Origin of the sequence: Pseudomonas soli (assembly GCF_900110655.1) — a bacterium.
GTDB lineage: Bacteria > Pseudomonadota > Gammaproteobacteria > Pseudomonadales > Pseudomonadaceae > Aquipseudomonas > Aquipseudomonas soli.
Map to the genome: position 1 here is coordinate 1 of NZ_FOEQ01000017.1, position 56,391 is coordinate 56,391.

General features: G+C 64.1%; 49 protein-coding genes, 1 rRNA gene, 1 other RNA gene and 1 pseudogene (1 of these 52 only partly in view). 26 read left to right on the plus strand and 26 right to left on the minus strand.

Annotated features, from left to right (window positions below; all coding sequences use genetic code 11):
- The first annotated feature begins 199 nt into the window (after window positions 1–199).
- Together rrf and BMY03_RS24360 are read left to right on the plus strand one after the other, a co-directional pair.
- A 5S ribosomal RNA gene (gene rrf / locus BMY03_RS24355) occupies window positions 200–315 on the plus strand.
- Between the two features lie 245 nt (window positions 316–560).
- Window positions 561–1,310: a class I SAM-dependent methyltransferase gene (locus BMY03_RS24360; RefSeq protein WP_094012472.1), complete on the plus strand. Its 750-nt coding sequence runs from the start codon at window positions 561–563 to the stop codon at window positions 1,308–1,310.
- A 50-nt stretch (window positions 1,311–1,360) separates the two neighbouring features.
- On the opposite strand, the gene BMY03_RS24365 is transcribed toward BMY03_RS24360, so the two are convergent.
- Both BMY03_RS24365 and BMY03_RS24370 read right to left on the minus strand, forming a co-directional pair.
- Entirely contained in the window at window positions 1,361–1,957 is a 597-nt protein-coding gene (locus BMY03_RS24365; RefSeq protein ID WP_094012473.1) for an NADPH-dependent FMN reductase, read from the minus strand.
- The gene (locus BMY03_RS24370; RefSeq protein WP_062363809.1) at window positions 1,954–2,805 is read right to left on the minus strand and encodes a sterol desaturase family protein; all 852 of its coding nucleotides are present in this window, start codon (window positions 2,803–2,805) and stop codon (window positions 1,954–1,956) included. Before BMY03_RS24370 ends, BMY03_RS24365 begins: the two co-directional genes overlap by 4 nt.
- Before the next feature lie 68 nt (window positions 2,806–2,873).
- Here BMY03_RS24370 and BMY03_RS24375 point away from each other — a divergent pair, with 68 nt between their 5' ends.
- Window positions 2,874–3,833, plus strand: a complete 960-nt coding sequence (locus tag BMY03_RS24375) for an AraC family transcriptional regulator ligand-binding domain-containing protein (protein WP_094012474.1) — start codon at window positions 2,874–2,876, stop codon at window positions 3,831–3,833.
- 384 nt (window positions 3,834–4,217) lie between these two features.
- Here BMY03_RS24375 and BMY03_RS24380 read toward each other — a convergent pair whose 3' ends face one another.
- The 6 genes from BMY03_RS24380 to BMY03_RS24410 all read right to left on the minus strand — a co-directional run bounded on the left by BMY03_RS24380 (window position 4,218) and on the right by BMY03_RS24410 (window position 13,706).
- The gene (locus BMY03_RS24380; RefSeq protein ID WP_094012475.1) at window positions 4,218–7,334 is read right to left on the minus strand and encodes a type I restriction endonuclease subunit R; all 3,117 of its coding nucleotides are present in this window, start codon (window positions 7,332–7,334) and stop codon (window positions 4,218–4,220) included.
- 12 nt (window positions 7,335–7,346) lie between these two features.
- Window positions 7,347–8,267, minus strand: a complete 921-nt coding sequence (locus tag BMY03_RS24385; RefSeq protein ID WP_177182953.1) for an FRG domain-containing protein — start codon at window positions 8,265–8,267, stop codon at window positions 7,347–7,349.
- Window positions 8,264–9,643 (minus strand): restriction endonuclease subunit S, encoded by a 1,380-nt coding sequence (locus tag BMY03_RS24390; RefSeq protein ID WP_094012477.1) that lies wholly within the window; start codon window positions 9,641–9,643, stop codon window positions 8,264–8,266. The genes BMY03_RS24385 and BMY03_RS24390 overlap by 4 nt, the downstream gene beginning before the upstream one ends.
- Window positions 9,644–9,764: 121 nt before the next feature.
- Window positions 9,765–11,960, minus strand: coding sequence for a type I restriction-modification system subunit M (locus tag BMY03_RS24395; protein WP_094012478.1), 2,196 nt, complete (start codon window positions 11,958–11,960; stop codon window positions 9,765–9,767).
- Between the two features lie 330 nt (window positions 11,961–12,290).
- Window positions 12,291–12,542, minus strand: coding sequence for a hypothetical protein (locus BMY03_RS24400; protein ID WP_425311900.1), 252 nt, complete (start codon window positions 12,540–12,542; stop codon window positions 12,291–12,293).
- 825 nt (window positions 12,543–13,367) lie between these two features.
- On the minus strand, window positions 13,368–13,706 hold the full coding sequence (locus BMY03_RS24410) for a YkvA family protein (protein WP_062364724.1): 339 nt from the start codon (window positions 13,704–13,706) through the stop codon (window positions 13,368–13,370).
- An 827-nt stretch (window positions 13,707–14,533) separates the two neighbouring features.
- On the opposite strand from BMY03_RS24410, the gene BMY03_RS24420 reads away from it, so the two are divergent.
- On the plus strand, window positions 14,534–14,782 hold the full coding sequence (locus BMY03_RS24420; protein ID WP_094012480.1) for a hypothetical protein: 249 nt from the start codon (window positions 14,534–14,536) through the stop codon (window positions 14,780–14,782).
- Window positions 14,783–14,830: 48 nt separating this feature from the next.
- Here the strand turns inward: BMY03_RS24420 and ssrA are convergent.
- The 8 genes from ssrA to BMY03_RS24460 all read right to left on the minus strand — a co-directional run bounded on the left by ssrA (window position 14,831) and on the right by BMY03_RS24460 (window position 23,957).
- Window positions 14,831–15,220: a transfer-messenger RNA gene (gene ssrA, locus BMY03_RS24425) on the minus strand.
- Window positions 15,221–15,325: 105 nt separating this feature from the next.
- Window positions 15,326–15,619 carry a hypothetical protein gene (locus tag BMY03_RS24430; RefSeq protein WP_023631557.1) on the minus strand — a complete coding sequence of 98 codons (294 nt, stop codon included), beginning with the start codon at window positions 15,617–15,619 and terminating at the stop codon, window positions 15,326–15,328.
- Between the two features lie 213 nt (window positions 15,620–15,832).
- On the minus strand, window positions 15,833–17,188 hold the full coding sequence (gene accC, locus BMY03_RS24435; RefSeq protein WP_023631558.1) for an acetyl-CoA carboxylase biotin carboxylase subunit: 1,356 nt from the start codon (window positions 17,186–17,188) through the stop codon (window positions 15,833–15,835).
- A gap of 17 nt (window positions 17,189–17,205) precedes the next feature.
- Complete coding sequence (gene accB / locus BMY03_RS24440) at window positions 17,206–17,670, minus strand: acetyl-CoA carboxylase biotin carboxyl carrier protein (RefSeq protein ID WP_023631559.1); 465 nt, start codon at window positions 17,668–17,670, stop codon at window positions 17,206–17,208.
- A gap of 100 nt (window positions 17,671–17,770) precedes the next feature.
- The gene (gene aroQ / locus BMY03_RS24445; protein ID WP_011535870.1) at window positions 17,771–18,223 is read right to left on the minus strand and encodes a type II 3-dehydroquinate dehydratase; all 453 of its coding nucleotides are present in this window, start codon (window positions 18,221–18,223) and stop codon (window positions 17,771–17,773) included.
- A 177-nt stretch (window positions 18,224–18,400) separates the two neighbouring features.
- The gene (locus BMY03_RS24450) at window positions 18,401–20,158 is read right to left on the minus strand and encodes a protein-disulfide reductase DsbD (protein ID WP_094012481.1); all 1,758 of its coding nucleotides are present in this window, start codon (window positions 20,156–20,158) and stop codon (window positions 18,401–18,403) included.
- 85 nt (window positions 20,159–20,243) lie between these two features.
- Entirely contained in the window at window positions 20,244–22,205 is a 1,962-nt protein-coding gene (locus tag BMY03_RS24455; protein WP_094012482.1) for a methyl-accepting chemotaxis protein, read from the minus strand.
- Window positions 22,206–22,340: 135 nt separating this feature from the next.
- On the minus strand, window positions 22,341–23,957 hold the full coding sequence (locus tag BMY03_RS24460) for a diguanylate cyclase (protein WP_094012483.1): 1,617 nt from the start codon (window positions 23,955–23,957) through the stop codon (window positions 22,341–22,343).
- A 249-nt stretch (window positions 23,958–24,206) separates the two neighbouring features.
- Between BMY03_RS24460 and BMY03_RS24465 the strand changes: the two genes are divergently transcribed.
- The 4 genes from BMY03_RS24465 to speA all read left to right on the plus strand — a co-directional run bounded on the left by BMY03_RS24465 (window position 24,207) and on the right by speA (window position 28,435).
- Window positions 24,207–25,274, plus strand: coding sequence for a DUF2333 family protein (locus BMY03_RS24465; RefSeq protein ID WP_094012484.1), 1,068 nt, complete (start codon window positions 24,207–24,209; stop codon window positions 25,272–25,274).
- 1 nt (window position 25,275) lies between these two features.
- Window positions 25,276–25,812 (plus strand): NUDIX hydrolase, encoded by a 537-nt coding sequence (locus BMY03_RS24470; protein ID WP_094012485.1) that lies wholly within the window; start codon window positions 25,276–25,278, stop codon window positions 25,810–25,812.
- Between the two features lie 185 nt (window positions 25,813–25,997).
- Window positions 25,998–26,369 carry a translation initiation factor Sui1 gene (locus tag BMY03_RS24475; RefSeq protein WP_023631654.1) on the plus strand — a complete coding sequence of 124 codons (372 nt, stop codon included), beginning with the start codon at window positions 25,998–26,000 and terminating at the stop codon, window positions 26,367–26,369.
- Between the two features lie 152 nt (window positions 26,370–26,521).
- Window positions 26,522–28,435: an arginine decarboxylase gene (gene speA, locus BMY03_RS24480; RefSeq protein WP_023631655.1), complete on the plus strand. Its 1,914-nt coding sequence runs from the start codon at window positions 26,522–26,524 to the stop codon at window positions 28,433–28,435.
- 70 nt (window positions 28,436–28,505) lie between these two features.
- On the opposite strand, the gene BMY03_RS24485 is transcribed toward speA, so the two are convergent.
- Entirely contained in the window at window positions 28,506–29,393 is an 888-nt protein-coding gene (locus tag BMY03_RS24485) for a LysR substrate-binding domain-containing protein (RefSeq protein ID WP_094012486.1), read from the minus strand.
- 78 nt (window positions 29,394–29,471) lie between these two features.
- Here BMY03_RS24485 and BMY03_RS24490 point away from each other — a divergent pair, with 78 nt between their 5' ends.
- Window positions 29,472–30,236, plus strand: a complete 765-nt coding sequence (locus BMY03_RS24490; RefSeq protein ID WP_038706844.1) for a sulfite exporter TauE/SafE family protein — start codon at window positions 29,472–29,474, stop codon at window positions 30,234–30,236.
- Here BMY03_RS24490 and BMY03_RS24495 read toward each other — a convergent pair.
- Window positions 30,226–30,540, minus strand: a complete 315-nt coding sequence (locus BMY03_RS24495; protein WP_023631587.1) for a putative quinol monooxygenase — start codon at window positions 30,538–30,540, stop codon at window positions 30,226–30,228. The two genes, BMY03_RS24490 and BMY03_RS24495, sit on opposite strands and share 11 nt — an antisense overlap.
- Before the next feature lie 158 nt (window positions 30,541–30,698).
- Between BMY03_RS24495 and mdaB the strand changes: the two genes are divergently transcribed.
- From mdaB to ggt, 3 genes are all read left to right on the plus strand, one after another.
- Window positions 30,699–31,289: an NADPH:quinone oxidoreductase MdaB gene (gene mdaB / locus BMY03_RS24500; protein ID WP_023631586.1), complete on the plus strand. Its 591-nt coding sequence runs from the start codon at window positions 30,699–30,701 to the stop codon at window positions 31,287–31,289.
- Window positions 31,290–31,427: 138 nt separating this feature from the next.
- Complete coding sequence (locus BMY03_RS24505; RefSeq protein WP_094012512.1) at window positions 31,428–32,324, plus strand: LysR family transcriptional regulator; 897 nt, start codon at window positions 31,428–31,430, stop codon at window positions 32,322–32,324.
- 118 nt (window positions 32,325–32,442) lie between these two features.
- On the plus strand, window positions 32,443–34,110 hold the full coding sequence (gene ggt, locus BMY03_RS24510; protein WP_094012487.1) for a gamma-glutamyltransferase: 1,668 nt from the start codon (window positions 32,443–32,445) through the stop codon (window positions 34,108–34,110).
- 80 nt (window positions 34,111–34,190) lie between these two features.
- Here ggt and BMY03_RS27085 read toward each other — a convergent pair whose 3' ends face one another.
- From BMY03_RS27085 to ypfJ, 3 genes and pseudogenes are all read right to left on the minus strand, one after another.
- Window positions 34,191–35,054 (minus strand): methyl-accepting chemotaxis protein, encoded by an 864-nt coding sequence (locus BMY03_RS27085; protein WP_371041621.1) that lies wholly within the window; start codon window positions 35,052–35,054, stop codon window positions 34,191–34,193.
- A gap of 39 nt (window positions 35,055–35,093) precedes the next feature.
- A pseudogene (locus BMY03_RS27090) lies at window positions 35,094–35,975 on the minus strand (methyl-accepting chemotaxis protein); the annotation flags it as partial.
- 359 nt (window positions 35,976–36,334) lie between these two features.
- Entirely contained in the window at window positions 36,335–37,219 is an 885-nt protein-coding gene (ypfJ, locus tag BMY03_RS24520) for a KPN_02809 family neutral zinc metallopeptidase (RefSeq protein WP_038706842.1), read from the minus strand.
- A gap of 199 nt (window positions 37,220–37,418) precedes the next feature.
- On the opposite strand from ypfJ, the gene pcaH reads away from it, so the two are divergent.
- From pcaH to BMY03_RS24540, 4 genes are all read left to right on the plus strand, one after another.
- Window positions 37,419–38,138, plus strand: coding sequence for a protocatechuate 3,4-dioxygenase subunit beta (pcaH, locus tag BMY03_RS24525; RefSeq protein WP_094012489.1), 720 nt, complete (start codon window positions 37,419–37,421; stop codon window positions 38,136–38,138).
- A gap of 11 nt (window positions 38,139–38,149) precedes the next feature.
- The gene (gene pcaG, locus BMY03_RS24530) at window positions 38,150–38,755 is read left to right on the plus strand and encodes a protocatechuate 3,4-dioxygenase subunit alpha (RefSeq protein WP_094012490.1); all 606 of its coding nucleotides are present in this window, start codon (window positions 38,150–38,152) and stop codon (window positions 38,753–38,755) included.
- Between the two features lie 239 nt (window positions 38,756–38,994).
- Window positions 38,995–40,548: a collagen-like triple helix repeat-containing protein gene (locus BMY03_RS24535; protein WP_094012491.1), complete on the plus strand. Its 1,554-nt coding sequence runs from the start codon at window positions 38,995–38,997 to the stop codon at window positions 40,546–40,548.
- Between the two features lie 91 nt (window positions 40,549–40,639).
- The gene (locus BMY03_RS24540; RefSeq protein WP_094012492.1) at window positions 40,640–42,310 is read left to right on the plus strand and encodes a ShlB/FhaC/HecB family hemolysin secretion/activation protein; all 1,671 of its coding nucleotides are present in this window, start codon (window positions 40,640–40,642) and stop codon (window positions 42,308–42,310) included.
- 90 nt (window positions 42,311–42,400) lie between these two features.
- Here the strand turns inward: BMY03_RS24540 and BMY03_RS24545 are convergent, their stop codons facing one another.
- Both BMY03_RS24545 and BMY03_RS24550 read right to left on the minus strand, forming a co-directional pair.
- The gene (locus BMY03_RS24545) at window positions 42,401–42,808 is read right to left on the minus strand and encodes a response regulator (protein ID WP_023632522.1); all 408 of its coding nucleotides are present in this window, start codon (window positions 42,806–42,808) and stop codon (window positions 42,401–42,403) included.
- A 47-nt stretch (window positions 42,809–42,855) separates the two neighbouring features.
- Window positions 42,856–43,038 (minus strand): Flp family type IVb pilin, encoded by a 183-nt coding sequence (locus tag BMY03_RS24550; protein WP_023632521.1) that lies wholly within the window; start codon window positions 43,036–43,038, stop codon window positions 42,856–42,858.
- 289 nt (window positions 43,039–43,327) lie between these two features.
- Here BMY03_RS24550 and cpaB point away from each other — a divergent pair, with 289 nt between their 5' ends.
- From cpaB to BMY03_RS24590, 8 genes are read left to right on the plus strand one after another with little or no spacing between them, the layout of a single operon-like run.
- On the plus strand, window positions 43,328–44,275 hold the full coding sequence (gene cpaB / locus BMY03_RS24555) for a Flp pilus assembly protein CpaB (protein ID WP_094012493.1): 948 nt from the start codon (window positions 43,328–43,330) through the stop codon (window positions 44,273–44,275).
- Between the two features lie 19 nt (window positions 44,276–44,294).
- A complete protein-coding gene (locus BMY03_RS24560; protein WP_094012494.1) occupies window positions 44,295–45,587 on the plus strand; it encodes a type II and III secretion system protein family protein in 1,293 nt (430 codons plus the stop codon).
- Window positions 45,584–46,774, plus strand: a complete 1,191-nt coding sequence (locus BMY03_RS24565) for a CpaE/TadZ family protein (protein ID WP_038706839.1) — start codon at window positions 45,584–45,586, stop codon at window positions 46,772–46,774. The genes BMY03_RS24560 and BMY03_RS24565 overlap by 4 nt, the downstream gene beginning before the upstream one ends.
- Window positions 46,771–48,027 carry a TadA family conjugal transfer-associated ATPase gene (locus tag BMY03_RS24570; RefSeq protein ID WP_038706838.1) on the plus strand — a complete coding sequence of 419 codons (1,257 nt, stop codon included), beginning with the start codon at window positions 46,771–46,773 and terminating at the stop codon, window positions 48,025–48,027. Before BMY03_RS24565 ends, BMY03_RS24570 begins: the two co-directional genes overlap by 4 nt.
- Window positions 48,024–48,905: a type II secretion system F family protein gene (locus BMY03_RS24575; protein ID WP_094012495.1), complete on the plus strand. Its 882-nt coding sequence runs from the start codon at window positions 48,024–48,026 to the stop codon at window positions 48,903–48,905. The genes BMY03_RS24570 and BMY03_RS24575 overlap by 4 nt, the downstream gene beginning before the upstream one ends.
- A gap of 2 nt (window positions 48,906–48,907) precedes the next feature.
- Window positions 48,908–49,795, plus strand: coding sequence for a type II secretion system F family protein (locus BMY03_RS24580; protein WP_094012496.1), 888 nt, complete (start codon window positions 48,908–48,910; stop codon window positions 49,793–49,795).
- Between the two features lie 38 nt (window positions 49,796–49,833).
- Window positions 49,834–50,535: a tetratricopeptide repeat protein gene (locus BMY03_RS24585; protein ID WP_094012497.1), complete on the plus strand. Its 702-nt coding sequence runs from the start codon at window positions 49,834–49,836 to the stop codon at window positions 50,533–50,535.
- 12 nt (window positions 50,536–50,547) lie between these two features.
- Window positions 50,548–50,808 carry a DUF3613 domain-containing protein gene (locus BMY03_RS24590; protein WP_038706834.1) on the plus strand — a complete coding sequence of 87 codons (261 nt, stop codon included), beginning with the start codon at window positions 50,548–50,550 and terminating at the stop codon, window positions 50,806–50,808.
- A gap of 42 nt (window positions 50,809–50,850) precedes the next feature.
- Here the strand turns inward: BMY03_RS24590 and BMY03_RS24595 are convergent, their stop codons facing one another.
- A complete protein-coding gene (locus BMY03_RS24595; RefSeq protein ID WP_376780528.1) occupies window positions 50,851–51,633 on the minus strand; it encodes a response regulator in 783 nt (260 codons plus the stop codon).
- A 113-nt stretch (window positions 51,634–51,746) separates the two neighbouring features.
- Complete coding sequence (locus BMY03_RS24600) at window positions 51,747–52,217, minus strand: A24 family peptidase (protein WP_038706832.1); 471 nt, start codon at window positions 52,215–52,217, stop codon at window positions 51,747–51,749.
- A 75-nt stretch (window positions 52,218–52,292) separates the two neighbouring features.
- Between BMY03_RS24600 and BMY03_RS24605 the strand changes: the two genes are divergently transcribed.
- Window positions 52,293–52,736, plus strand: coding sequence for a TadE/TadG family type IV pilus assembly protein (locus tag BMY03_RS24605; RefSeq protein ID WP_094012499.1), 444 nt, complete (start codon window positions 52,293–52,295; stop codon window positions 52,734–52,736).
- A complete protein-coding gene (locus tag BMY03_RS24610; RefSeq protein WP_094012500.1) occupies window positions 52,733–55,369 on the plus strand; it encodes a PAS domain-containing sensor histidine kinase in 2,637 nt (878 codons plus the stop codon). Before BMY03_RS24605 ends, BMY03_RS24610 begins: the two co-directional genes overlap by 4 nt.
- On the opposite strand, the gene BMY03_RS24615 is transcribed toward BMY03_RS24610, so the two are convergent.
- Window positions 55,354–56,391 carry the 3' portion of a pilus assembly protein TadG-related protein gene (locus BMY03_RS24615; protein WP_232888279.1) on the minus strand. 918 nt of this gene lie beyond the right edge of the window, so the window shows 1,038 of its 1,956 coding nt (coding positions 919–1,956); the start codon falls outside the window, past its right edge; the stop codon is at window positions 55,354–55,356. The genes BMY03_RS24610 and BMY03_RS24615 overlap by 16 nt on opposite strands.

The window sequence follows — 56,391 nt, forward strand, 5'->3', positions numbered from 1 at the left end:
GTTGGGTGTGTAAGCGCTGTGAGGCGTTGAGCTAACCAATACTAATTGCCCGTGAGGCTTGACCATATAACACCCAAGCAATTTGCTCACGCAGATTGCGGTGGTGAAGACGAAACGAACCGAAAGTTCGCGACGAATCACAAGATCACATATCCGAATTGGCTGGCATGTCTGCAAAGACGTACTGGCAACCGAATTTCTTGACGACCATAGAGCATTGGAACCACCTGATCCCATCCCGAACTCAGCAGTGAAACGATGCATCGCCGATGGTAGTGTGGGGTTTCCCCATGTGAGAGTAGGTCATCGTCAAGATTCATTTCGCAAAACCCCTATCTGCGCGAGCAGGTAGGGGTTTTGTCTTTTCCGCGTTCCAACATCAACGCCATACCGACGCCCCTGTGGGAGCGGCCTTGCGTCGCGAAAGGGCTGCGCAGCAGCCCCGACAGTCCTGAGACATACTCAAGACCCTGGGGCCGCTGCGCGCCCCTTTCGCGACACAAGGCCGCTCCTACACGACTTATACTGGCCCGACCACAAGCATTAACCTGGACCATCGAATGAAACCCTTTGACGACCTAGTAGCCGAAGCCAACGCAGCGGATGTGACTGGCTGGGGCTTCGACTGGCTGGCAGGACGCGCCTCTGAGCAGCGTCCGCCTTGGGGCTATGCCCAGCTCCTTGCGCAGCGTCTGGGTAGGGTCTGCACGGCGCTGGATCTCGACACTGGCGGCGGTGAGGTACTGGATGAGACGCCGCGCTTCCCGCCTCTCATGTGCGCGACAGAAGCCTGGCCACCCAACGCCCGCAAGGCACACGAGCGCCTGGGGCCGCGCGGCGTTGAAGTCGTACAGGTGGCCCCCGGAACCACGCTCCCATTTGCCGACGCCTCGTTCGAGCTAGTCACCTCACGCCACCCTGTGCAACCGGACTGGTCCGAGATTCATCGCGTCCTCCGACCTGATGGACACTACTTCGCCCAGCACGTAGGGCCAGCCTCGGCCTTCGAGCTGATCGAGCATTTCCTGGGGCCATTGCCCCAGGAACGGAAAATGCGCGATCCGCAGGACGAAGTGGCAGCAGCACAGGCAGCCGGGCTGACGGTGACCGACCTGCGCACAGCCCGCTGCCGCATGCTGTTCCATGATGTGGGCGCAGTCGTGTGGATTCTTCGCAAATGCGTATGGTGGGTGCCGGACTTCTCTGTACACAAGTACCGCGCTGAGCTGCTGGCCCTGGATAGCCAGATGCGCCAGGGCGAGCCTTTTGTCGCGCACTCGACCCGTCATCTTATTGAGGCGAGGCGTTAAGCGGGCGCAGGCCAAGGCAGCCGCTATCGATCGATAGCGGCCATCAACCCTCACATCCCGTTGGCGAATTCCGGATCCTCCATTTCGACCCGCGCATTCATCCCCCTGAGCGCCCTGGCATATTCGCCCAGCACCTGAAGCGCCCAGTCGGCCCGGCGACGAATGCGCAGGTCTTGCGTGCTTGCGCTTTGCGGGCCATTCATCACGTCCTCCACCTGGCGCACGATCAACTGCTCGGGCAGATAGCAGATGCGGCAGTTCTTGTAGCTGGATGCACGCAGTTCAGACAGCGGGTAGCTCCCGCCCTGGCCAGAGGACACCCCGACCAGCAGCGCCGGCTTGTGCCCCAACTCGCGGTAGCCGGCGTAGACGAACAGGTTCTTCAGCGCCGGGCAGGCCATGCCGTGCCATTCCGGGGTCAGCACCACCAGGGCATCGGCTTCACGCAGCAGGGCTGCATACTCGGCCCAGAGTCCGTGTTCATCCTTGGCTGGCCACAACGGCAGCGGCGCAAGCCCCAGATCGATCACCCTTGGCAGCTCGCTGAGTTGCAATGCCTGCAGGCGTTGGCCGAGAAAAGCGGCCACCTTCGCCGACTGGCTGTCCGGCTGGCTGGAGCCGGCCACGAGTACGATATTCAGGCTCATTTGGCCAGCTCCTGGTCCGATTCCGTCGGCAGGCTGGTCGACTTGCCACGCATCAGCGGCCAGAACAGCTCCTCCTGCCAGCTGACCGGGCGCATGCCTTCGATACCGTAATGCTGCGGGCGGCGGCGGGTGATCTTTGCCGTGCCGAACAGCACATCCCAGAAGAACAGCAGGTTGCCAAAGTTGCCTTTGTAATGCGTCACCCCGTCATCGGCGCTCAGGCCGTGATGCGCCGAGTGGGTCGCGGGGGTGGAAATGGTCCGTTCTAGCAGCCACATCACCGGCCGCAGTGCGCGTATGCGGTAAAGCTTGTCATCCCAGGGCACGCTGCTGTGGGCGCCGAAGATGACCAGCATCTTGACGATAAGGTAGCCGAAATAAACAGGCGCCAAGCCCAGGTAGATCAGGGCCCCGCTGAACCACAGGCCGGGCATCAGCAGGTAATAGAAGCTGTTGTTGCGATAGACGATGCGGATGCTCATGTAGGGCGCTGAATGGTGTGCGCGGTGCAGCGAGTAGAGCAGGGGCACCTTGTGGCTGAGGCGATGCCACCAGTACTGGGTCATGTCGTCCAGCACCAGGAACAGGACGAGCCCAAGCACCCAGTGCAGGCCGGCGAGGCTGCCCTTCAGTTGCGGCGCGAAGTGTTCCAGCAGGCTGTTGCTGAGGAACGTGACCAACGGCAGGGTGACCGCCATCAGCAGGGCGCTGCCGACGATCTCGATGATCGCGTCCCGACGTTTGCCGCGAGGCTGAAGGAAGCAGGCGCAGGTGATTTCGAGGAGGATGAAGCCGATCAGGATGGCGAGAATAATTGGTATCGGGCTGTTTGTTATTGTTGTGCTCATGGCATTCTCCGGTGGGTGCCGATCAAGGCGGTGCCCACCCATAAGAATTCACGAAGCCGTCAGACGATATGCGCGAAACGGACAGAATCACGCGAGAAGCGGCCAACCCATCGCCCGAGCGATTCCACCGCGGCCCGCTCGGGCGGGTGCTGGAGCGCTACCTTCAGACGCATTCGCTGAAGGCGCGCAGCAACTACAGCATGCTTGCGCTGGAGCAGCTTTGGGCCAAGGCGGCCAGCCATGATCCGGCCATCGGCTTGCACCTGTTCTCGCACTTCAGCCGCCAGGACTGGCACGTGCTGGCCCAGGGCTGCCTGTACAGCGCCACGCTGGCCGAGGCCATCCGCTTCTGGGCGCGCTATGCACGGCTGGCATCGGACATGGATACCCTGGCCCTGATCGAAGAGGGTGATTGCCTCGGGGTGGAGTTGCGTATCGATGCGCCAGCCAGCCTGGTGCGCTATATGGTTGAGCACTACAGCGTGATGTCCCTCAGCGTGATGGGCGTGGGGATAGGTGCGGTGGTCGTGCCGCAGCGGGCGTGCTTCGCTCACCGTCGGCCGGCGTACTACCCGGAGTACCACGAGTGGTTTGGTGAAAATATCCAGTTCGACTGCGGGTACAACCGCTTGTACTTCAATCGTACCCAGCTGGACATGCCATTGGTGACCCAGCATGCCGGGATGATGGAGGTGGTGAGCCAGGAGCTGGAGCGCCGGCTGGCGCAGCAGTCCCAGGTCAGTGGCTGGTCGGCCCGGGTAGCCCAGGGTATTCGCCAGGGCCTTATCACGGGCCAATCACTTACCCTGGAGGCGCAGGCACAGGACCTTCACCAGAGTGCACGTACCTTGCGTCGGCGGCTAGAGGATGAGGGGACCAGTTTTCGTGTGCTGCTCGACCGGGTCCGTGCGGAGCTTGAGCAGTACCTGGAGATGCAGGGGGATAGCCGAACGCAGATTGCTGCGCAGCTTGGATACAGTGACTTGGCGGCTTATGTCCATGCGCGCAAGCGCTGGCGATCGCTGTAGGAACTGGCCATTGAGGCGCCGAATTGCAGGTACAAAAAGCGCCCATTGGGCGTCTTCTTTTTAGGATTTGGTGGGCCGGGGGAAGCTGAATTGATGTTCTAAATAGTTAAATTTACTGAGTAATATAGATTTCTATTTATTTTTGGAACGCCGTTTGGAATGCCAGTCTCCCAAAAATTAACGATCCGGTCGCTCATAAGTCCTGTTGATGCATGGGCCGATTCGCCAATCTGGACTGCTTGCTTTGGCGCATGATCGTCCACAAGGCCACCATTTTATTTAGGTCGCGTTTTCAAAGTTTTTCGAAAATCAAAGAAAAGCCCTCGAAATTTAATCAATTCCAAGGGCTTTTCTAGTCTAGTTGATCTTTATTAAGAGTCGCTGTTAAGCAATACCGTCGTTACCTGTCGGCTTTTGTTGCTCGTGGATTGTCTCGAATATCTCCTTGGCGAGGATGGGGAATGCTGCACGCTGGAACTCTCCATCATCCATATACCGGGTCACGATCTTGTCGTTCTCGGTCATGCGCTGGATCATCAGCTCTTCGATTAGCCTGCGCACACCCAACTGAAACTTGTCTAAGGGATTTGCCATTGCCGTCTGGATCACCTGGCTGTTGCTGGTGGCTTTAGCCTTGATCTGGTCGAAAAACAGGCGGTCTTCTTCAGTGAAGGCAGTGCCGAAACGATCGTTGAGTACTTGGATGATCTCCGACAGGGGTGCTTTTTCTTCCTTGGCTTTGCCTGTGCCGACATCTGTGGGGCTATAGACGCCTTCGGGCTCGCCCAACTTCAGCTCAATTGGCCCGCTGGACACCCGCTGTAACCGGTAGTACTGCAACTCCACTTCGTTGCCGACCTTGACCACGGTGTTATCACGGTCCAGCGGCAGGTGTGGCAGCAGGAAACGTCCGTAGCTGTAGAGCATCTCCAAGTCGGGATCAGCGTACGGCAGGATCTGGCTCAAGAAGGAATACATCCGCTCGTACCCACCCAACTTCTCGCGGAAAGTGGAGCGCACCTCGTCGTCCTCAATGGCTTTGAACCTATCCACCGCAGGTTGCAGGTGTCTCTGCATGTGCGCGTGGTCGGCCGGATTCTGCCGATCTGGCTGGCGATAGAAGATGCGGGCGAAGGCCTCCACCTCGCTCCAATGGTAGATCTGTAGTTGATCTAGCTCGTGCTTGATTGCAGGCAGCATCTCTGGTTTGGCGGACTCCTGCAGGCTGGTCGAATCGAAATACGGCTTAAACGCGGCGTAGATGTCCTCGGGCTTGTTCACGAAGTCCAGCACGAAGGGTTCGTCCTTCCCTGCGATCTTGCGGTTCAGGCGTGAGAGCGTTTGTACCGCCTGCACGCCGTCGAGCCGCTTGTCCACGTACATCGCACACAGCAGCGGCTGGTCGAAGCCGGTCTGGTATTTGTTGGCCACTAGCAGCACTTGGTAGTCGCTGGAGGCAAAACGCTCGGCCAATTGGCTTTCGGGGATGGGCTTGCCGGTCACTGCATCCAGGTTCATGCCCGGTTCTGTGTAATCGATGCCTGTGTCCTGGTCTTTCACGGTACCGCTGAATGCCACCAGTGAACGGATGTCGTTATAACCCTGCTCCTGGATGAAGCGCTCGAATGCCAGCTTGTAGCGCACTGCCTGGATGCGGCTGGCCGTGACCACCATCGCCTTACCCCGCCCGCCCAACTGATGGCGCACGTGTTCGCGGAAGTGCTCGACCATCACCTCGGTCTTCTGCTCGATGTTGTGAGGGTGCAGTTCCTTGAACTTGGCCAGAGCCTTAGCCCCCTTTTTCTTCGGGATGGAGGGATCGTCCTCCACCGTCTTCACGAACTTGAACCAAGTGCTATACGTCGTGTAGTTGCGCAGCACATCAAGGATGAAGCCTTCCTCGATGGCCTGGCGCATCGAATATGTGTGGAAAGCCTCGGGTTTGCCGCTGCTGCCTTCACGGCCGAACAACTCTAGCGTCTTACCCTTGGGCGTAGCAGTAAAGGCGAAGAAGCTTAGGTTCTTCTGCTGCCCGCGAGAGGCCATGATTTGGTTCAGGCGATCTTCCCAATCCGCTTCCTCCTCGCCATTGCCAGTCTGGGAACCGACGCCAAGAATGCCCTTGAGCTCGCGTGCCGTTTCGCCGGTCTGGCTGGAGTGCGCCTCGTCCACAATCACTGCATAGCGACGCGCGGCAATTGCTGCCTGCCAAGCCTTGGCTTGGGCCTTTTCCTCGTCGCTGGCCTTGTCTTGGTTTTCGGCACCCGCCGCGCGCAATAGACCGCGCAATACGAAGGGAAACTTCTGCAACGTGGTGATGACAATCTTGGTGCCGTCGATCAGCGCTTCAGCAAGTTGCCTGGAATCCTGATCGATGGCCTTGACCACACCCTGCGCGTGCTCAATCTGGTAGATCGCGTCTTGCAATTGCTTGTCGAGCACCTTGCGGTCGGTGATAACAATTACGCAGTCAAACACTTTCTGGTCCTGCGCGTTGTGCAGGCTGGCCAGACGGTGCGACAGCCACGAGATGCTGTTGGTCTTGCCGCTGCCCGCAGAGTGCTGAACCAGGTAGTTGTGGCCCGAGCCCTCGTCTCGGGATGTAGTGATCAAGGCGCGTACTGCATCCAACTGGTGGTAGCGCGGGAAGACCATCTTCTCGGTGGTGGCCAGCTTCTTGCCGCCTCGGCCGTCGTCTATCTTCTGCTCGTCTTTTTCGATGAACAGAAAGTGGCCGAGGATGTCGAGAAAACTGTCGCGTTGCAGCGTTTCCTGCCAGAAGTAGCCAGTGCGATAGCCGCTGACGTGTTGTGGGTTACCCGCGCCGCACTGGGTCTGTCCCGGATGACTGCCTCGGTTGAAGGGCAGGAAGAAGGTTTTCTCCTTCGCCAACCGAGTGGTCATCCACACCTCATCCTGATCGGCGGCGAAGTGCACCAAGGCCCGCTTTTTGAATTCGAACAGGGGCGCTCGCGGGTCGCGGTCGTTCTGGTATTGCTTTACCGCATGCCGCCAGCTTTGATGCGTGCCGGGGTTCTTTAGCTCGATCGTCGCCACCGGCAGGCCATTGACAGCGAGCACCATATCCACCGTGCTGTGATCACCGAGGTGGCAAGGTACCTGCCGCGCTACCGTGAGCTGGTTGTGCACATATAACGCCAGCACATCGGGCGACAAATCGTGTGCAGGTTTGAAATAGGCCAGCCGGAACAGCTTTCCGTAGAACTTGAAGCCGTGGCGCAGGACATGCAGGCTGCCCTTGATCTCCAGCTCCTTTACCAATGCATCAAGCAACATGGGCTTCAGATTGCCGCCATGCAGGGTAGCCATGTCGGTCCACAATTTCGGCTGGGTGGTTTCGATGAAGTCCAGCACCCGTGCCGGGAATAGAGCGCGCGCCTTGTCCCACTCGGAATTGGTGCCGCTCTGCCAGCCGCCTTGTTGCAGCAGGATGTCTTCAACGTGGAATTCGAAGGCGCGTTCGGTTGTCTGGGCGGACATGGCTGTGCTTCCTCACGGTTGGCCGCCGCACTCGAACACGCGATATTTCAGCCATTTGGCGATGCCGTCGAGGTCGGGGAAAAGTTGCTTGTCAAACAGGCCGTACTGTTCTAGCCGGCGGCGGATTTCGTCTTGCGCGTCGTGGCGGATCACGATTTCCATGTAGTCTTTGTCGTCCAGCGGCTGCATCGGCTGCCAGCAGGCTAGCAACACGCCGTCTTGCGCGCGGATACGGGGAGAAACGTGCGGCGGGTCGTAGATGATGTTTTCGGAGATCTTGAACGGCGTGGGTAGCTCGGCAGGCCCCAGTTCGGCTTGAGGCTCGTCGTCTAGGCTGTCGCCGATTTGAATGTTGCTCGTGCGTGCGCTGGCTTCGTCATCCGTGTCGACGCCGAACTCGGCGTAGGCGTCATCGTCGTCAGTAGTGGGTTGGGCCGATTCGGTGGCGGCATCACCCAGCGGCCTGATTGGCAAGGTCTGCCCGCGCCGCAAGTCGTTGTAGCGCTTGGGATTGGATATCAGCACATAAACAGCGCTGTTGGCTGGCGTTCCTTGCTCGGTCTTCTCGCTCGCGCGCGTGGCGAAGTACAGCGCCACCAGCGGGTTAGTGGTCCAATCCATGAAGCGCGTCGGCAGACCATGGTGCTGGGCAATGGCTAGTTCTTCCCAAGGTGTGGTAGGACGGTGCTGCACATAGGTAAGCAAGTGGTTGCTGAAAGTTTCCAGCACTTCGCATTCGAGTTGCTCGCGTTCTGACAGCGGCATCGCCTTCAGCAATGTGTAACGGGCTACAGACGGCACTAGCGCGAAGCCCTCCGAGGCACGCTTACACTGGCCGCGATAGTACAGACGGTTCCCGTTGCTGCGGGGTAGCTCCTGATGGATAGTGCGAAGGTATTCGTCGAAGCTACCGATTTCAAACGGGGTGCTCATACCAGGCCCCGCACGTTGATCTTTCCGGTGACGGCAGAGGTGATCATGGCTTGGCGGTACTCGGTAAGACGTTGAATAGCTTCTTCCGCAGTAGAAACCAGAGCATCGAGACCCGCGCATTGCGTGTTCAGAAAGTGCTCAATCTTCTTTTGCTCCAGCGGCGGTGGACAAACTAGCCGAAGCACTGACAGCTTGCTTGCCTTCAGGCCTTCTGCGGTCGACCCTGTGGACAGACTTTTCAGCTGGCTTTGAAAGTAGTCAGCCATCATAGCGTAGAGGGCAAATTGGCTTGAGAAGTGGCTCGGACGCAGCCTGAAGCGAATGATTCGCTGGGCCAGTGCAATATCCTCTCTATCGACCAATGCTACGTTTCCGAGCGGTGCTTCAGTGGTAAAGAGAATGTCTCCAACCTTCGGAAGGCCGCGGCGCATGATTTCGTGGTATTCATCAGGCGACACGAATTCTTGAGAGCATTCGTAATCGATGTAACCCATCCGCACGTTCCTAGCGGTGACAAGAAACACACCTTCATTCGTCTTCTCTGGCGTTTTCCCTCGATAGTCTGACATCTCGCTGAGGTACTTGGTCATGGGAAGAATCTGCCAGTGCGTCGGCAGTCGATCTAACCAGTCAACCCCCGAATCCTTCATTTTCGGGGTCGGCTCCAACCCCGCCACTTTGGCGACTTCAGGTGGGAGACCACGGGTAACTGTGCGGGAGATGAGCGTTTGCCTCTTTTCCTTGAGTATGTAGATGAGCTGCCGCTTATTGGCGATCAGTTCGTCGATCTGCGCGGTCTTGGCATCGAGGAAACGGACAATAGCTTGTTGCTCGTTCTTGGGTGGCAGCGGAAAGCTAATCCCCATGAATGCGTCCTGCGCGATGTTCTGCATGCTTCCACTGGTGCCTGCTGCTAGTGATGAGATAGCAGACTTTGCTGGTCGTGACGTTATGTAGTACCAAGCAAACCTAGGAGAGCAGTCGCGACCGGTATTGAATATTGTCTGCCAGAGCCGATCCGGGAGATAGAGATTGGGGTGGTCTTGAGTAACATGGCCACAGCTCCCAACAAGCTCTGGTGTGTTCATTCTGCTGATGATCAGTCGGTCTGCGCGCACCCGGCAGGCAACGCGATGAAGCTCATCGTCCAGCACGCGCTTGTTTTCGACGGCATTAAACTGATCGCCATACACACAACTGGTCTTCAAAACGCCAATCTCGTCGAGCGACGCGGGGGACGCTTCTGAATTGACACTGACGCCTGACTCCATGCGATCAATTACATGCTTCACTCGCAATTGAGCCCAATGTGACGGAAGCTGGTCGAGCCATACAGACTGGCTACGGGAGTAGTTTTCAAACGCGGTGTACTTCAAGCCATTTCCTCCCTGAACTGCCAGCCGCGCGTTTTCGCCAGCCCTCGCAGTAGCTTGTCTAACTGCAGTGGGGGGGTGTCGAAGCACTGGCCCACTAGAATTGGGGGCAGGAATACTTTGCTCATGCTGTGACCTCCCCAAGCAATCGTACAATGTCAGCTTCCAGCGCCTTAATCTCGCTCTCAATCACTGCCAACTCGCGCGGAGGTTCATAACGGTAGAAGTGGCGGTTGAGCGGGATCTCGTAGCCGATCTTGGTCTTGCTGTGTTCGATCCAGGCATCTGGCACGTGGGGCAGCACTTCGCGCTCGAAGTAAGCCTGGATGCTCTCCTTGAGCGGTACGTTTTCGGTGTCGCGCAGTTCGGTGTCTGGCTCGGCCTCGCCCTCGCGGTTGCAACAGATATCGGCCTTTTCGTCACGCTCCCCCAGGGCATTGACCACTGCTTTAAGTTCTGGCGCCGTCAGGCGCACACCCAACTCTCGGTCGATGGGCTTGAGCCGCTCCAGGAAGGCCTTGCGGTCGTTGATCTGCTCAGAATGCCGCTTGGAAAATTCGGCCAGCAGGTCGCGAATTTGCTGCTGACGCGCTTCGCCAGATGCGATATCAACCAGACGCGCCGATTCGTCTTTCTTTGCGCTGGAGGCTAGGTTTTTGAAGGCGATTTCGTCTTCCAGGCGGGCGACACGCTTCTGCGTGGCGTGGAAGTTTAGGCGCAAGGGACGCTCGACGGTGATCTTGTGATAACCGAAGTCCTCGTTGTCGAACACCTTGCTGACGATCAGCTGCTTCCAGGTCTGCCCCTCCGGTGCAAGTGTGGTCGGTACCGTGGCACGCAGATCGGCTACCTTGCCATCCTTGTCAAACAGTGCCCAGCGTGTGGCGCCGTCCTCCATCTGGCCGTGTAAGGAAGTGATGTCGCCAATGTGGTCCGAGTCCTTCGCCTTGTCGGACGGGTCGCCAAGGCGTCGGCGCTTGTTGCCCAGGCTTTTTTCCATCGGCACCCAGTGATTGCGGGCATCGATTAGTTGCACCTTGCCTTTTCGGTGAGGTTCTTTGTGGTTGGTCAGGACCCAAATGTATGTGCTAATACCGGTGTTGTAGAACAGTTGCTCCGGTAGGGCGACAATAGTTTCGAGCCAGTCGTTCTCAATGATCCAACGACGGATTTCCGATTCACCACCGCCCGCATCTCCAGTGAACAGGGGCGAGCCGTTAAATACAATGCCGATGCGACTGCCACCTTCGGATACAGGGCGCATCTTGTCGATCATATGCTGGAGAAACAACAAGGCGCCGTCGTTGATGCGAGGCGTGCCGGCACCGAATCGGCCGTTGTAGCCCAAGCTGTCGCGTTCATGCTCGATGTAGCGCTGCTGCTGCTTCCACTCCACACCGAACGGTGGGTTGGCAAGCATATAGTCGAAGCGTCGCTTCTGGCCCTGTTCGTCACGGGCGTGAGCATCCTTGGTGAAGGTGTCGCCCAGTGCGATGTTGTCGGCGTCTTCGCCCTTGATGAGCATATCCGAGCGGCAAACTGCCCAAGCTTCGTCGTTCCAGTCTTGGCCATAGAGCAGCGGGTTAGCTTCGTTGTTGAGGTCGCGGATGTACTTCTCCGCCACCGATAGCATGCCACCCGTGCCGCAAGCCGGGTCGTAGATGGTTTTGACGACGTGGCTGCGGCGCAAATCCTGCTCGGGTGAAAGAAGGAGATTGACCATAAGCTTGATGACTTCACGCGGAGTGAAATGCTCTCCGGCCTCCTCGTTCGACTGTTCGGCGCCGATCCGTATCAGCTCTTCGAACACATAGCCCATTTGCATCGCAGCCTGATCGGGCGTGAGATGCGAGAAGCCTAGGTCCAATGAGGCGAACTTTTGGATGACTTTGAAAAGCAGATTTTTCTCTGCCATTTTTGCGATCTGCTGATCGAAGGCAAAGCGCTCCATGATCGCCCGTACATTGGGTGAGAAGCCGTTGATGTAGCTATTGAGGTTCGGCGCGAGGTTGCTGGGGTCGTCCAGTAGCGAATTGATACCTATCCCGGAAGGGCGCAACTCCAACTTCGACAGGTTGTAGAACGGGTACCCAGTGGCCGACTGCATCACACTGCGGATGATACTTTCAGGCTTGCCCTTAAACAGGTTGAAGGTCTCTAGCGCCTTTGTCTTGGTCGAGGTTAGCAGGCAATCGAACCGGCGCAGAACAGTGAGTGGCAGGATGACCTTGCGATACTCGTTGCGCTTGTAGGGGCCGCGTAACAGGTTGCAGATGCTCCAGATGTCATTGGCGAGCTGGCGGTGGGTTTCGGTGTTCATTCTTTCGTTCCGTATTCGTGCCTTTGACGATTCAAATCCAGTAGGGCAACGAACTCGGTCGCCATTGCGGTGAGCTGAATTCTCGGCGCATTTTTCCTAACGGGTCGATGCAAACCCTGGCTGGATTTCTTGGAGGCGTGGAGCATATCAATTTGGAGTGGGATATAGGCAGCACAATCGCTTGTGACGGTCTGGTTGCGTACAGCATTGGACCGCTTTGATGATTTGTGATGCCTAACATGCCCATTGGTCTGCTGCGGCTTGAGCAAACCAAGCAGAAGTGCGGCAAAGGTATTTGGTTCACCGCGTTTTTGCGATCAGCCGAGCAAGCTACTGACAGCAATTACAGCGACAACGGATAGATTCAGCCGTCGAGGTGACATTGGCGTGCGCCTGGCCCGCTAGGGCTGCTGTGGCCAGAACGGATTGCGCAGCCATGGTGCAGGGCACGCCGATCACATCGGCCATGCGCGTCACAGCAGGGCCCAGTAGATCGCCCAGCGCCGCGACCGGGTAGGGTATGGGCGTTATCTGCTTTTCCAGCAAGAGGCGTGGTGGCCCCTGGGCTTCGCGCAGCTGCATAGCAATCCTCCAGAGGTTACCGATCTCTCCCCCACGTCATCCCGCCAAGAATGTTGAGTGTTATCAGGGATCAAGGCCCCTGCGACCTGTGGGGATGTCCTCTAACGCGGGACTGGCGGCTCCTTACGACCGGGAGCAAGGGCATCTCATGATCTGGCCTCCTGAGCACCGTTACCGGTGGGCGGGTGGAGGCTGCATTGGCTGACTAGACCAGTGCCTGAAGACCCTGAGCCGGGTGGACGCAGCGGTGCGATGACCGGGGCATGCCTGACGGTCAGTCAGGTGCAGTCCATTCCCTGGTCTGCGGCACCATCCTCTGCAGCGCTGTTGCTGGTGACATCGGCGTTTGTCACGAGGGGAAATGCCGCAAAGCCATGTGCGATCAGGGCTGCAGCAATGTTAGAAGTGCCCGTCTCTTGCCAGAAGAAAGAGACGGGCATAGGTTGGCGCAAGATTCGGTCAAGGTTGCTGCAGGACAGTGAGGTACGGTGTGCCTGGCGCACGAGGGCCATATGTGTAAGCGCACTCATTACATGGGGTAGTGACCGGGCGAGCTGTCGGATGCGAGTCGCCCTTGGGGGAACCACCGCAGGAGCGGCGTGACCTCAAAGGTTCGGGCCACCTGAGGTGCTGCAGTCGACAGCGCTTGCACGGGCCAGTGAATAAACCTGGCCAAGGGTCGAAATTCAGCGCTACTTTGGGTTTGAGGGGCGGTTATTTACCGGAGGGATTCCATGGTAAATCCCGGATAACGTCGTAGCTTTTAGTTCTTCAAAGCAAGGGCCTTACCCAAAGTGAACCCTCAGGGTAAGGCTGCCAATCAAATCAGGAAAACCACTGCTTCAGCGTTTCCTTCGCCTTGGCGACATGCTCAGGCTTGATGTAGGCAGCAGTCGCTGCCAATGCCGCGCACAGCACGCCGATATCATCGGAATAGCCAACGATTGGGGTGATGTCGGGTATGGCGTCGATCGGCGAAATGAAGTAGCCGAGCGCACCGTAGATGGTGGTCTTGGCCCATTTGGGCGTTTCCGAGTCCGTGGCGGAGTAGTACATCTTCAGCGCCGGCTCCAGCGCGGACTCACCTGCAGCCTTCGCATAGCCTTTAACTTTGTCCCAGAACGACTCGTCTGAATAATCCTTTTCAAATGCCTTGTCTGACATGGTCTGTGCTCTACGAATTGTATGTGTTTACGATGATTTTCTGATCAGCGTGATCGGGGATGGTCTTCCGAAAACATGGGTGGCGCACCTAGGAGCGACCGAATGGCTTAGGCAGCCGACCTTAGTCCGATTGTGGCACTTTGCTACTGCTCTTGACCATGGTTCGGGCATAAGATGGGTTTGCTCTCCGACGAAATCCACGTTATGCGTGCCGATCGGACCAAGGTCATGATCACCACCGCTCGTTTACCGCTGCGTAGAGATCAAGCGAACAACCAATTGGGACGTCCAAGCGCCCATGGCCTGATCTGGTTCATGACTGAGTTGTGGTCACTGGCACAGCCCCATGCGTCAGCGCTTCCCGGGCGTTTCCTTTCCTCCAAGCTTTTAGGAAATGTCCCACCGCGCTATATGTTGCGAACAGATCCGCCCTAAGGCTACATTCCTCAGGTCGCAGCAAAATCTGCGACCAGGTGTAGGAACCTGCTGGTAAACTTGGCGCTCGCACTAGGCGCCCCATCACAACGGCTGGCGCCTTTTTTGCGTCTGCTGCGATGTCATGGCGGCTGTGTGTGGGCAGGCTTCGGCCTGGCCGGGTTCCAAGTTTCCCGGTATTCCTACCCCACACATAGCTGCCACCCAATCCCGTAGGAAGGATCGTGGTAGCTCCAATCTCAAACTTGGAGTCTCATGCATGCTTATTCGCATTCTGAGCAGGATCCTCGCATCCGCTCTCCGCCGCCCAGCCCCCGCGGCCACCCCATCCCCAACCTTCTACCCAATCGACAGCCACTCCCTCGCCACCCGCGCCAACCGGGAGGTGCCCCATGTCTGACCATGAACGCCTGACTACCATCCAGAGCTACGTCTGGACCCTCGAACTGCTCGGCGAGGCGCTGGTCCAGCATGACGAGGTGCTGGAGTGCGAGCACAACCCGCAACTGAGCTTCCGCAACACAGCGGGTATTCACCAGGCGATCCGAATCATCAGCCGGCTGGCCAGCGAGCAGTTCAGCAAACTGGAGGCTATGAAGGAGGAGGGGAAAGGTGACGGTGTTCTGCCGCCGAGGCACTGAATCCGAGGCATAAAAAAAGACGCCCTAGGGCGTCTTCTTCTTCGGATTTGGTGGAGCCGGGGGGATTTGAACCCCCGTCCGCCAGTACTCCGCTGTCGGTACTACATGCTTAGCCGTGTCTACTGATTTAATCCGCAGCCGCCCGACGGGCAGGGTGCTTTGGATGAGTTGGGTAAGTTTTAGTCGCTTCGCCCCCAACGTGCTGCACGACGATCCTGTTCTGTATGACAATCATTTCGGGTTTACAGGCATCCCCTGATGATTGCTGGACCCGAAGGTACCAGGAGTGCATGTCAGCTGCAATTAAGCAGCGAGAGCAGCACCGTATTGGTCGTCATTGGCAACTATAGAAAGTTGCAACAGTGGATTTACGAGTTCTGTTACCAACTCGGCATGCACCTAGAGTTTCGCTACCGGCGTCGAATCCTAATCGGCCCCACACTCAGCTCTAGCTGAACGTGCCTTTCAGCACGCAAGGGCGAGTATACGCGCTTACGCGGGCGACGTCGACAGAAGGTTCGGCCGCCCGCGTGCGCGCAGGGCCTAGGTGCCGCTGCCACCGGCCGAGCCGCTGCCTTTCTCGGTCTTTTCCAGGCGCTCGAGCACCTTGCTGGTGATGGCGATGCATTCCTTGGTATCGCCTTTCGCCTGGGCGGCCTTGGCCTGGTCCACGTGCTCGGTGATGGCCTTGTCCAGGCCTTCGGAGGTGGCGCCGGCGGTGGCCATGCTGTCGTCGATCTTCTGCAGGTTCATGGCGCACAAGTCGTCGGCGGCGAATACAGGCGAGGCCAGCAGGGTCGCGGCCGCGAACAGGGCGGATAGCGCAGTACCTTTCATGGGAGTCTCCTCGTGAGGCCTCGGGAAGGTGGGCCTGATCGATGGACTGCGCGGGCTTGGGCGGGGTTCAATCGGGTTTGCCGCCCCTGTATCGCGGGGGCATGCCCGCTCCCGCGTGTATGGATCACCCACGCATTTCGCTCCCAGGGTTCTCGCACGCGCAAATAAAAAGCCCCGGCACGGGGCCGGGGCTCTTGCATCACGCTAACGCGATCACTCCTGGTTGGCCAGTTTGTGCTCGAGGTAGTGGATGTTGACGCCGCCTTTGCAGAAACCTTCATCACGCACCAGGTCGCGGTGCAGCGGGATGTTGGTCTTGATGCCGTCGACGACGATCTCGTCCAGGGCATTGCGCATGCGCGCCATGGCTTCGTCGCGGTCCTTGCCGTAGGTGATCAGCTTGCCGATCAACGAATCGTAGTTCGGCGGAACCGAGTAGCCGCTGTACAGGTGCGAATCGACGCGCACGCCGTTGCCGCCCGGGGCGTGGAAGTGCTTCACCTTGCCTGGGCTCGGGATGAACTTCTTCGGGTCTTCGGCGTTGATCCGGCACTCCAGCGAGTGGCCGCGGATCACTACGTCTTCCTGGCGGAACGACAGCTTGTTGCCAGCGGCGATGCTGAGCATCTCCTTGACGATGTCGATACCGGTGACCATTTCCGAAACCGGGTGCTCCACCTGAACACGGGTGTTCATCTCGATGAAGTAGAAACGGCCGTTCTCGTACAGGAACTCGAAGGTACCGGCACCGCGGTAGCCGATCTCGATGCACGCGTCGACGCAACGCTTGAAGACTTCCTGGCGGGCCTTCTCGTCGATGCCCGGGGCCGGAGCTTCTTCCAGTACCTTCTGGTGACGGCGCTGCAGCGAGCAGTCACGGTCGCCCAGGTGCACGGCGTTGCCCTGGCCGTCGGACAGGACCTGCACTTCCACGTGGCGTGGGTTGGTCAGGAACTTCTCCAGGTAGACCATCGGGTTGCCGAACGCGGCACCGGCTTCGGTGCGGGTCAGCTTGGCCGATTCGATCAGGTCTTCTTCCTTGTGCACCACGCGCATGCCGCGACCACCACCGCCACCGGCGGCCTTGATGATCACCGGGTAACCCACCTCGCGGGCGATCGCCAGCGCGGTTTCCGGATCTTCCGGCAGCGGGCCGTCGGAGCCTGGCACGGTCGGCACGCCCGACTTGATCATCGCTTCCTTGGCCGACACCTTGTCGCCCATCAGGCGGATGGTGTCGGCTTTCGGGCCGATGAAGATGTAACCGGAGTTTTCCACCTGCTCGGCGAAATCGGCGTTTTCCGCGAGGAAGCCGTAGCCTGGGTGGATGGCGGTGGCGCCTGTCACTTCGGCGGCGGCGATGATCGCCGGGATGTGCAGGTAGGATTCCTTGGACGATGCAGGGCCGATGCAGACCGATTCGTCTGCCAGGCCCAGGTGCATCAGTTCACGGTCGGCCGTGGAGTGCACGGCGACGGTCTTGATGCCCAGCTCTTTGCAGGCACGCAGGATCCGCAGGGCAATTTCCCCGCGGTTGGCGATCAGAACTTTTTCGAGCTTCCCAGACATCGTTGGCTCTCCGCGAATCAAACGATGGTGAACAGCGGCTGGTCGAACTCAACCGGCTGGCCGTCTTCTACCAGGATGGCGTCGATCACACCGCCGATATCGGATTCGATGTGGTTCATCATCTTCATGGCTTCGACGATGCACAGGGTGTCGCCCTTCTTCACGGCCTGGCCGACTTCTGCGTAGTTCGGCGAAGTTGGCGAAGGCTTGCGGTAGAAGGTGCCGACCATCGGCGAACGGATCACGGTGCCTTTCAGGGCAGGTGCGGCGGCAGCGGCTTCAGCGGCCGGGGCGGCAGCGGCGGCAACCGGGGCTGCGGCAGGCGCGGCGGCCATTGGCGCGGGTGCGTAGAACTGCTGGGCGGCCGGGGTCTTGCTGTGACGGCTGATGCGAACGGACTCTTCGCCTTCCTTGATCTCCAGTTCGTCGATGCCGGACTCTTCCAGCAGTTCGATCAGCTTTTTGACTTTACGGATATCCATTAATCAGCAACTCCCAAGGTTCGGTCGGGGACGTATTTTAAAACGTGTCGAAAACGTTTCTTCATGAGCCTCGGCCCTAAAGGGCCAAGGCCTTGTGTCATCAGGGCTGTGCGTTGGCAGCCAGGTGTTCCAGCGCGGACTCCAGGGCCAACCGGTAACCGGTGGCTCCGAGGCCGCAGATCACCCCTACGGCAACATCCGAAAAGTAGGAGTGGTGACGGAACGGCTCGCGTTTGTGCACGTTGGAAAGGTGCACTTCGATGAATGGGATGCTCACCGCGAGCAATGCGTCACGTAATGCGACGCTGGTGTGGGTGAAAGCGGCCGGATTGATCAGGATGAAGTCCACGCCTTCGTTGCGCGCGGCGTGGATGCGGTCGATCAATTCGTACTCGGCATTGCTCTGCAGGTATTGCAGATGGTGGCCGGCGGCGCGGGCGCGCTGCTCCAGGTCCTGATTTATCTGGGCCAGGGTGGCGGCGCCGTAGTGCCCCGGTTCGCGGGTCCCGAGCAGGTTCAGGTTGGGGCCGTGCAGCACCAGTAGGGTTGCCATCTGCGATTCCTTGGTTTTGTAGGGCAATTCGACATAGCGCGGCGACTATGCCGCAACAGGCGCTGAGTGTCCAGTTCCCGGCAATAGCCAGCACGATGTCCGAGATTCACGCAAAGTATGTGACCGGATGACTGACTTTGGTCACTCGCCAGCGGATTTTTCAGAGGCTGCGGGAAGTTATAGACCGAGTTGGCCGCGCACGCGCGCCAGAACCTGGGCAAAATCGCCGGCGTTTATCTCGCCAATCACCCGATCGCTGGTCATTTCGCTGCCGTTCGCCGCAAAGAACATTAACGCGGGCGGGCCGAACAGGCGGTAGCGGTCGAGCAGGGCGCGCTGTTCGGCATTGCTTTCGGTGATGTCGAAGCGCAGCAGGCGGAAGGCGCCGAGTTGCGTCTCGACCTGCGGCGCGTTGAGCACCTCGTGCTCGATCACCTTGCAGCTGATGCACCAGTCGGCGTACCAGTCGAGCAGCACTGGCTGGCCGGCAGCCTTTGCCTCGGCCAGGGCCGCATCGAGGGCGGCGGGGCTGGTGATGGTCTGCCAGGCGTCGGCCTTGGCCGCAGCGGGGCTGCCGCCCACGGTGGGCGGCGGCAGTGGGCGCAGCGGATCGCCCTGGCCGCTCAGGGCGCCATACCAGCAGGCCAGGGCATACACCAGCAGGGCCAGGCCGAGCAATTGCGCCAGGCGCTGGCGCGGGGTTTTCACCACGAACTCCAGGGCGCCGAGGAACAGCGCCACGCCAGCGGCCAGCAGGCCGATCAGCAGCAGGGTGACAGGCCCCGGCAGCACGCGGCTGAGCAGGCCGATGGCCAGGCCCAGCAGCAACACGCCGATGGCGTTCTTCACCGTGTTCATCCACGGGCCGCTCTTCGGCAGCCAAGCCGCGCCACCGGTGGCCACCAGCAATAGCGGTGCACCCATGCCCAGGCCCAGGGCGAACAGTTTCAGGGCGCCGCCCAGCGCGTCGCCGCTGGCGCTGATGTACAGCAGCGCGCCGGCCAGCGGCGCCGACACGCAGGGCGAGACCAGCAGGCTGGAGAGTACGCCGAGCACCGCCGCGCCCAGCAGCGAGCCACCCTTGGTGCGGTGGGCGAGGCTGTCCAGGCGGCTGCTCAAAGCCTGCGGCAGCTTGAGGTCGAACAGGCCGAACATGGCCAGGGCGAACAGCACGAAGAACGCGGCGAACGGCACCAGCACCCAGGCCGACTGCAGGCGCGCCTGCAGGTTCAGGCCGGCGCCGAACAGGCCCATCAGGGCGCCGAGCACGGCGAAGCTCGCCGCCATCGGCAGCACGTAGGCCAGCGACAGCGACAACCCGCGCAGGCCGCCGACCTGGCCGCGCAGCACCACGCCGGAAAGGATCGGCAGCATCGGCAGCACGCACGGGGTGAAGGTCAGGCCGACACCAGCGAGGAAGAACAGCAGCAGCGACTTCCAGGTCCAGCCCTGCTCGGCGCTTGCCGGCAGCGGGGCGCCTTGGCCGTCGATGCTCAGGCGCGCGGTTTCCGGCGGATAACACAGGCCCTTGTCGGCGCAGCCCTGGTAACCCACCAGCAGGGTGAAGGCACGCGGGTCGTTGCGCGGCAGTTCGATGTCGAGCACCCCGTGGTACACCTCGACATCGCCGAAGAACTCGTCGTGCTTGGCCTCGCCCTGGGGGATGTTCGGCGCGCCGAGCTTGATGTCCGCAGGCTCGGTGCGGAACTGGAAGCGGTGGCGGTAGAGGTAATAGCCGTCGGTGGCGACGAAGCGCAGCTTGACGGTCTGGGCGTCGGTCTCGATCAGGCTGAGCTTGAAGGCTTCGTGCACCGGCAGGAAGTCGGCGCTGTTGGACGCGGCGCCGAGGGTGGCGCTGGGGCGGTTGTCGAGCAGGCCGGTGGCGAACGCAGGGCTGGCCAGCAGCAGGAACAACAGGAAAAACAGGCGGCGCATGGCGGACTCGCGAGGTGGAACGTGGCGGCATGATAGCGGACTTGGCAGGGCTATGGGCCATCGCGGGGCAAGCCCCGCGATGCTTTCAGAGCCGGAACGCCCGCACCGCCGTGTTCAACTCACCGCCCAGCTTGAGCAACTGCTCGCCCTGCTCACGCCCTTCGCCAATACGCTGCAGGTTGTCCTCGCCCAGCTCGTGAATCCGCTCGCTGTGATCACGAATCTCGCTCACCGCTCCGGTCTGCTGCGCGGTCACATCGGCAATGCGCACCGCCGTGTCGGAAATGGTGCGGATGGCGCTGACGATCGCCTCCAGCGCACCATCGGCCGACTGTGCCTGGTTGGCCGTGGCCTCGGCGTGCTCCAGCTGGGTGCGCATGCCGTCCACCGAATCGCGGGCGGCTTGCTGCAGGCGGTCGATCAGCGCCTGGATCTCGCCGGTGGCGCCAGTGGTGCGCTGCGCCAGCGAGCGCACTTCGTCGGCCACCACGGCGAAGCCACGGCCCATCTCGCCGGCCCGGGCCGCTTCGATGGCGGCGTTGAGCGCCAGCAGGTTGGTCTGCTCGGCAATCGCGCGGATCACCGTGAGCACGCCACCGATGGTCGCCGACTCTTGCGCCAGTTGCTCGATCATCCGGGCGTTGCCCTGCACCTCGTCGACCAGCGCGCGCAGGCCGGACAGGCTCTGGCCGATCACCGTCTGGCCCTGCTCCACGGCCCGGCCGGCATCGCGGCTGGCCTCGGCGGCGGAGCTGGCATCGCCGGCCACCTGCTGGATGGTCGCCTCCAGCTCGCCCAGGGCGTCGCGGATCTGCGCCGTGTCGCCGGCCTGGCGTTCGGCGCCGTCGTGCAGGGCGCTGCTCATGCCGGCCAGGGCATGGCTGCTGCCGGCCACCTGTTCGGCGTTGTGACGGATGGTACCGACCAGCTCCACCAGGTACTGGCGCAGGCGGTTCAGCGATTCCTGGATATCGTGCAGCTCGCGGTTGGTGCGGCCCAGGGCGATGGCTTGGGCGAAGTCGCCCTCGGCCCAGCGCGACAGCGCCGGCGCCAGGCTGGTGAGGGTTCGTGCCAGGCGACGCTGCAGGGTATCGATGAGCAGGGCGATCAGCAGGATCAGGCCGATCATCAGGCCCTGGATCAGCCGTACCTCGCCAGCGATGGTGGTGTGTAGGCTGCGGACCTCGGGCTCGAGGCCGGCGATGGCCTGCTGCACCGCCTCCAGGCGCTCACTGGTGCTGGCGGCCAGGCTGGCGCGGCGCTCGATCTGCTCGCGGGTACGCTGCAGTTCGGCAGGGTAGCGGCCGAGCAAGCTGTGCAGCTCGCGCTTCAGGCCCACGGCGACGTCTTCCTGCTCGGCGCTGGCTTGCGACTCCAGGCCCATCATCGCGGCGAAGTCATCGGCATTGGATTCGGCGGCGCGGGTCACCCCCAGCAGCGGCAGGCCGTCGATGGCCTGGGCCTGGGCGGCGATCAACTGAAGTTCGCGGTCCACTTCGTCGGCCAGCTCGGCGCGGCCGCTGCTCACCAGCTTGTCGCGGGCCAGGGACAGACGCCCCAGGTGCAGCGAGGCTTCCAGCAGCGGCGTCAGGTAACGATTGGCGTCGGCGCTGCCGCTGTCACGGGCATAGCCGGCCAGTTGCTCGAGGTTTGCCCCGAGTTCCCGTTCGGCTTGCAGCAGCAAGGCCTGGGGATCGCCGGCCAGCTTGCCGGCGGCGAGCAGTTCGTTGGCGGTGAAGCCCTGCAGGCTGTCGAGGCTCGGGCGCAGCTTGGCCGACAGGGGCCCGGGCCAGTCGGCCAGGGCTGCCTGCAATTGCGTGTTGGCCTCCATGGCCGCCGCGTGGCGCAGGGCGTCGCCGCTGCCCAGGTAGGCCTGGATGTTGCGCGCGGCATCGTTCTGGAACTGCTGGGACAGGCCCAGGTAGCGCTCCATCAGTTGATAGGGACGTTCCAGGGCGCGTTGCGACCACCACAGGGTCGCGCCCAGGGCAATACACACGGTCACCAGCAACAGGGTGTTGAAATTGGTCAGCCACTTCAGGCGCATAGCCGCGAACTTCCTGCGGAGGGGGAGTGGAGAAGTCGGGCCTGAAGTTATTGCGATTTTGTGACGAGGTGATGACGACGACGGGTTGGCGCCATAAAAAAGTGGCACAGTGCCGGTATGGTGCCCTGCGATAAGCTAAGGCTCGACCCGCACCACGCAGTTGCGCCCGGCGTGCTTGGCGCGGTACAGCGCCTCGTCCGCGGCGCTGGCCATGGTCAGCGCGTCGAGCTGCTCGTCCAGCTGCACCACCCCGGCGCTGAAGGTGCATTGCAGGTCGTGGGGCTGGGCCGGGTAATGGATCTCGGCAAAGCGTCGACGGATTTCGTCGAGCACCTTGTGCGCCGCTTCCAGTCCGGTATTGGGCATGACGATGGCGAACTCTTCGCCACCGTAGCGACCAATGAAGTCGGTCTTGCGCAGCCGCTGCTTGAGGAACAGCGCCAGGCTCTTGATCACCCGGTCGCCCATGGGGTGGCCGTGGCGGTCGTTGATTTTCTTGAAGTGATCGATGTCGAGCATGGCGAAGCTCAGGGGCTGCACCTCGCGGCGGGCGCGGAAGCTGCAGTCCTCGAGCAGTTGCAGGATGTGGGTGTGGTTGTACAGCCCGGTGAGGCTGTCGCGCACCATCCGTGCCTTGAGGTGGCGGGCGCGGGCGGCGCGGTTGCGCACGGTGGTCACCAGGTGCCGCGAGCGGATCGGCTTGGTCAGGAAGTCGTCGCCGCCCTCGCTCATGGCGTCGAGCTGCTTGTCCAGGTCGTCCTCGGCCGAAAGGTAGATGATCGGCACGCTCACGTAGCGGTCGTTGTGGCGGATCACCTTGGCCAGCTCCGGGCCGGTGCACGCGGGCATGTACATGTCGAGGATGATCAGGTCGGGCTGGAAGTCGGCCAGCTCGCTCATGGTGCGGATCGGCTCGGTGAGGACGCGGGTGATGATCCCGGCGCTGTTGAGCGTTCGCTCGGTGTGCAGGGCCTGGGCCCGGGAGTCGTCGATCACCAGCACGCGGAACGGGTCGTACTGGGTGGCGCTGGTCAGCAGTTCGAGCTTCTCCAGCAGGCTGGAGGCGTCCAGGGTGCCGGTGAGGAACTCCTGGCCGCCAGCGCGTACCGCGGCCAGGCGGGTCGGGGTGTCGGTTTCATGCAGGCTGAAGAACAGCAGCGGCACCGGATGTTCCAGCCCTTGCTGGGCTTGGGCCGCCAGTTGCAGGCCGATGCCGGCGCCGGTGAAGTCGACGTCCATGACGATCGCCGACGGCAGGCGCTCGCTCATCGACGCCTGGAACGCCTCGGCGCTGCACAGCGCCTGCACGCTGAGGCCGAAGAACTCCAGCTGCTGGGCCAGGCGTTCGGCGCGGTCGTGGTCCTGCAGCACGATGTACACCGGTTTGCGCAGCGGCGGCAGAGGCACGTTGTCGAGCTGGTCGCCCTTGCGCAGGCCGGTGCGTGACAGGCGCTGCATGAGGCGGTTGAGTTCGCTGATCAGTTCCGAGTTCAGGCGAGCGCTGTTGGCTTCGATGGCGCGCAGGGTCTGGCCGATGGCCGTGGACAGGCTGCCATGCTCGGGCTGTTCGAAGCGTTCGGCATAGCGCTGCAGGCGCAGGTTGGCCTCGCACAGTTCGCCCAGGTCGCCGCTGGACCACTCGCCACGCTGCAGGCGCTGCCAGATTTCGAGGATCTGCCGGGCCTGGTGGATCACCCGCTGGGCAAAATGCTGCTTGAGGCGTTCGTGGCTCGGCTCGGCTGGCTGGGTCATGTCCTGACTACTTATGAGTGGGAGGGCGCAGGTTCAATGATGGCTCTATGCTAGCACCGCTTTTCCGACAAGCGAGTGCCTCGGGTCAACAAAGTGTTAAGGGACGGTAATTCAGTTGCTGACCTGTTGGTCGCTTATACGAATGGCGGTGTCTGCTTTATAGTGCTGCCACCTGGGTTTGTCGTGGCACCCTGGCCGAGGCCTGTGGTCCAAACCCTGAACCGTTCGTGACTGATTAAGGACAATGCCATGCTGGATTGGAAAAACCGCGAGGCCAAGGCCGAGCCCCGCGAGCGGGTCGAAACCCGCGGCGCCGCTACCCGTAGCTATGTTGGTGGCCTGTGGAGCCGTGCCCTGGGCACCCTGATCGGCCTCTACCTGCTGGTGTGCATCGGCCTGGGCTGGTACTGGAGCCAGGAGCCCGAGCTGTTCCCGGTGCAGCAGAACGCCCAGGCCGCCGCCGAGCGCAACGGCCAGCAGATGGTGATCGGCTACACCACCATCGAAACCCTCAAGACCGTCGCCGGCACCCTGCTCGACAAGCCGGGTGGCTACATCTCCAACGACCGTTTCCCCCCAGGGCTGTGGATGGACAACATGCCGAGCTGGGAATACGGCGTGCTGGTCCAGGTGCGTGACCTGTCCCGCGCCCTGCGCAAGGACTTCGCCCGGTCGCAGTCGCAATCGACCGAGGACGCCGACCTGGCCAAGGCCGAGCCGCGCTTCAACTTCGACAACAAGAGCTGGATCCTGCCGTCGAGCGAGTCGGAGTTCGAAGAGGGCATCAAGTCGCTGAACCGCTATCAGGTGCGCCTGGCCAAGGGCGACCAGGGCGCGATCTTCTACACCCGCGCCGACAACCTGAACAACTGGCTGGGCGACGTCGCCACCCGCCTGGGCTCGCTGTCGCAGCGCTTGTCGGCCAGTGTTGGCCGGGTCAAGCTCAACAACACCCTGAAGACCGAATCCGTGGCCCCGGGCCAGGCGCCACAGGTCGACGAGGAAGTGGTCGAGACCCCATGGCTGCAGATCGACAACGTGTTCTACGAAGCCCGTGGCCAGGCCTGGGCGCTGTCGCACCTGCTGCGCGCCATCGAGGTCGACTTCGCCGACGTGCTGGCGAAGAAGAACGCCACGGTCAGCGTGCGGCAGATCATCCGCGAGCTGGAAGCCTCGCAGGAAGCGCTGTGGAGCCCGATGGTGCTCAACGGCAGTGGTTTCGGCATGTGGGCCAACCACTCGCTGGTGATGGCCAACTACATCTCCCGGGCCAACGCTGCGGTCATCGACCTGCGCCAACTGCTGTCCCAGGGCTGAGATGCCGGTCAATCCTGCCGAGGTCGCGCACCGCGCGGCCTCCGACGCCGAGCTGGTGGCCTGGGTCGATGAGCATGACCAACTGCTCGGCGCCCTGCCACGGGCTGAATTGCGCGAGCGCGGCCTGATCGGGCGCTGCACCTTCATCCTGCTGTTCAACAGCGCAGGCGACTTGTGCGTGCACCGGCGCACCCTGAGCAAGGCGCTGTATCCCGGCTACTGGGATGTGGCGGCGGGGGGAATGGTCGGGGTGCAGGAGTCCTATGCCGAATCCGCGGCCCGGGAGCTGGCCGAGGAATTGGGAGTGAGCGGCGTCGAGCTGCGCTTCCACGAGACGTTCTACTTCGAGCAGCCGGGCAACCGCCTGTGGGGCGCCGTGTTTTCCGCGGTGTGGGATGGGGCGTTGCGCCTGCAGCCCGAGGAGGTCAGCGAGGCGCGGTTCATCAGTGTCGAGCAGGCCCTGGCGGAAAGTGCAACGCTGCCGTATTGCCCGGACTCGCTGGTGGCGTTGCAGCGCTATCAGGCTGCCCCGCAATGAAGTCGCAAAACTTTCGTAAAATGGCGCAATCCTGTACTTAGCAACAGGCGGATTTATCGTTACACTGCGCGCCCTTTTCGGGCTGCCGCACAACCTTGCGGCAGTAAGCGCCGCCCCTGCCAGAGTGGGGCATCGCGGTCGGCTCCCGCCGACCAGTTTTTTGTCCTCGGCACAGAGGAACAAAAGTGGCCAAGAAAGCTTCTTCCTTTTCCGCCCTGGGCGGTCTCGTCTTTTCCACCGATGCCGGTCGGCACTGTCCCGACTGCAGCAAACCGGTGGACGACTGTATCTGCAAGCAGCAGGTCATCCCCGAGGGGGATGGCATTGCCCGCGTGCGCCGTGAAAGCAAAGGCCGTGGCGGCAAGACCGTGACCACCATCACGGGCGTCCCCCTGGCCTTGGAACCGCTCAAGGAGCTCGCCAGCACGCTCAAGCGTCGTTGCGGCACCGGCGGCGCGCTCAAGGACGGGGTCATTGAAATCCAGGGCGATCACGTCGAGCTGTTGCTCGCCGAGCTGATCAAGCAGGGTTTCAAGGCGAAGAAATCCGGCGGCTGAGTGCAGCCGCGCGATTTTTTGCCCAGCGCTTTCTAAACTCGTTCCCGTGGGCAGGGTCTATGCCTGACACGGAAGAATCGTCATTTTCAGTATTTACACTGCCAGCGCCCCGAGGTGGGGCAGTGTTTCGACTTTTCATACAGGGGACTTGAATGTCCGTACGACGCACACGCAAAGACGATGGTAGCCAGTGGACCGTGGCCGACAGCCGCAGTGTTTATGGCATCCGCCATTGGGGCGCAGGTTATTTCGCCATCAATGACGCCGGGCGCGTCGAAGTGCGCCCCAACGGCCCGGACAGCGCGCCGATCGACCTCTTCGAACAGGTCCAGGAACTGCGCCAGAGCGGCCTGTCGCTGCCGCTGCTGGTGCGTTTCCCCGACATCCTGCAGGACCGCGTGCGCCAGCTGACCGGCGCCTTCGACGCCAACATCGCCCGCCTCGAGTACCAGAGCCAGTACACCGCCCTGTACCCGATCAAGGTCAACCAGCAGGAAGCGGTGGTCGAGAACATCATCGCCACCCAGAACGTCTCCATCGGCCTGGAAGCCGGCTCCAAGCCCGAGCTGCTGGCGGTGCTGGCGCTGGCGCCGAAGGGCGGCACCATCGTCTGCAACGGCTACAAGGACCGCGAGTTCATCCGCCTGGCGCTGATGGGCCAGAAGCTTGGCCACAACGTGTTCATCGTGATCGAGAAAGAGTCCGAGGTCGCCCTGGTGATCGAGGAGGCCGCGGAGCTCAAGGTCAAGCCACAGGTCGGCCTGCGCGTGCGCCTGTCGTCGCTGGCGTCGAGCAAGTGGGCCGACACCGGCGGCGAGAAATCCAAGTTCGGCCTGTCTGCCGCCCAGCTGATCTCGGTGGTGCAGCGTTTCCGTGACGCCGGGCTCGACCAGGGCATCCGCCTGCTGCACTTCCACATGGGCTCGCAGATCGCCAACCTGGCCGACTACCAGCACGGCTTCAAGGAAGCCATCCGCTACTACGGCGAATTGCGCGCCCTGGGCCTGCCGGTCGATCACATCGACGTCGGCGGCGGCCTGGGTGTCGACTACGACGGCACCCACTCGCGCAACGCCAGCTCGATCAACTACGACATGGACGACTACGCCGGCGTGGTGGTCGGGATGCTCAAAGAGTTCTGCGACGCGCAGGGCCTGCCGCACCCGCACATCTTCTCCGAGAGCGGCCGCTCGCTCACCGCGCACCACGCCATGCTGGTGATCCAGGTAACCGACGTCGAGAGTCACAACGACGAAGTGCCGACCATCGAAAACAAGGAAAGCCTGCCCGAGACCGTGCAGTGGCTGGCCGACCTGCTCGGCCCGACCGATATCGAGATGGTCACCGAGACCTACTGGCGCGCCACCCACTACATGGGCGACGTGGCCGCGCAGTACGCCGACGGCAAGCTGACCCTGGCCGAGAAGGCCCTGGCCGAGCAGTGCTACTTCGCCGTGTGCCGGCGCCTGCACAACTCGCTCAAGGCTCGTCAGCGCTCGCACCGCCAGGTGCTGGACGAACTCAACGACAAGCTGGCCGACAAGTACATCTGCAACTTCTCGGTGTTCCAGAGCCTGCCCGACACCTGGGCCATCGGCCAGGTGCTGCCGATCATCCCGCTGCACCGCCTGGACGAAGAGCCGCTGCGCCGCGCCGTGCTGCAGGACCTGACCTGTGACTCCGACGGCAAGATCAACCAGTACGTCGACGAGCAGAGCATCGAGACCAGCATGCCGGTGCACGCGGTCAAGGAAGGTGAGGACTACCTGCTCGGCGTGTTCCTGGTCGGCGCCTACCAGGAGATCCTCGGCGACATGCACAACCTGTTCGGTGACACCGACTCGGTGAACATCTACCAGAACGCCGATGGCAGCGTGTACCACGCCGGTATCGAGACCCACGACACCATCGAGGACATGCTGCGCTACGTGCATCTGTCGCCGGAGGAGTTGATGACCCACTACCGCGACAAGGTCGCCAGCGCCAGGATCACCGCCCGCGAGCGTACCCAGTACCTCGACGCGCTGCGCCTGGGGCTGACCCGGTCCTCGTACCTGTCGTCCTGATCGTGCCCGGGTCGCCATGCGGCCCTTTGGCACAGGTGCCGCCACGGGTGATCACCTGTGGCGGCAGCCTTCAGGCGCTGCTGCCCAAGCGCTCGACAAGCAGGGCGGCGTAGCCAGGCAACGCACTGAAATCCCGCGAGCACAGCAACAAGCTGCGTTTCGCCCAGGCCTCCTGCAAGGCGACCCAGCGCAGCGGCAAGCTGTGCTCCCAGCGGCGCACCGAGGTCAACGGGACCACGGCCACCCCCGCGCCACCTCCGACCATCCTGATCACCCCATCGAATCCTTCGGCGCGAACGCGCACCTGCATCCGTTTGCCGAGACGCAGGGCCTGTTCCTCCAGATGCAGCGCCAGGGCGCTGTCGGCACCCAGCCCCACATATCCATGGGCAAGGCTGGCGTTGAAGTCTGCCTGGTCGCTGGCCGCCAGCGGGTGCTCGCGCGGCATCACCAGCACCAGTGGATCGTCGCGAAACGGTAGGGTCTGCAGGGTTGCGCAGGGCGCGGCATTCGAGACGATACCCAGGTCCGCCATGCCCTGGCTGATCGCCTGGACGATATGCAGGCTGGGCAGTTCCTGGATATCCACGCTCACCCCCGGATGCTCGGCCAGGTAGCTCGCCAGCAGCTCCGGCAGGTACTCGGTCAGCGCCGCGGTGTTGCACAGCAGGCGCACCTGGCCTTGCAGGCCGTGGGCGTATTGCCCGAGGTCGAACTGCAGGCGCTCGACCTGCTGCGCGATCAGCCGCGCATGCTGCAGCAGGGCCTGGCCGGCGGGCGTGGGTAGCACGCCGCGGCGGTTGCGTTCGAGCAAAGGAATGCCCAGCGAGGCCTCCATGGCGCGAATGCGCGCACTGGCGGCCGGCAGCGAGAGGTGGCTGCGCCGGGCGCCGGCGGTGATGTTGCCGCTTTCAAGGGTGTGCTGGAACAGCTTGAGGTCGATCAGGTCGAAATGCATCTGCCTCTGTCCTGGCAAGAGTCTGCCTGAGTATATGGCAGATTTTCAGCGCGCTTGCCGCACGGCAGGATGGTGGTCATGAATACCTTCCTGGCTTTTTATCAGAACATCGGCCCGGCGCTGTCATTGCTGGTGATCCTGACCTTCTTCCTGGCCGGCGCGGTCAAGGGTGTCATCGGCCTGGGGTTGCCGACCGTCGCCATGGGATTGCTTGGCCTGGCTATGGCTCCGGCGCAGGCAGCGGCGCTGCTGATCGTGCCATCGACCTTGACCAACCTCTGGCAGCTGGCGGCCGGTGGCCACCTGCTCGCGCTGCTGCGCCGCCTGGGCGGGATGCTGACGATGATCTTCATCGGCACCCTGCTGGGCAGCGTCTGGCTGGGGATCGACAGCGGTCCGTGGGCGGCCCATGGCCTGGGCGCCGCTTTGCTGGTCTATGCCCTCTATGGGGTGGTCGGCCCAGGGCTGCGCGTGGCACCGGCCAGGGAGGCCTGGCTGGGGCCGCTCTGCGGGTTGCTCACGGGCGTGGTGACGGCCGCCACCGGCGTGTTCGTCATGCCCGCGGTGCCCTACCTGCAGGGCCTGGGCCTGAGCCGCGACGAGCTGGTCCAGGCGCTGGGCCTGTCGTTCACCGTCTCGACCCTTGCACTGGCGGTCGGCCTGGCCGGGCAGGACGCCCTGGGTGGCCAGGCCCTGGGGGCTTCACTGCTGGTGTTGGCACCGGCTTTGCTGGGCATGTTCGCCGGCCAGTGGCTGCGCGGACGGATCAGCGCAGCGCTGTTCAAGCGCTGCTTCTTCATCGGCCTTGCGCTGCTGGGCGGGCACCTGCTGGTCAACGGCTAGCGGAAGAGGCGCTGAGCATGTCGATCATCTGGATATCGAAATCGCGCTCCAGGTAATCCATGCGTTTTTCGAAGAAGGCACGCATATGTGGCAGTGCCGAATGCTCGTCCAGCGCGTCCTTGCTGGCCCACACCTCGAAGAACACGAACAGGCTCGGGTCTGCCTTGTCGCGCAGCATGTGGTACTCGATGCAGCCCGGTTCCTGGCGGCTCGGCTCCACGTAAGGACGGAACAGTTGTTCGAAGGCCTCGGCCTGCTCCGGGCGGGTCTTGGCTTTGAGAATGAAAGCGTATTGCTCGGTCATGGGAAAACGCTCTGTAAGGGGAGTGAGCAAATTCTAAATCAACAATATGCTTACCATTCGTGATTTACAGGCAAAAGAATTTTGCCCTGCCCTGGCTGTTTCCCCGCCGCCTGGTTGCCTAACCTGCCGGCAACTTCACTTACAGGGCTGACCCTTCCATGAAAAAGATTCTCCTGCTCAACGGCGGTAAACGCTTCGCCCATTCCGACGGCCGTCTCAACCAGACCCTGCACGATGCCGCACTGGCCCATCTGGACCGCGCCGGTTTCGATGTGCGGGAAACCTTCATCGACGGCGGCTACGACGTCCAGGCCGAGGTGGAGAAGTTCCTCTGGGCGGATGTAGTGATCTACCAGATGCCCGGTTGGTGGATGGGCGCGCCTTGGACCGTGAAGAAGTACATCGACGACGTGTTCACCGCCGGCCACGGCAGCCTGTACGCCAACGATGGCCGTACCCGTTCGGACGCCTCGCAGAAGTACGGCAGCGGCGGCCTGGTGCAGGGCAAGCAATACATGCTGTCGCTGACCTGGAACGCGCCGCAGCAGGCGTTCGATGACCCCAGCGATTTTTTCGAGGGCAAGGGCGTGGACGCGGTGTACTTCCCGTTCCACAAGGCCAACCAGTTCCTCGGCATGAGCGGGTTGCCGACCTTCCTCGCCGTCGATGTGATGAAGCGGCCGGATGTGCCAGCGGCGCTGGCGGCCTATGAGCAGCATCTGGACCAGGTGTTTGGCAAGGCTCAATGACAGCGCGGCTCCAACTGTCTTGTTGTTCCTGCACGGGCCTCTCGCCGGCAAGCCGGCGAAAGGGGCGCGTAGCGGCCCCTTGCGCGGTTGCTGTCCAACCGCTATGAATCACGGCATCCACCTGCCAAGGCCATCCGCGTGAAAACCCGATCCGAAGAACTCCAGGTATTTGTCGCCGTCATCGACAGCGGCTCGATCTCCGCCGCCGCGGAGCAGATCGGCCAGACGCCCTCCGCAGTCAGCCGCACCCTGTCGCGCCTGGAAAGCAAGCTCGGCACCACGCTGGTCAACCGCACCACGCGGCGCATGGACCTGACCGAGGAAGGGCGCTTCTTCCTGCAGCGCGCCCGGGCGATCCTCGAGCAGATGGACGACATGGAAGAGCGCCTCTCGCTGAACCGCCAGACCCCGACCGGGCGCCTGCGCATCAACGCCGCCGCGCCGTTCATGCTGCACGCGATCCTGCCGTGGATCGGCGAGTTCCGTCAGCAGTACCCTGGCATCGAGCTGGAACTGAACACCGACGACCTGATCATCGACCTGCTGGAGCAAAGCACCGACGTGGCCATCCGCATCGGCGAACTGGCCGACTCCAGCCTGCATGCCCGTTCGCTCGGCTGCAGCCCGGTGCAGGTGCTTGCCAGCCCCGACTACCTGGCCCGGCATGGCACGCCGCAGCGGGTCGAGGATCTCGAGGCCCATTGCCTGCTCGGCTTTAGCACCCTCGAGTCGCTCAACCAGTGGCCACTGCGCCATGCCCAGGGCGACCGCTGGGCGATCCGCCCGCAGCTGGTCGCCTCGAGCGGCGAGACCTTGCGTCAGCTGGCCATCGCCGGCGAGGGCATGGTCAGCCTGTCGCACTTCATGACCCACGAGGACATCCGCGCCGGCCGGCTGAACGTGATCCTCGCCGAGCACAACAATGGCTATCGCCAGCCGATCCACGCGGTCTACTACCGCAATACCCAGCTGGCCCTGCGCATCCAGTGCTTTCTCGATTTCATCCAGAAAAAGCTGGCGGTCTATGCCTGCTGAGTTGCCTGAACGCGACAGGGTCTGCCCGTCGGCGGCGTGAAACGACCGGAGTGTTTGCTTAGTGACAGGGCTTCGGCCTTAATGACTGATCAACAAAAACAACACCAAGGAAGTGCGCATGCGTATTGTCATGTTCCAGCCCCTGGCCCTCGGGGCCGCGATCCTGAGCTGCTCCTCCGCCTTTGCCGTGACGCTTGAAGGCGGCGCGGTGGCCGCGCCTGATCAATATGGCGCACAGGTGGCCGCCGACATCCTCAAGAAGGGCGGCAACGCGGTGGACGCCGCCGTCGCCACCGCCTTCACCCTGGCGGTGACCTACCCCGAGGCTGGCAACATCGGCGGCGGTGGCTTCATGACCCTGTTCGTCGACGGCAAACCCTACTTCCTCGACTACCGCGAAGTGGCGCCCAAGGCCGCGACCAAGACCATGTACCTGGACGACAAGGGCGAGGTGATCGAGAACCTCAGCCTGGTCGGCGTGCGCGCTGCCGGTGTGCCGGGCACGGTGATGGGGCTGTGGGAGGCACACCAGAAGTTCGGCAAGCTCAAGTGGAGCGAGCTGCTGACCCCGGCCATCGGCTATGCGCACAACGGTTTCAAGATTGCCCAGAAGCAGTACCAGTACCGTGATGACGCCCAGGGCCTGTTCAAGACCGCGACCAACTTCAACGACTACTTCGGCAGCATGAAAGTCGGCGAGCTGTTCAAGCAGCCGGAGCTGGCGCAGACCCTCGAGCGTATTGCCGACAAGGGCGTCAGCGAGTTCTACCAGGGCAAGACCGCCGACTTGCTGGTGGCGCAGATGCAGGCCGACAAGGGCCTGATCAGCAAGGACGACCTCAAGGACTACAAGGCCGTGTGGCGCGACCCGATCGCCATCAACTGGCGCGGCAACGTGGTCTACACCGCGCCGCCGCCAAGCTCAGGCGGCGTCGCCCTGGCCCAGCTGCTGGGCATCAAGGAAGACCGCGCGGCGGACTTCAAGGGCGTCGAGCACAACTCCGCCAAGTACATCCACCTGCTGGCCGAGATCGAGAAGCGCGTGTTCGCCGACCGCGCCGACTATCTCGGTGATCCGGCCTTCACCAAGGTTCCGGTCGACCAGCTGGTGGCCAAGGATTACCTGGCCAAGCGTGCCGCCCAGGTCAACCCGAACGCGATTTCCGCAACCGACCAGGTCAAGCCGGGGCTGGAACCGCACCAGACCACCCACTTCTCCATCGTCGACAAGCAGGGCAACGCGGTGAGCAACACCTACACCCTCAACCTCGACTACGGCAGCGGCGTGGTGGTCAAGGGCGCGGGCTTCCTGCTCAACGACGAGATGGACGACTTCAGCGCCAAGCCGGGCGCGGCCAACGCCTTTGGCGTGGTCGGCGGCGACGCCAATGCCATCGCGCCGGGCAAGCGCATGCTCTCGTCGATGAGCCCGAGCCTGGTGGCGCGTGATGGCAAGGTGGTGCTGGTGCTGGGCACCCCGGGCGGTTCGCGGATCTTCACCTCGATCTTCCAGGTGATGAACAACCTGTACGACTTCGGCATGCCGCTGGAGAAAGCCGTGGCGGCGCAGCGCGTGCATCACCAGTTGCTGCCCAAGGACACCATCTACTTCGACAGCTATGCGCCGCTCAAGGGGCAGGTGGCTGACGACCTGAAGAAGATGGGCTACGTGCTGGAGGACCAGGGCTGGGAGATGGGCGACATCCAGGCGATCCGGGTGACAGGAGAGAAGCTGGAGACGGCGTCTGATCCGCGCGGGCGCGGGGTGGGGATGATCGTCAAGTAATCCGAGGCGCAAATGAACGCGGGGCAAGCCCGCTCCCACGAATCTGTGGGAGCGGGCTTGCCCCGCGATGCTTTACAGGATCAGACGCGGAACTGGCTGACCAGGGTCTGCAGGTGGCCACCCAGGCGCGCCAGCTCGACGCTGGAAGCGGCGGTCTCGTCGCTGGCCGCGGCGGTCTGCTCCGACACGTCGCGCACGTTGAGGATGCTGCGGCTGATCTCTTCGGCCACGGCGCTCTGCTGCTCGGCGGCGGCGGCGATCTGCTGGTTCATCGACTGGATGTTCGACACCGTGCGGGTGATGCTTTCCAGCGAACCACCGGCCTTGCGCGCCAGCTCGACGCTGCTGTCGGTCAGGTTGCGGCTGCCGTTCATCACTTCGGCAACCTGCTGGGTGCCGTGCTGCAGGCTGGCGATCAGGCCTTCGATTTCCTCGGTGGACTGCTGGGTGCGCTGGGCCAGGCCACGCACCTCGTCGGCGACCACGGCGAAACCACGCCCGGCCTCACCGGCACGGGCGGCCTCGATGGCGGCGTTGAGCGCCAGCAGGTTGGTCTGTTCGGCCACCGACTTGATCACATCCATGACGCTGCCGATCTTCTGGCTTTCCTGCTGCAGCAGGGTCATGGCTTCGGTGGAACGGTGCACTTCGTGGGCCAGGCGCTCGATCTGGCTGATCGCTTCACCCACTACCTTGTCGCCGACACGGGCTTCGTCGTCGGCGTTGGTCGCGGCGTGGGAGGCTTGTTCGGCGTTGCGCGCGACTTCCTGCACGGTGGCGGCCATCTCGTGCATGGCGGTGGCTACCTGGTCGGTCTCGACCTTCTGGCTGTTGGCGCCGGCGCTGGTCTGCTCGGTCACCGCCGACAGTTCTTCGGCGGCGCTGGCGATCTGGGTGACGCCGTCGCGGATGCCGGTGATCAGGTCACGCAGGGTGGTGCCCATGCGTGCGATGCCTTGCTGCAGGGCGCCCAGTTCGTCGCGGCGGGTGACGCGCAGTTGCTGGGTGAGGTCGCCGCTGGCAATGCGGTTGACCACGTCCATGGTCTCGCGCAGCGGACGGGTGATCTGACGGGTGATGATGAACGCGGCGAGCACGCCTACCAGCAGCGCCAGCAGGGTTGCGGTGGTTTGCAGGCTGCGGGCCTGGACGCTTTCGTCGTCACGGCGCTCGATCTGGATCTTGTACAGCTCGTCGCTGCGCTTGACGATATCGGCGCCCTGCACGGTCATTTCGGCACGGGCTACGCCAATGGCGGCAGTGGCGTCGCGGAACTGACGCACGGCATCACGGTAGGCCAGAACGGCGCTTTCGAACTGCTGGATGCGCGAGGCTTCGGCCGGCAGCTGGCGCTTGAGGCTGTCGATTTCGCTGAGGGCGTTTTCCAGCTGGCGCAGGGCGGCCTGCTCGGCTTCGCTGGTCAGGTCGGCGATGTAGCTGCGCACGTCCAGGCGGACCTGCACCAGCTGCTGCTTGGCCTTGCTGATCAGCAGGTATTGGGCCAGGCGGCTGGCATCGCTTTCGCTGCTGGACAGCACGGCGCCGCTGATCGCTTCGATGGCGTCGTTGGCGCGGGCTGCGGCCTGGTTCATCGAGTCGCGGGCGGTGAGGGTGGTCTTGTAGCCCTGGCGCATCTTCTCCAGCGAAACCCGGTACTCGCTGATGCTCTGGCCCTGCTCGCGCAGCAGCTTGAGGTTCTCGGGGCTCTTGAAGGTGTTGACCAGGTGCTGCTGCTGGCTGCCGAAGGCGTCGAGCTTGGCCTGGACGTTGGCTGCCGAGGCGTCGTCGCCGTTGGTCAGCATCCACTGCAGGCGGGCCACGCGCAGGTTGGTCAGGTCACTGTTGAGCTGGGTGATGTCGCTCATCCAGTTGCTGCGGTCGATAAGGCTGCCCAGGCTGTTCCAGCCGGTCAGGGCCAGCAGGCCGGTCAGGACCAGGACCAGGCCGAAGCCCAGGCCGAGTTTGAGGTTGACGCTGATATTGGCGAACCAACTGTTCATGCACGCTCTCCCAGAGAATGATTTCGCTCACTTGATCTCAAAAGTTGGGCGTTGTTGTTGTCAGATAGCCCGCAGATTTGTGTAGGACTTATCGGCAACGCTGGGAGAAGCTGAAACGCTTTTTCAGCAATTTTGTAACTTGTTGAATACGTTTACGTTTTTGATGTTGTCAATTGCGGGTCAGCGGACTCGCAGCAGGAGCCGGCTGACCGCCGATCGCTATTTCAGAGGCTACGCGCGCTGAAGGTATCGCACTGGTTCAGGTCGCCGCTGGAGAACCCGGCCTTGAACCAGCGCATGCGCTGCTGGGAGGTGCCATGGGTGAACGAGTCGGGCACCACGCGGCCCTGACCCTGCTGTTGCAAACGGTCGTCGCCAATGGCGTTGGCGGCGTTCAACGCCTCCTCGACGTCACCCGGCTCCAGCCAGTTCAGACGCTTCTGCGCCTGGTAGGCCCAGACCCCGGCCAGGCAGTCGGCCTGCAGCTCCTGGCGCACCAGCAAGCCATTGTCGCCCTCCATGCGCTGGCCACTGCGGCGCGCCGCATCGACTTTGGCCGAGACGCCCAGCAGGGTCTGCACATGGTGGCCGATCTCGTGGGCGATCACATAGGCCTGGGCGAAGTCGCCGGCGGCCTTGAAGCGGGTTTCCATTTCGCGGAAGAAGGTCATGTCCAGGTACACGCGCTGGTCGCCGGGGCAATAGAACGGCCCGACCGCCGAGGAGGCGAAGCCGCACGCAGAGTTGACCTGGCCGCTGAACAGCACCAGCTTGGGGTCGCGGTACTGTTTGCCGGCCTGGGCGAACAGTGCCTTCCAGGTGTCCTCCGTGTCGCCGAGGATCGAGGCGACGAATTCGGCCTGCTCGTCGTTGGCCGGCGGTGCCTTGCCGTCGACGTTGGCAGGGGCGGTCTGTTGCTGCTCCATCTGCCCAGCCAGTTGGCCGAGGATCTGCAGTGGGTCCTGCCCGGTAAGCCAGCCGATGCCGACGATCAGCAGGATGGCGCCGAGCCCCAGGCCCTTGCCGCCGCCGAAGCGCATGCCGCCGCCACCCCCTTCGCCGCGGGCATCGACCACGTTGTCGCTGCGTCGGCCTTTTCGCCATTCCATGTAGAGCTCTCCGGTTGCTGAAACATGAAGTCCAAGATTAGTTCAGTGCAGACCGAGGTGTATCCCCGACCGCTGACGCATAACCAAATGGTTATGCCTGGGACCGCTGAATTCAATATTCATCCCGTCGCACCTGCCGGAAACTGCAAGTCCGCCTGCCACGCCCAGGCGTTCGATAATTCCAAGAGAGGAAACCGGCATGCCCGCCCAGGACACCAGCCGCTTCGTGATCCGTGATCGCAACTGGCACCCCAAGGCCTTCACCCCCGACTACAAGACCTCGGTGGCGCGCTCCCCGCGCCAGGCGCTGGTCAGCATCCCGCAGTCGATCAGCGAAAGCACCGGCCCGGACTTTTCCCACCTGCGCTTCGGCGAGCACGACCATGACCTGCTGCTCAACTTCAACCAGGGCGGCCTGCCCATCGGCGAGCGCATCATCGTTGCCGGACGGGTGGTCGACCAGTATGGCAAGCCGGTGCCCAACACCCTGGTGGAAATGTGGCAGGCCAATGCCGGTGGCCGTTACCGGCACAAGAACGACCGCTACCTGGCACCGCTGGACCCGAACTTCGGCGGTGTCGGCCGCTGCCTGACCGACCGCGACGGCTACTACAGCTTCCGCACCATCAAGCCCGGCCCGTACCCCTGGCGCAACGGCCCCAACGACTGGCGTCCGGCGCATATCCACTTCTCCATCAGCGGCCCGTCGATCGCCACCAAGCTGATCACCCAGTTGTACTTCGAGGGCGACCCGCTGATCCCGTTGTGCCCGATCGTCAAGTCGATCGCCAACCCGGATGCCGTCGAGCGGCTGATCGCCAGGCTCGACATGAGCCACGCCAACCCCATGGATTGCCTGGCCTACCGCTTCGACATCGTCCTGCGCGGCCAGCGCCAGACCCACTTCGAAAACCGCTGAGGAGCCCCGTCATGCCTATCGAACTGCTGCCGGAAACCCCTTCGCAGACCGCCGGCCCCTATGTGCATATCGGCCTTGCCCTGGAAGCGGCCGGCAACCCGACCCGTGACCATGAAATCTGCAACCGCCTGGCCCGGCCCGATGCACCGGGCGAGCACATATTGCTGATCGGCCAGGTGTACGACGGCAATGGCCACCTGGTGCGCGACTCGTTCCTGGAGGTGTGGCAGGCGGACGCCGAGGGCCGCTATCAGGACGAGTACCACCTCGAGAACGCCTTCAACAGCTTTGGCCGCACCGCGACCACCTTCGATGCCGGCGAGTGGACCCTGCACACGGTCAAGCCGGGGGTGGTGAACAACGCCGCGGGCGTGCCGATGGCGCCGCACATCAACCTCAGCCTGTTTGCCCGGGGCATCAATATCCACCTGCATACCCGGCTGTATTTCGATGACGAAGCCGAGGCGAACGCCAGGTGCCCGGTGCTGAACCTGATCGAACAGCCGCAGCGGCGCGAGACCTTGATTGCCAGGCGCTGCGAAGTGGACGGCAAGACGGCGTACCGCTTCGACATTCGTATCCAGGGCGACGGGGAGACAGTGTTCTTCGACTTCTGACGCCCCCGGTCGGCAAGCCCGGCAACACTGGCAGGGCTTGCCGCTTGTACTAATGAGTTACGACTAATCCTTTTGTGGCGCATCCCTGCGCGCGTCGTCAAGCCACTGAAATTCTTCTTGTTTTCCGGCCCTCATTGCCCCTGCCACAGGTACTAACACCAAGTTGTGAGCTACCCGATTCGGCGCCATGCGCTTTCACTGCTGTTGTGAGCAAAACACTTAGCAGCGGGAGTCCTTCCATGAACACTCAAGCGTGGATCAAGGCGGCAACGGCGCTGACGATGGCCGTGAGTCTGGGCCTTGCCGGTTGCAGCAGCGGCGGCGGCGGGCATCACAGCGAGGTCGATGGTTCGTCGTCCGACGGCGGCGCGGGTGCCGGAGCCGGTGGCGGCGGGGGCGATGGCACGGGCGGCAGTGGTGGAGGCGGTAGCGGTGGCACCACGTCCCCGGGTGATGGCAGCGCCGGTACCGGTGGCGGCGGCGGCGGTGGAGGCACTGGCGGCGGCAGCACGCCTGGTGGCGGTGACGGCGGCACGGGCGGTGGTAGCACACCCACCGCGCTGGTCACCGGCCAGGTGGTCGATCAATTGGGCAATACTGTGTCCGGGGTCGGTGACGGCGTGAGCAATCTCGGCCAGGTGATCGGTGCGCTGCCCATTGCCGGCAATACCTCGTTGAGCGGTGGCGTGGGCACGCTGGTGTCCTCCGCCGGCAACGCCGTGAACAGCGTCGGCGGTGGCCTGAGCGAGGGCCTGGGGCAATTGGGTACCGGCAACAATGCCGTGGGCACCACGGTCGGCGTGGTCGGTGCGGCCACCGCCGACCTGGGCGGCGGCGTCTCCGGCCTTGGCCAGGGCGTGGCCGGGCTGGCCAGCAACGGGCCGGTCGAGCAGGTGCCGGTGGTCAACCAACTGGTTGCCGGGGCCGGTCAAGGCGTCGACCGGGTCGGCCAGGCGGTGACCATGCTCGGCGACACCCTGTCGCCGGTCGGCACCAGCGGCCCGCTCGCCGGGGCGACCCAAGGCGTGAGCGATGCCTTGGTGCCGGTGGTCTCGCTGGTGGAAAACACGGCGGCCAATGCCACGCGGCAGACCGGGCTCGCCGGGCCGCTGAACCAGGCGCTGAACCAGACCGGTGGTGCCTTGAACCAGGCCGGCCAGCAACTGGCGGGGGCCGGCAACGGCAACCCCTTGAGCAACACGCTCGGCCAGGCGGTGGCCAATACCGGCACCACGGTCAGCACGGCGAGCGGGCTGGCCCCTGCCACCGGAGGCCCACGCAGCGGCCTGCTGGAAACCGTCGGCGGCGTGGTGGCCGGTGCCGGCAATGGGCTGACGGCGAGCACCACCAGCCCGACCGTGAGTGGTATTGGCGGCACTTCGGTGCAGACGGGCAATACCGTCGCCAGCCTGGGCACTGTGCTCGGTGGCAACGGCGTGGCCAACAGCGTTGCCGGGGCGCCGGTCGCGGCGTTGACCCAGCAGGTGGGCAGCGGCCTCAACCCGGTGGTCACTGGTGTCTCCAGCGTGACACAGCAAGTTGGCGCCAGCACCGGCGTCGGCGCCCCCGTGGCGGGGCTGTTGAACCAGGTCGGTGGCGCGGTGGGCTCTGCCGGCACGCAGCTGGCCGGTACCACAGGCAACCCGGTTGTCAGCCAGGTTGGCGCGACGGTGACCGCGGTCGGTACAACGCTCGGCCAGCCGGGCACCTTGGTCAACGGCGGCGCGCCCGCCGGTGGTCTTGGTGGTGCGCTCAATGGTGTGTCAGGGGCTCTGGCAGGCGGGCAGCGCTGACGCCACGGGCTACGCTCAAGGTGAGTGAGACCGACCGGCGCGCCGTTCGCCGGTCGGTCACCCCGCAACTCGTGGATCATGGAGTGTCCGAATGCGCCGATTGCTGCTGACGATGCTGGGCCTGTCCGCAGCCTGCCTGGCCCGGGGCGAACCCCTGCCGAGCTTCCTCAACAGCAACGAGACCGAACGCCGCCTGCCCACGCCCAACCTGCCGGTGGATGCCTACCGGCCCGACCAGCCCGGCTTGCGCGTGCCCAGCGTGGACACCACGCGGCAACCACCGTTGCTGATGAACACCCGGGTGGCGGTGCGCAAGGTGCGTTTCGAAGGCGGCACCGTCTACCCCCTGAGCGACCTGCGCGAGCATTACCAGCCGGTGATCGGGCGCGAGGTCACGCTCGCCGAGCTGATCGAGATCACCCGCCGCCTGACCCAACGCTACCAGCAGGACGGTTACCTGCTGTCATACGCCTACCTGCCGCCCCAGGACTTCGCCGATGGCCGGGTGCGGGTGGTGCTGGTGGAAGGCTACATCCACGACTATCACATCGAGGGCGACATTGGCGCGGCGCGGGCCTACCTGGTGCAACTGCTGGACCGGCTCAAGGCCGAGCGTCCGCTGACCCGCGAAAGCTTCGAGCGCTATACCAGCCTGGCCGGGCGCATCCCCGGGGTGACGTTCCAGGCCCAGGTGCCGCCGCCGGCGACCACCGACGGCGCGACCCGCCTGCTCGCCCAGGTTTCGCGCAAGCCGGTCACCACCACCTTGAGCCTCAACGACGGCAGCCGCGACGACCTGCAGGCACTGCTGGGTGCCAGCAGCAACGCGCAGACCCGCTTTGCCGAACAGTTGAGCGCCAGCGTGCTGGTACCGCCTGGCGAGGACAAGGAGCATTACTACCGCCTCGACTACAGCCAGTTCCTCGATGCCGAAGGCTCGAAGCTGTTGTTGTCGGCTTCGCGCTACCGCAGCGACCCTAAGGCGCGTATTCGTCTGGACAACGGCATCGACCTGACCCAGCACCGCGAGAACGAACGCTACTCGGTGGGCATCAGCCAATCGCTGATCGCCTCGCCCAGTGAATGGCTAGAGGTGGTCGGGCGCTTCTACGTGGTCAACGACCGCATCGATTACCAGGTGGTGGGTTTCCCCCTGCGCCTGGACAGCGAGACCGATATCCGCGCTCTGTCCTTCGAAGGCGACTGGCGCAAGGCTGATGCGCGCCGCCTGCGTATCCTCAGTGCCGGGGTCTATCAGGGGCTCGACCGCCTTGGCGCCAACACCAATGCCGACTACGACCTGGACTTCCTGCGCCTGCGGGTCTCGGGCGTGCAGAGCGACAACTTCAGCGACAACTGGCAGGGCGTGGCATCGGCGGCGGCCTACTGGAGCAACGACAGCCTGCCCGACAGCGAGCGGGCGGTGTTCGGCGGGCAGAACTTCGGGCGCGGCTACCCCAGCGACCAGGGCTCCGGAGACAAGGGCTGGGGGTTGGCCTACGAGCTCAACTACAGCTTCCGGCGCGACGCTGGCTGGCTCAAGGTCGTGCAGCCGTACGTGGCGCTCGACACCGCGCGGGCCTGGTTCAACGCGCTGGACGTGCGCGACTCGAAGATGTCGTCGGCGGCGCTGGGGCTGCGCTTTGGCGATATGCGCTACTACAACATTGCGCTGGAGGTGGCCAAGCCGATGTCGGACATGGCGCTGGACAGCTTCAACCGGCGGCCACGGCTGAACCTGAGTTTCAGTTATCAATTGTAAGGGGGCCGTGCCCCTCATCGCCGGCAAGCCGGCGATGCGCCGCGTCAGCGGCGCCTTCTGTAAGGGCGTTGTACGGTGCCGACTCCGGCGTTATTTCACCGCCTGCATCAACGGTTTGGGAAACAGGTTCTCCAGCGTCTCGAGCAAGCGGGCGTGATAGATCGGCTTGCGAAACAGGTCGAGTACCTGCAGCCGCAACAGGTCGCTGACGTCGTCCATGTCGGCATGCCCGGACATGACGATTACCGGCAAGTGCTGGCGGGCGGTGTGGTCACGTAGGCGCTGGACCAGGCCCAGGCCGCTCTCCTCGGGCATGCGCAGGTCGGTGATCACCAGGGCCACATCGGGATGGCGGGTCAGCTGTTGCAAGGCAGACCTGACCGAAGTGGCGGTGTGACAACAGAAACCTTCGTTTTCCAGCAGCTCGGCCAGCTCCAGCAAGGCCTCCTCCTCGTCGTCCACCAGCAGGATCTGTTGACGCAAGGAAGAGGTCGGCATGCTTGGCTCCGGGCGGTTGGACTACACGTCTCGCTGGCGCGGTGCGGTCACTGGGTGATCGCGGTCTGGATCTTGGTCATGATCTCCGACACTTCGCCCGAAATGGGGGTGACGAAGCCAGCCAGCACCACCGCGACCATGGCCGCGATCACCGCGTATTCGATACCGGAGGCGCCATCCTTGCGCAGGAGGAAGGTCTTCACGTGGAGGAGGATCTGTTGCAGCAGCATGGCACGTCTCCTTGCGCTCGATGGGCGCCGGTCGGAGGGGCTTGATAAGTGATACCCCTTTGCCATCAGAGCATCGCCAAGCCGTGGCGGCCTGCAAATGTAAAAAAGCATTAATCCAAAAGTATTGGTTGGAATTGGCGGCGCTAAGTTTTTGTTTTGTCGGTGCGTCAATTTCGTGGCTCGAAAAAACCAGCACAGGTAATGGCGAAAGATTGCGCCTCAGCTACCGTCCAATAGCGAAATAGTTACTTTTTGCCATCATTGGTCCCGGGCGTAAGGGAGAGCGCAGATGAGCAGTCGCCTGACCATGATCCTCGCCGGCCTGTTCCTGCTCGCGGCCCTGCTCGCGGGGTACTGGGGCCTTCGTCTTAGCCGTCCGCCCGAGCCTGCGCCGGCCCCTCTCACCCCACCCAGCGAGGCCGCCATCCCGGCCGCTGCCGTACCCGCCGCGCCCCCGGAACCCCCACGCTCGCCCATCGTGGTCCTGCGCAGGGCGGTCGCGGCCAACACGCCCTTGAGCGAAGAGGATGTGCTCCTCGAGCGCCTGCAGGTGGTGCCGGCTGGTGCTTTCCAGCAACTTGACCAAGTGCTCGGGCGCAGCAGCACCCGCCCCCTTGCTGCGGGCAGTTGGCTGGACGAGTCGAGCTTCCAGGCCGGCGGCCCCCTGGCGCGGATGATTCGCGCCCACGAACGGGCGGTCGCTGTGGCCATCGACGATGTGATCGGTGCCGCCGGGCAACTGCGCCCAGGCGATTATGTCGACGTGCTGCTGTTCCTGCGTGAAGAAAACAACAACCCGCAATCTTCAGCCCAGGTAGTGCTGCCGGCCTTGCGTGTGCTGAGTGTCGACCAGCAGACGGGCCTGGCCAACGATGGGCGCCCGGCCCAGACCGCCGAAGAGCTCAAGGCCCGGCGAGACCAGCAGACCATCGGTGGCAATCCGGCGCGCACCGTGGGGCTGGCGGTGCCCGAGGCCCTGGCCAGCCGGCTGATGCTGGCGGCCCAGGCCGGCACCCTGCGCCTGGCAGTGCGCAGTGCCGACGAACCGCTGCTGGCGGGGTACTGGTCCGGCCAGGACGCCAGTGCGCAGGTGGAAACGGCCAACCGCAACCTCTATCGCTTCAGCCAGCTGTCCCAGGTGCCCCTGGCCAGCCAGGCGGCGGCCGCGGCGGCTGGCGCGCCGACCATGCAGATTATCCGCGGCGCGCAGAACGGCGACAACAACAAGACTCCCTGAACCGGCAAGGATGCGATCCATGCGTAGTTCTTTGCGTGTTACTCCACGAGGCAACTGGCTGGCCCCGACGCTGCTGGCCCTGACCCTGCTCGCACCGACGGCGCAGGCGGCCGCGAAGGGTTGCGCGGCCTTCGGCCAACTGCCCTCGGTCATCGAGATGGACCAGGGTCTGCAGCAGGAACTGCGCCTGCCGGTGGCCATCACTCGGGCGGCGGTCGGCGAGCCCAAGGTGGCCGATGTCCAGCCCAGCGGCGCGCGGGCCGTGCTGCTCACGGCAGTGGGGCAGGGCACCACCAGCCTCATGCTGTGGACCGACTGCGCTGCCCAGCCGCATCGGGCCATGCTGTTCGTCAAGGGCCGGGCCAGCGCCGACATGGCAGAGGCCGCGCAACTGCCCACGGCCCAGGAGGACCTGCCCGTGCAGGTGCAGGCCGATATTCGCTTCGTTGAAGTGCGCCGCCTGAAATACAAGGAGGCCGGCGCGCGGTTGTTCTTCAAGGGCTCGAACAACAGCCTGATCGGCTCGCCCAATACCGTGCCCAACACCGTGGTGCGCCCCGGCTACGTGCCGGGCGTTGCCACCGGCACCAACCCGGTGACCTACGCCGATGTGCGGCCCGGCATCCCGCTCGACAACGACGTCTTCAACATCGTCTGGGGCGGCGGCAGCAGCCGCTTCCTGGCGATGATCAACGCCTTGGAGAACAGCGGCTTCGCCTACACCCTGGCCCGCCCCAGCCTGACCGTGCTCAGCGGCCTGACCGCGAGCTTCCTGGCCGGTGGCGAGATCCCCATACCGGTGCCCAGCAGCGGCAGCGACAACGTGTCGATCGAGTACAAGGAGTTCGGCGTGCGGCTGGCGCTGACCCCGACCGTGGTCAGCCGCAACCGCATCACCCTCAAGGTGGCGCCCGAGGTCAGCGAGCTCGACTACAACAACGCGGTGGTCATTGCCGGTACCCAGGTGCCGGGCCTGAGCGTGCGCCGCACCGACACCAGCATTTCGCTGGCCGATGGCGAGAGCTTCATCATCAGCGGGCTGATCAGCAGCAACGTGCGTTCGGCCGTGGACAAGATGCCGGGCCTGGGCAACCTGCCGATCATCGGCGCGTTCTTCCGCCAGTCGGCACTGAACCGCGAAGAGACCGAGCTGCTGATGATCGTCACCCCGCACCTGGTCCAGCCGTTGGCCGTCAATGCGCGCCTGCCGGAGCTGCCGGGCGAGGCGCTGCGCACCTACGACCCCAGCTGGGGCCGCCTGTTCTTCATGGAAAACGGCAACTTCGAAGGCCGTGGCGGGTTGTCCCAATGAGCGAAAGCCTGAACCAGACCTACCTGGCCCTGACCCGCAACGACGAAGACCTGCACTGGCTGCAGGGCGCGTTGGCGCCGCTTGGGCAGGTGATCGGCGCCAGCAGTGCGAACCTCGACGAGTTGCTGGCGCTGGTCGACATGACCTTCAGCAACCTGGTGTTCATCGGCCTGGACCGCGAACAGCTGATTGGCCAGTGCGCGTTGATCGAGGGCCTGCTGGAAGCCAAGCCGATGCTGGCCATCGTCGCCCTCGGCGACGGTATGGATAACCAGCTGGTGCTGCACGCCATGCGCGCCGGCGCCCGTGACTTCGTCGCCTACGGCTCGCGCGCCAGCGAGGTGGCGGGGCTGGTGCGGCGCCTGGGCAAACGCTTGCCGACGGCCACCAGCAACCCCAGCCTGGGCGGGCTCACCGTGCTCTATGGCGCCCAGCGCGGCGCCGACGGCGCGCTGCTCACCACCCACCTGGCGCGGGTGGTACAGGAGAGCGGGCAGCAGACCCTGCTGCTCGACCTCGGCCTGCCCCGTGGCGACAGCCTGGCTTTGCTTGGCCTGGAGGCGTCGTTCCATTTCGGCGATGCCCTGCGCCACCTGCGCCGGCTCGACGCCACCCTGATCGACAGCGCCTTCACCCGCGACAAGGGCGGCCTGCGCATCCTCGCCTATGCCGACAGCGACGAGGCCCTGCAACAGTCCAGCGCCGCCGAGCTGCACATGCTCCTCGGCGCCCTGCGCCAGCACTTCCAGCACATCGTCGTGAACCTCACCGGGCAGGCCGACAGCGAGGCGCTGCGGACCCTGGTCAGCCACTGCGACAAGTTGATCGTCTACACCGACCAGAACATCCTCGACTGCCGGCGCAACCTCGACGTGCTCGAGCAGTGGCGCGACCGTGGCATCAAGCTCGAGCACGCCAGCCTGCTGGTGGACCGCTACCTGCGCCAGGTGGCGCCGGATGCCGAGGCCCTGGCCAAGCGCTACGGGCTGCCCTTGCTCAAGGTCATGCCGTACAGCCCGGAAGTGCGCCTGAACGCCAAGAACCAGGGCCTGAGCCTGTTCGAACTGGCCCCGCGTGAAAGCCTTACCCAGGCCCTGCGCGGTCTGGGCGAGCGCCTGGCGCGGCGCTCGGAGAACCTTTCGCCGCCGGGCCAGACCTGGCTGCGCCGGCTGTGGGGCAACCGATGATCAGCGAAGAACCCTTTGGCGGGCCCCGTCACGCGGCCAGTGACCCGCAGGCGCTCAAGCGCGCCTTGCACCGGCACGTGATCGATGCCATCGAGGACAGCGGCCGCAACCTGCTGGAGGGCGCGCGGCCGGTGCTGGCGCAGTTCGTCCTCGAGCAGGTGGGCGACTATGTCGCGCGCCTGCGCCTGGCCCTGTCGCGCTACGAGATGGAGCGCCTGGCCGAGGAGATCGTCGACGAGCTCACCGGTTATGGACCGTTGGAGGTGCTGCTGCGCGACCCGAGCGTCACCGAGATCCTGGTCAACGGCCCGTACCGGGTGTTCGTCGAACGCTCCGGCCTGCTGCAGCAGACCGACCTGCGCTTCATCGATGCGCACCATGTCGAGCGGGTCATGCAGCGCATCCTCGCGCCCCTTGGTCGGCGCCTGGACGAGTCGTCGCCGATGGTCGATGCGCGCATGCCCGATGGCAGCCGGGTCAACGCGATCATCCCGCCGGTGGCCCTGGACGGGCCGTGCCTGTCGATCCGCAAGTTCCGCCAGGACATGCTCAAGAGCGCCGACCTGCTGGCCACCCGGGCCATCGACCAGCCCATCTACGACTTCCTCGAACGCGCCGTGGGCCGGCGCTGCAACATCCTGGTCAGTGGCGGCACCGGCACCGGCAAGACCACCCTGCTCAACATCCTCAGCCAGATGATCGCGCCCCAGGAGCGCCTGGTGACCATCGAGGACGTGGCCGAACTGCAGCTGCACCATCCGCACGTGGTGCGCCTGGAAACCCGCCCGCCGAATGCCGAGGGCCACGGCGAGATCAAGGCCAGCGAGCTGATCCGCAATGCCCTGCGCATGCGCCCCGACCGCATCATCCTCGGCGAGATCCGCGGCGCCGAAGTGCTCGACGTGATGACCGCGATGAACACTGGCCACGACGGTTCGATGAGCACGGTGCACGCCAACACCGCCCAGGACGCCCTGCTGCGCCTGGAGACCCTGGTCGGCCTGACGGGGCGGCAGATTGCCGAGAAGACCCTGCGGCAGATGATCTGCGCCGCGCTGGACGTGGTGATCCAGCTGACCCGCCTGGCCGATGGTCGGCGCTGCGTCAGCGAGGTGCTCGAGGTGGTCGGGGTGCGTGACGACGTGTATGTCACCAACACCTTGTTCCGCCTGGACCGGCGCAGTGGCGAGGGCTTTCTGCGCGAGGCGCCGAACCCCGCCGGCGGCAAGCTGCGCCACGAAGGGGTGCTGTGATGGGCCCGCTGCTGCTGGCGCTGTCGCCCCTGTGCCTGGGCATGGCCTTGCTGCTCTGGCGTCTCGGCCTGTACAAGCGCGGCGAGGAACGCATCCTCGAACGCCTGGGCCGGGCCTACCGTGTCGTGCGCAGCGGTACGGCCCGGCGTGACTGGCTCGACCCGTTGCTGCAGCGTGCCGGCCTTGCCCATGCCGATTTTTCCCCGCGCCCCTGGCTGCTGGGCTGGCTGGCGCTGGCCCTGCTCGCCGGCCTGCTGGCCGGCTGGGTGGCGGCGCTGATGGTGCTGGCGGGCCTCCCTTTGCTCGGCCACCTGTATCTGAGTTGGCGCTGCCGGCGTCGCCTGCAGCAGATCGTCCAGCAATTGCCCGGCCTGCTCGACTACAGCGTGCGCAGCCTCAAGGCCGGACGCACCCTCAACGAGGCGGTGCTCGGCGGCGTCGACAGCACCCGCGAGCCGTTGCGCTCGGCAATGTTGCGGGTGCGGCGCAACGTGCAGCTCGGTGTGCCGCTGGAGGATGCCGTCAGCGAATTCGCCGAACTCTACGGCCAGGCCGAGCTGCGCATGTTCGCCCTGGGATTGCGCATCAACCAGCGCCACGGCGGCAACGCCAGCGAACTGATGGAGAACCTGATCAAGCTGATCCGCGAACACGAGCAGGGCGACCGGCAACTGCGCGCCATGACCGGCGAGACCCGCATCACCGCGTGGATCCTCGGCGCGCTGCCGCTGGTGATGGTCGGCTACTTCCTGTTCGCCAACCCCACCTACCTGCTGGCCATGTGGCGTGATGCCAGCGGCCAGATGATGCTGCTGTTCGCTTTTGTCATGCAGGCGGTCGGCTGCCTGGTGCTGTGGCGCATGATGAGGAGCCTGTGACCATGGCCCTGATGCTCAGCGCCCTGTGCCTGTTCGCCGCGTTCGCCCTGCTGGCCGCGCAGGCCATCGGCCAGTGGCGCGCTCGCCAGCGCGTGGCGCGGCGCCTGCAGGGGCGGCTGGACCGCGACGAGCGCCTCGGCGACTGGTTGCAGTGGCTGGGCAGCAGCCCGTGGGGGCGGCGCCTGCAACGGCTGGACGGCGAGACCCAGGCGCTGCTCGACCGCCTGGGCTGGCGACGCAGCCGGCAACGCGCACTGTTCGCCGCCGTGCAATTGGGCTTGCCGGTGCTGGCAGTGGGCATGGCGCTGCTGTTGGCCCATGGCCTGCCCGGGGAAAACCGTGGGCACTGGGGAGTGCTGTTGCTTTGTGCGCTGGGCGCGGGCTACCTGTTGCCCAAGCGCCTGCTGGTCGTGGCGGCGGCCCGGCGCCAGCGGCGGATCGCCGAGGAGGTGAGCCTGCTCATCCCGTTGCTGCGCATCCTCTTCGAAACCGGGCTGGCGGTGGAGCAGGCTCTGCGCGTGCTGGCCCTGGAAGGCCGCAGCCTGGTGCCGAACATCAGCGACGAGTTGCGCCTGGTGTTGCAGCGGGTCGATTCCGGCCTGGCCCTGGGCCCGGAGCTGGAAAAGACCGCGCGCCTGCTGGCGGTGGACGAGTTCATCGACACCTGCGTCATCCTCCAGCAACTGCTGGTGCAGGGCAGTGGCTCGATGAAGTCGCTTCTGGCACTCAAGGAACTGCTCGACGACCGCCGCCTGACCGGCCTGCAGGAGCGAGTGTCGAAGATGTCGGCGAAGATGTCGGCGGTGATGATGGTGTTTCTGTTCCCGGCCCTGCTCATTGTCCTGGCCGGGCCGGGGTTTTCCGCCCTGGCGCGGGCCTTGGGCTCATGAGCGCCGGAACATTCGGGCATTGATAGGGGAGACGCGCAATGAAAGCCATCCTGACGTTCATCAGCCTGCTGCTGCTCGGCGGCTGCGCCGGGCAGCCCCCCGAAGGCCTGGCGCGCCTGCTGGGCGGCGGTACCTGTGGCAAGCCCGACGCCGACCAGCAGTTGAGCCTGGACATGGCCGACCAGATGATCAGCGAAGGCCGACCGCACGCCGGGCTGGCCCACCTGGAGCAGTTGCCCGAGCAGCTCGAGCAGGTGCGTCTGCGCAAGGCCAAGGTGCTGCGCCTGCTCGGGCGCCCCGAGGCCGAACCGCTTTACCGCAGCCTGCTCGGCGGCTGCCTGGCCGCCGAAGGCGAGCACGGCCTGGGGCAACTGGCCTCGGCCCGTGGCGACGACACCCAGGCCCTGCGCAACCTGCAACGGGCGGCGCGGCTGGCGCCCACCGACGAGAAGGTGCGCAACGACCTGGGCGTGGTGCAGATGAACCTGGGCAATCACGAACAGGCGCGTTTCGAGTTTCTGACCGCCATCGAGCTCAAGGACGATAACCCGCTGCCGGCCGTCAACCTGGTGACCCTGTCACTGGTGCAGGACAACTGGCGCCAGGCGGAGGACCTGGTCAATCGCCTGCACCTGAAGCCCGAGCAGTTCGCCGAGGCCCAGGCCCGGGCGCAGCGCATTCTTGCCAACGGGCGTGGCCCGCTGGCCGCCACCGAATCCCCGGCTGCGGCCATCAACTGAGCGGAGGTGAACATGTTCAAGCCCTGGATCGTCCTCGCCTGCCTGGCCGCGCCACTGTCGGCGCTGGCCGAGGACCCGCCGCGCCAGCCGCGCCCGCAGACCGCCACCGAAGCCCTGTTGCAGGTGCAGGCGAGCAACCGCCAGGCCTCCAGCGTGCGCCAGGTGCAGACCGACAAGGAGCGCGACCAGGCCATGCAGCGCTGGCTGGACAGCTACAAGTATCCGATCCCGGATTTCTACCGCTGGACCAAGATCAGTTCGTCGAACAATTGAGTGCCTGATCGCGGCCTGGCCCCGCGATCAGAATCAAGGCATTCAATGGGTGGTAAAGCGCTGATGCACTGGCGAAGAGCGTGGGGTCAGCGCCAGCGCCAGTTGCGTGCGGTTGTGCATGTGGGTCAGGCGCAGCACCTGGGACACGTACAGCTTCACCGTGTTTTCGGTGATGCCCAGTTCGCAGGCGATCTGGTAGTTGGTCTTGCCCTTGCTCACCAGGCGGGCGACTTCCAGTTGCCGCGGTGACAGCTTCTCGAACGCCGCCGGCAACTCCGGCTCGCCTTCCTCGCTATCGCCGGCGCGCCGATGGGCGCCCTGGCCGCGGGCTTTTTCCAGGTCCTGGTAGAGGTCGTCGATGGACTCGGCCAGCTCCTGCAGGCGCTGGTTGAGGCTGCCCAGTTCGCGGAAGTTGCGCCGCCGCTCCAGCAGCGCGGTTTCCTGGCGGCGCACGCCTTCGAGCAGTTCGTCCAGGTCCATGGGTTTCTGGTAGTAGTCCGCAAAACCCTCGCGCAGGGCGCGGATCACGTCCTGCTTGTCGGCGCGGCCGGTCAACATGATCGCCTCGAACATGCGCTGCGGCCCGGCGAGCTGCTTCAACGTGCGCACCAGTTCGATGCCATCGCGTTCGGGCATGTGCAGGTCACACAGGATCAGGCCGATGGTTTCGTCCGCCTTGAAGCAGTCGATGCCCTGGCCGGTGGAGTGGGCGGGGACACAACGGTAGCCCTCGCTTTCGAGGAATTCGCACAACTCTTCGACGATCACTGGCTGGTCGTCGACCACCAGCACTTTCACCTCACTGACGGGTTTGTTCACGATCAACTCCCTGTTGTATCGGCCCTGCTCCCGGGCCAGACGCTCTGGCAGTTAGAAAAGTAGTCGCACTTTGCCGTTATGTACATCGGTCCTACTCCAGAATCCGACCCTTCGGTCGTTTATTGGATCCATACCGCTGTCAGCAGGAAGCCAGCGAGCACGTAGGGGGCAAAGGGCTGCTTGTCGCCGACCTGTTCGGCCAGCGCCTGCAGGCGCTTCTTCACCTTGGGGTTGAGCAGGGTCCACAGGCGCCGGCGGCCGAACATCCAGGCCAGGACGGTGACCCCGGCGCCGATGAAGGTGCCGAGCACGTACTGCGGGCTGGTGGCCAGCGCCAGGGCGCCCATCAGTTTCACGTCGCCGGCGCCGAAGCGGCCGAGCATGTAGCCGGGCAGGGTCAGCAGCATGACGATGGCCAGGCCCCAGCCGGCCTCGCTGGCGTCGGCGCCGATCCAGCTGCGTCCGGTGGCGAACAGCCAGGCCAGGGCGCACGCCGCGACGCCCAGGGTCAGGGCGTTGGAGATTTGTCGTTCACGGACATCTTGTTCGGTGCACAAGGCAAGCCACAGCAGGAGAACAATGCTTTGCATTGGCAAAATGCCATCCCTATTCGTTGAACGGTTCTATGCTTTCAGACAGGTCTCACAGTCAGGGTAGACGCGAACATGAAAGCAGGCCCGGCGGGACAACAAAAAGGCGCGGCTGCCATCGAGTTTGTCGCGGTATTCATGGTGTTTTTCGCGGTGTTCTACGGCCTGGTCTGCTACGCCTTGCCAATGCTCATGCTGCAGTCGTTCAACCAGGCCAGCAGCGAAGCGGTGCGCCGTTGCGTGGCCGTGGACCCGAGCAGCCAGACCTACGAGCTGGATGTGCAGGGGCTGGCCCGCCAGGTGATCGGCCAGCAACTGGCGTGGATGCCCAATGCGCTGGGCTTCAATGTGAACACCGATACCCGGGTCACCGTAGGCACGGACAAGGTGCTGACGGTGGTGATCGACTATCCCCGCGAACGCCTCAATCGGGTCTTGCCGACCCTGCTGCTGCCGGTGATCGGTGATGTGCCCAAGCTGCCCGCGCGGCTGCAGGCCCAGGCGAGCCTGCAACTGTGAGTGGCGGTCTGTTCGACCGCTGGTTCGCCGCGCCGGCTCCTGCCCAGGCGCCCGAGGCGACACCCGCCGTCGGCCTGCAACTGTGGCTCGACGACCAGGCGCGGGTGCTGCGCCTGGCCGGCCCGCTGCGCAGCTTGCTGGCATTGCCCGGCCAGGCTGGCGCACGGGTGCACGACTACCTGGAGCGACACAGTTGGCTGGTGCTCGAAGGCCATCCCGCAGACTGGCAGGGGCAGCCACTGGACTTGGATTTCCATACGGTCATGGGCCACGCCCTGCACACCCGTGGCTGGCTGCAACGCCACGAGCAGGGCTGGATGCTGCAACTGTTCGATATCGGCGACCTGCTCCGCGAACAGCGCTGGGATCGCCAGCGACCGCTGCTCGGAGAGATCGGCCATGCCCTGCGCGAATGCGGCGCCGAGCGCCTGGCGCAGACGGTGCGCGAGCAGTTGCGTAGCCTGACTGAACACTGGCAGGCCGCCGCGCTGCGCCTGGTGCTGCGCGAGCCTGGCGGCTGGCGCCACTTTGCCAGCAGCGATGATGCCTGGCCCTGGCCCGATGATCGTCGGTTGCGGGACAGGCTGGACCAGTGGCCGACCCAGACCCTGATCGAGGTGCGCGACGACCCTGATCTGCTCGCCCTGTGCGGAGGCGCCTCGCTGTTCCTGGTGCCCTACCGGCAAGGGCTGGAGGCCGAGGCCTGGATGTTGTGCGCCGGGGCGCGCCAGGTGCCTGCGGTCGACATGGCCATGGCCCTGGTGCGCAGCCTGACCGAGCCGCTGCTGGTACGGCATCGCCGCCAGCAACTGCAGCACCAGGCCCATCACCTCGACGACCTGCAGCAGCAGTTGGGCGCGGGGTGGTGGGAGTGGCCGGCGCACGGCGACCTGCAGTTGGACCCGGCCCTGGCCGCAGCCCTTGGTTTCGACAGCCGGGTCGGCCAGGCCCAGTGGCTTGACCGCCTGCACCCGGCCGACCGCGAACCGGCGCAGCTGGCCCTGGACCAGGCCCGTGACGGGCAGGCGTTGAGCCTGGGTGTGCGTCTGCTGGACCGTGACCCGCTCGCGACGCCGCGCTGGTTCCATTGGGCCGGCCAGGGCCGGGGCGGCCAGTTGCGCGGTTTCCTGCTCGATATCAGTGCCCTCAAGGCCCAGGAGCAACAGGCTGGCGCGGCCCGGGCGCGGCTGGAGAACCTGATTGCCCGCTCACCCGCGGTGATCTATGTGCAACGCTATGCCGAGGGCGCGCTGCACAGCGATTTCTACAGTGCCAGCCTGGCGCCGTTGCTGGGTTGGGAGGCCGACGGCGAATTCGCCCGCCAGCCGGGCCTGGCGGTGCACCCCGACGACCGTCCGCTGTGGCTGGAGCGCACCCGCAGCCTGCTGCGCGATGGCCAGGTGCGTTGCCGCTATCGCCTGCGCGACCACCTGGGGGGTTACCACTGGATGCTCGACGAGGCCCGCCTGCTGCGTGACGACTTGGGTCAGCCGCTGGAGGTGGTCGGCCTGTGGCTGGACGTCAGCGAAGCCACCGAGGCCGCCGAGCGCATGCGCCAGAGCGAGGAACGCTACCGGGTGCTGGTGGAGGACTCGCCGGCGATGATCTGCCGCTATCGCCCGGACCTCAGCGTGCTGTTCGGCAATCGCCCGCTGGCCGATTACCTGGGTTGCACGCCCGAGCAGTTGCAGGGCGCGGACCTGGGGCAATGGTTGTCCGCCGACCAGCGCGAGGGATTCATCCAGCGCCTGCGGGCACTGACGCCCGAGCAACCGGTGAGCAGCGCGGAGATCTGCCTGCAGTTGCCTGGCCGTGAGCATGCCTGGTGGGTCTGGGCCGACCGCGGCATGTTCGACGGCGAAGGCCGCCTGCTCGAGGTCCAGGCCGTGGGCCGTGACAACACCGAGGTGCGGCGCAGCCAGCAGCAGCTGTTGCAGGGGGCCAAGATGGCTACCCTCGGCGAGTTGGCCACCGGCCTGCTGCACGAGATCAACCAGCCGCTCAACGTGATGCGCATGGCGGTGGTCAATGCGCTCAAACGCCTGGAGAACGGCGCCGCCGATCCGGCCTACCTGGAGGACAAGTTGCGTCGTATCGAGGCGCAGGTAGAGCGCGCGGCCCGGCTGGTCGAGCACATGCGCGTGTATGGTCGGCGTTCGACGGTCGAGCGCGAGCGCTTCGCCGCCTGGTGCGCGGTACAGGGCGCCCATGCATTGCTGGAGGAGGGCCTGCGCGGCAAGGGCGTGGCGCTGCAGCTGGAATCGCCCGAGGCGATGCCACAGGTGCTCGGGCATCAGGACCAGCTGGAGCAGGTGCTGATCAACCTCATGGTCAACGCCCGCGATGCCTTGCTGGAACAGCAGGTGGCGCAGCCCTGGATTCGCGTGCGCCAGGCACTGCATGGCGAGCGGCTGTGGCTGCTGGTGGAGGACAATGCCGGCGGCATCGATGCGCGGCTTCACGAGCGGATCTTCGAACCCTTTTTCACCACCAAGCCGGCTGGTGTCGGCACCGGCCTGGGGCTATCGGTCAGCCATGGCATCGTCAGCCAGATGGGCGGCGAACTGACGGTGAGCAATACGCCCGGGGGCGCGTGCTTCTGCATCGAGCTGCCGGTTCACTGCACCAGTTGAGCGTGGCCGCTGGAGCAACTGAGGTTGGCGCCGACCTCGGCGCTGGCCAGATCGATGCCCAGCACCTTGAGCAAGCCGTTGACCAGTGGATCGAGCAGCGGGCTGAGCAGGTTCCTGATGATCGGCTCGAGGATGTTCTTCACCCCATCCAGCAGGCCGGCGGTGAGCACCAGCACCTGGCCGAGGCCACTGTTGGCAGTGGGTCTGTAGGCTTCCAGATGTACTCCCGCAAGCGTGCCGGACAGACTGCCCACCACCTGGCCCTGGTCGCTATCCATGGGCTGGAACATCGGATCCTGGCCGATAGTGCGTGGGGCATGGTCGCCGGCGAAGACCAATGGTTTTTCCGTTGGGCTGCTGCCGAGCAGCTTGGTGTCCACCCGCAGGCCGATACCGCCGCCGGCATAGGGCACGCGTGTACCGCAGGAAGGCGGCAGGATCAGCAGGCGGCTGCAGACATTGGTGCCGATATCGATTACCGGCAGGGCCTGCACTTTCACTAGGTCAGGCCCATTGCTGAGGAACTCGGCCGGTGAGTCGAACTTGCCGATCGCGATCCTCGCCGCCGAGCGCTGGGTGAGAGTGGTCAGGCTCTTGGGCGCGCAGCTGTAGTTGTCGGGTGGTGCCGGGCGCAGGCGGCTGGTGCCTTCGGCCACTTCGATGCCGATGTCGATGTGCACCTGGCTGTCCAGCAGCTTGATGTCGCTGACCTTGCACGGGATGCCCAGGGCGCAGGTCAGCGACTGCACGGTGCCCAGCAGGTTCAGGCTGAGCAGGTTGTTGAGCACGTTGGTCAAGGGCGCCGCCAGGTCCAGCACGGCATTGAGCAACCCGGCGATGCCGGTCAGCAGGGGCAGGTCCAGTGATACCAGCGCGCGGATCTGCGCGGTATGGACGCGCAACTCATCGCTGCGCGGGTCGCCCACGGCGGAGTTCTGCGGGGGCTGGATCACCTTCAGATACACGCGGCCGTTGATCAGACCCAGCACGGTGATGGGGATCTCGGCGTTCACCGCTTGCCG

Excerpts from the sequence above, each read along its gene's own strand:
- accB (WP_023631559.1), bottom strand. The coding sequence starts at position 17,670 with ATGGATATCCGTAAAGTCAAAAAGCTGATCGAACTGCTGGAAGAGTCC.
- BMY03_RS24560 (WP_094012494.1), top strand. The coding sequence starts at position 44,295 with ATGCGTAGTTCTTTGCGTGTTACTCCACGAGGCAACTGGCTGGCCCCG.
- BMY03_RS24470 (WP_094012485.1), top strand. The coding sequence starts at position 25,276 with ATGCCGGTCAATCCTGCCGAGGTCGCGCACCGCGCGGCCTCCGACGCC.
- BMY03_RS24460 (WP_094012483.1), bottom strand. The coding sequence starts at position 23,957 with ATGACCCAGCCAGCCGAGCCGAGCCACGAACGCCTCAAGCAGCATTTT.
- aroQ (WP_011535870.1), bottom strand. The coding sequence starts at position 18,223 with ATGGCAACCCTACTGGTGCTGCACGGCCCCAACCTGAACCTGCTCGGG.
- BMY03_RS24385 (WP_177182953.1), bottom strand. The coding sequence starts at position 8,267 with ATGAGCACCCCGTTTGAAATCGGTAGCTTCGACGAATACCTTCGCACT.
- pcaG (WP_094012490.1), top strand. The coding sequence starts at position 38,150 with ATGCCTATCGAACTGCTGCCGGAAACCCCTTCGCAGACCGCCGGCCCC.
- BMY03_RS24570 (WP_038706838.1), top strand. The coding sequence starts at position 46,771 with ATGATCAGCGAAGAACCCTTTGGCGGGCCCCGTCACGCGGCCAGTGAC.
- BMY03_RS24550 (WP_023632521.1), bottom strand. The coding sequence starts at position 43,038 with ATGCTGCTGCAACAGATCCTCCTCCACGTGAAGACCTTCCTCCTGCGC.
- BMY03_RS24370 (WP_062363809.1), bottom strand. The coding sequence starts at position 2,805 with ATGAGCACAACAATAACAAACAGCCCGATACCAATTATTCTCGCCATC.
- ggt (WP_094012487.1), top strand. The coding sequence starts at position 32,443 with ATGCGTATTGTCATGTTCCAGCCCCTGGCCCTCGGGGCCGCGATCCTG.
- BMY03_RS24380 (WP_094012475.1), bottom strand. The coding sequence starts at position 7,334 with ATGTCCGCCCAGACAACCGAACGCGCCTTCGAATTCCACGTTGAAGAC.
- BMY03_RS24585 (WP_094012497.1), top strand. The coding sequence starts at position 49,834 with ATGAAAGCCATCCTGACGTTCATCAGCCTGCTGCTGCTCGGCGGCTGC.
- BMY03_RS24535 (WP_094012491.1), top strand. The coding sequence starts at position 38,995 with ATGAACACTCAAGCGTGGATCAAGGCGGCAACGGCGCTGACGATGGCC.
- BMY03_RS24485 (WP_094012486.1), bottom strand. The coding sequence starts at position 29,393 with ATGCATTTCGACCTGATCGACCTCAAGCTGTTCCAGCACACCCTTGAA.
- BMY03_RS24420 (WP_094012480.1), top strand. The coding sequence starts at position 14,534 with ATGTCTGACCATGAACGCCTGACTACCATCCAGAGCTACGTCTGGACC.
- BMY03_RS24590 (WP_038706834.1), top strand. The coding sequence starts at position 50,548 with ATGTTCAAGCCCTGGATCGTCCTCGCCTGCCTGGCCGCGCCACTGTCG.
- pcaH (WP_094012489.1), top strand. The coding sequence starts at position 37,419 with ATGCCCGCCCAGGACACCAGCCGCTTCGTGATCCGTGATCGCAACTGG.
- BMY03_RS24365 (WP_094012473.1), bottom strand. The coding sequence starts at position 1,957 with ATGAGCCTGAATATCGTACTCGTGGCCGGCTCCAGCCAGCCGGACAGC.
- BMY03_RS24605 (WP_094012499.1), top strand. The coding sequence starts at position 52,293 with ATGAAAGCAGGCCCGGCGGGACAACAAAAAGGCGCGGCTGCCATCGAG.
- BMY03_RS24450 (WP_094012481.1), bottom strand. The coding sequence starts at position 20,158 with ATGCGCCGCCTGTTTTTCCTGTTGTTCCTGCTGCTGGCCAGCCCTGCG.
- BMY03_RS24545 (WP_023632522.1), bottom strand. The coding sequence starts at position 42,808 with ATGCCGACCTCTTCCTTGCGTCAACAGATCCTGCTGGTGGACGACGAG.
- cpaB (WP_094012493.1), top strand. The coding sequence starts at position 43,328 with ATGAGCAGTCGCCTGACCATGATCCTCGCCGGCCTGTTCCTGCTCGCG.
- BMY03_RS27085 (WP_371041621.1), bottom strand. The coding sequence starts at position 35,054 with ATGGGCACCACCCTGCGTGACCTGATCACCGGCATCCGCGACGGCGTC.
- BMY03_RS24580 (WP_094012496.1), top strand. The coding sequence starts at position 48,908 with ATGGCCCTGATGCTCAGCGCCCTGTGCCTGTTCGCCGCGTTCGCCCTG.
- BMY03_RS24455 (WP_094012482.1), bottom strand. The coding sequence starts at position 22,205 with ATGCGCCTGAAGTGGCTGACCAATTTCAACACCCTGTTGCTGGTGACC.
- BMY03_RS24600 (WP_038706832.1), bottom strand. The coding sequence starts at position 52,217 with ATGCAAAGCATTGTTCTCCTGCTGTGGCTTGCCTTGTGCACCGAACAA.
- BMY03_RS24495 (WP_023631587.1), bottom strand. The coding sequence starts at position 30,540 with ATGACCGAGCAATACGCTTTCATTCTCAAAGCCAAGACCCGCCCGGAG.
- BMY03_RS24465 (WP_094012484.1), top strand. The coding sequence starts at position 24,207 with ATGCTGGATTGGAAAAACCGCGAGGCCAAGGCCGAGCCCCGCGAGCGG.
- BMY03_RS24540 (WP_094012492.1), top strand. The coding sequence starts at position 40,640 with ATGCGCCGATTGCTGCTGACGATGCTGGGCCTGTCCGCAGCCTGCCTG.
- ypfJ (WP_038706842.1), bottom strand. The coding sequence starts at position 37,219 with ATGGAATGGCGAAAAGGCCGACGCAGCGACAACGTGGTCGATGCCCGC.
- BMY03_RS24400 (WP_425311900.1), bottom strand. The coding sequence starts at position 12,542 with ATGCAGCTGCGCGAAGCCCAGGGGCCACCACGCCTCTTGCTGGAAAAG.
- accC (WP_023631558.1), bottom strand. The coding sequence starts at position 17,188 with ATGTCTGGGAAGCTCGAAAAAGTTCTGATCGCCAACCGCGGGGAAATT.
- BMY03_RS24565 (WP_038706839.1), top strand. The coding sequence starts at position 45,584 with ATGAGCGAAAGCCTGAACCAGACCTACCTGGCCCTGACCCGCAACGAC.
- BMY03_RS24375 (WP_094012474.1), top strand. The coding sequence starts at position 2,874 with ATGCGCGAAACGGACAGAATCACGCGAGAAGCGGCCAACCCATCGCCC.
- BMY03_RS24490 (WP_038706844.1), top strand. The coding sequence starts at position 29,472 with ATGAATACCTTCCTGGCTTTTTATCAGAACATCGGCCCGGCGCTGTCA.
- BMY03_RS24410 (WP_062364724.1), bottom strand. The coding sequence starts at position 13,706 with ATGTCAGACAAGGCATTTGAAAAGGATTATTCAGACGAGTCGTTCTGG.
- BMY03_RS24395 (WP_094012478.1), bottom strand. The coding sequence starts at position 11,960 with ATGAACACCGAAACCCACCGCCAGCTCGCCAATGACATCTGGAGCATC.
- BMY03_RS24360 (WP_094012472.1), top strand. The coding sequence starts at position 561 with ATGAAACCCTTTGACGACCTAGTAGCCGAAGCCAACGCAGCGGATGTG.
- BMY03_RS24430 (WP_023631557.1), bottom strand. The coding sequence starts at position 15,619 with ATGAAAGGTACTGCGCTATCCGCCCTGTTCGCGGCCGCGACCCTGCTG.
- mdaB (WP_023631586.1), top strand. The coding sequence starts at position 30,699 with ATGAAAAAGATTCTCCTGCTCAACGGCGGTAAACGCTTCGCCCATTCC.
- speA (WP_023631655.1), top strand. The coding sequence starts at position 26,522 with ATGTCCGTACGACGCACACGCAAAGACGATGGTAGCCAGTGGACCGTG.